Origin of the sequence: Halomonas sp. MMSF_3323 (genome assembly GCF_030733595.1) — a bacterium.
Lineage (GTDB): Bacteria > Pseudomonadota > Gammaproteobacteria > Pseudomonadales > Halomonadaceae > Halomonas > Halomonas litopenaei.
Window position 1 is genome coordinate 1 of record NZ_JASHIT010000039.1, and the last position, 52,516, is coordinate 52,516.

The 52,516-nt window shown below is 65.0% G+C and carries 44 protein-coding genes; 26 read left to right on the forward strand and 18 right to left on the reverse strand.

From position 1 onward, the window contains the following. Positions 1-69: 69 nt before the first annotated feature. Positions 70-1,377, reverse strand: coding sequence for a nitrate/nitrite transporter (locus RBB39_RS17835; protein WP_045991263.1), 1,308 nt, complete (start codon positions 1,375-1,377; stop codon positions 70-72). A gap of 761 nt (positions 1,378-2,138) precedes the next feature. Between RBB39_RS17835 and RBB39_RS17840 the strand changes: the two genes are divergently transcribed. From RBB39_RS17840 to RBB39_RS17885, 10 genes are all read left to right on the forward strand, one after another. Continuing rightward, positions 2,139-3,488: a sugar ABC transporter substrate-binding protein gene (locus RBB39_RS17840; protein WP_124803574.1), complete on the forward strand. Its 1,350-nt coding sequence runs from the start codon at positions 2,139-2,141 to the stop codon at positions 3,486-3,488. A gap of 89 nt (positions 3,489-3,577) precedes the next feature. Continuing rightward, positions 3,578-4,468 (forward strand): carbohydrate ABC transporter permease, encoded by an 891-nt coding sequence (locus RBB39_RS17845; protein WP_045991261.1) that lies wholly within the window; start codon positions 3,578-3,580, stop codon positions 4,466-4,468. Between the two features lie 56 nt (positions 4,469-4,524). Continuing rightward, positions 4,525-5,415 (forward strand): carbohydrate ABC transporter permease, encoded by an 891-nt coding sequence (locus tag RBB39_RS17850; RefSeq protein WP_045991260.1) that lies wholly within the window; start codon positions 4,525-4,527, stop codon positions 5,413-5,415. A gap of 113 nt (positions 5,416-5,528) precedes the next feature. Then, complete coding sequence (locus RBB39_RS17855) at positions 5,529-6,671, forward strand: ABC transporter ATP-binding protein (RefSeq protein WP_045991259.1); 1,143 nt, start codon at positions 5,529-5,531, stop codon at positions 6,669-6,671. Between the two features lie 9 nt (positions 6,672-6,680). Continuing rightward, the gene (locus tag RBB39_RS17860) at positions 6,681-7,361 is read left to right on the forward strand and encodes an HAD family phosphatase (RefSeq protein ID WP_213231605.1); all 681 of its coding nucleotides are present in this window, start codon (positions 6,681-6,683) and stop codon (positions 7,359-7,361) included. Further along, complete coding sequence (locus RBB39_RS17865) at positions 7,358-8,161, forward strand: L-iditol 2-dehydrogenase (RefSeq protein WP_253029212.1); 804 nt, start codon at positions 7,358-7,360, stop codon at positions 8,159-8,161. Before RBB39_RS17860 ends, RBB39_RS17865 begins: the two co-directional genes overlap by 4 nt. 25 nt (positions 8,162-8,186) lie before the next feature. Beyond that, positions 8,187-8,810, forward strand: coding sequence for a nucleoside triphosphate hydrolase (locus RBB39_RS17870; protein ID WP_108132238.1), 624 nt, complete (start codon positions 8,187-8,189; stop codon positions 8,808-8,810). A gap of 60 nt (positions 8,811-8,870) precedes the next feature. Further along, positions 8,871-10,343 (forward strand): mannitol dehydrogenase family protein, encoded by a 1,473-nt coding sequence (locus RBB39_RS17875; RefSeq protein ID WP_045991255.1) that lies wholly within the window; start codon positions 8,871-8,873, stop codon positions 10,341-10,343. A gap of 61 nt (positions 10,344-10,404) precedes the next feature. After that, positions 10,405-11,877: a xylulokinase gene (gene xylB / locus RBB39_RS17880; RefSeq protein WP_045991254.1), complete on the forward strand. Its 1,473-nt coding sequence runs from the start codon at positions 10,405-10,407 to the stop codon at positions 11,875-11,877. 101 nt (positions 11,878-11,978) lie between these two features. After that, positions 11,979-13,532 carry an amidase gene (locus RBB39_RS17885; protein WP_083970191.1) on the forward strand — a complete coding sequence of 518 codons (1,554 nt, stop codon included), beginning with the start codon at positions 11,979-11,981 and terminating at the stop codon, positions 13,530-13,532. A gap of 31 nt (positions 13,533-13,563) precedes the next feature. On the opposite strand, the gene RBB39_RS17890 is transcribed toward RBB39_RS17885, so the two are convergent. After that, on the reverse strand, positions 13,564-14,559 hold the full coding sequence (locus RBB39_RS17890) for an LLM class flavin-dependent oxidoreductase (protein ID WP_045991252.1): 996 nt from the start codon (positions 14,557-14,559) through the stop codon (positions 13,564-13,566). Positions 14,560-14,943: 384 nt separating this feature from the next. Between RBB39_RS17890 and RBB39_RS17895 the strand changes: the two genes are divergently transcribed. The 4 genes from RBB39_RS17895 (at position 14,944) to RBB39_RS17910 (ending at position 19,683) form a co-directional block, all read left to right on the forward strand. Further along, complete coding sequence (locus RBB39_RS17895) at positions 14,944-16,611, forward strand: BCCT family transporter (RefSeq protein WP_083970190.1); 1,668 nt, start codon at positions 14,944-14,946, stop codon at positions 16,609-16,611. 321 nt (positions 16,612-16,932) lie between these two features. Next, positions 16,933-18,582: a BCCT family transporter gene (locus tag RBB39_RS17900; protein WP_045991251.1), complete on the forward strand. Its 1,650-nt coding sequence runs from the start codon at positions 16,933-16,935 to the stop codon at positions 18,580-18,582. Positions 18,583-18,729: 147 nt separating this feature from the next. Next, entirely contained in the window at positions 18,730-18,909 is a 180-nt protein-coding gene (locus RBB39_RS17905) for a hypothetical protein (protein ID WP_306169240.1), read from the forward strand. Between the two features lie 96 nt (positions 18,910-19,005). Continuing rightward, on the forward strand, positions 19,006-19,683 hold the full coding sequence (locus RBB39_RS17910; RefSeq protein ID WP_045991249.1) for an extensin family protein: 678 nt from the start codon (positions 19,006-19,008) through the stop codon (positions 19,681-19,683). Between the two features lie 64 nt (positions 19,684-19,747). Here the strand turns inward: RBB39_RS17910 and RBB39_RS17915 are convergent, their stop codons facing one another. From RBB39_RS17915 to RBB39_RS17935, 5 genes are all read right to left on the reverse strand, one after another. Next, positions 19,748-19,990, reverse strand: coding sequence for a hypothetical protein (locus RBB39_RS17915; RefSeq protein ID WP_045991248.1), 243 nt, complete (start codon positions 19,988-19,990; stop codon positions 19,748-19,750). Between the two features lie 367 nt (positions 19,991-20,357). Next, positions 20,358-20,606 (reverse strand): hypothetical protein, encoded by a 249-nt coding sequence (locus RBB39_RS17920; RefSeq protein WP_045991247.1) that lies wholly within the window; start codon positions 20,604-20,606, stop codon positions 20,358-20,360. Between the two features lie 142 nt (positions 20,607-20,748). Further along, complete coding sequence (gene aguA / locus RBB39_RS17925) at positions 20,749-21,909, reverse strand: agmatine deiminase (RefSeq protein ID WP_306169241.1); 1,161 nt, start codon at positions 21,907-21,909, stop codon at positions 20,749-20,751. Between the two features lie 8 nt (positions 21,910-21,917). Continuing rightward, positions 21,918-23,267 (reverse strand): Na+/H+ antiporter NhaC family protein, encoded by a 1,350-nt coding sequence (locus tag RBB39_RS17930; protein ID WP_306169242.1) that lies wholly within the window; start codon positions 23,265-23,267, stop codon positions 21,918-21,920. Positions 23,268-23,391: 124 nt separating this feature from the next. Beyond that, complete coding sequence (locus RBB39_RS17935) at positions 23,392-24,855, reverse strand: aminotransferase (RefSeq protein ID WP_222569973.1); 1,464 nt, start codon at positions 24,853-24,855, stop codon at positions 23,392-23,394. 274 nt (positions 24,856-25,129) lie between these two features. On the opposite strand from RBB39_RS17935, the gene RBB39_RS17940 reads away from it, so the two are divergent. Continuing rightward, entirely contained in the window at positions 25,130-27,535 is a 2,406-nt protein-coding gene (locus RBB39_RS17940) for an autotransporter outer membrane beta-barrel domain-containing protein (protein ID WP_306169243.1), read from the forward strand. 9 nt (positions 27,536-27,544) lie between these two features. Here RBB39_RS17940 and RBB39_RS17945 read toward each other — a convergent pair whose 3' ends face one another. Then, positions 27,545-28,369 carry a helix-turn-helix transcriptional regulator gene (locus tag RBB39_RS17945; protein ID WP_306169244.1) on the reverse strand — a complete coding sequence of 275 codons (825 nt, stop codon included), beginning with the start codon at positions 28,367-28,369 and terminating at the stop codon, positions 27,545-27,547. A 164-nt stretch (positions 28,370-28,533) separates the two neighbouring features. Here RBB39_RS17945 and RBB39_RS17950 point away from each other — a divergent pair, with 164 nt between their 5' ends. Next, the gene (locus RBB39_RS17950) at positions 28,534-29,883 is read left to right on the forward strand and encodes an MFS transporter (RefSeq protein ID WP_231498595.1); all 1,350 of its coding nucleotides are present in this window, start codon (positions 28,534-28,536) and stop codon (positions 29,881-29,883) included. Positions 29,884-29,948: 65 nt separating this feature from the next. Further along, positions 29,949-30,707 carry a sulfite exporter TauE/SafE family protein gene (locus RBB39_RS17955; RefSeq protein WP_045991241.1) on the forward strand — a complete coding sequence of 253 codons (759 nt, stop codon included), beginning with the start codon at positions 29,949-29,951 and terminating at the stop codon, positions 30,705-30,707. An 89-nt stretch (positions 30,708-30,796) separates the two neighbouring features. On the opposite strand, the gene RBB39_RS17960 is transcribed toward RBB39_RS17955, so the two are convergent. Further along, complete coding sequence (locus tag RBB39_RS17960; RefSeq protein WP_231498596.1) at positions 30,797-31,414, reverse strand: flavin reductase family protein; 618 nt, start codon at positions 31,412-31,414, stop codon at positions 30,797-30,799. Positions 31,415-31,622: 208 nt separating this feature from the next. Further along, complete coding sequence (locus RBB39_RS17965) at positions 31,623-32,888, reverse strand: homoserine O-acetyltransferase (RefSeq protein ID WP_306169245.1); 1,266 nt, start codon at positions 32,886-32,888, stop codon at positions 31,623-31,625. 134 nt (positions 32,889-33,022) lie between these two features. Between RBB39_RS17965 and RBB39_RS17970 the strand changes: the two genes are divergently transcribed. Both RBB39_RS17970 and RBB39_RS17975 read left to right on the forward strand, forming a co-directional pair. Next, entirely contained in the window at positions 33,023-33,583 is a 561-nt protein-coding gene (locus tag RBB39_RS17970; protein WP_108132253.1) for a TIGR02281 family clan AA aspartic protease, read from the forward strand. Beyond that, positions 33,580-34,617 (forward strand): nitronate monooxygenase family protein, encoded by a 1,038-nt coding sequence (locus tag RBB39_RS17975; protein WP_306169246.1) that lies wholly within the window; start codon positions 33,580-33,582, stop codon positions 34,615-34,617. Before RBB39_RS17970 ends, RBB39_RS17975 begins: the two co-directional genes overlap by 4 nt. 277 nt (positions 34,618-34,894) lie before the next feature. Here the strand turns inward: RBB39_RS17975 and RBB39_RS17980 are convergent, their stop codons facing one another. The 4 genes from RBB39_RS17980 to RBB39_RS17995 all read right to left on the reverse strand — a co-directional run bounded on the left by RBB39_RS17980 (position 34,895) and on the right by RBB39_RS17995 (position 37,913). Next, a complete protein-coding gene (locus RBB39_RS17980) occupies positions 34,895-35,284 on the reverse strand; it encodes a cupin domain-containing protein (RefSeq protein ID WP_052704216.1) in 390 nt (129 codons plus the stop codon). Positions 35,285-35,344: 60 nt separating this feature from the next. Then, positions 35,345-35,725 carry a carboxymuconolactone decarboxylase family protein gene (locus RBB39_RS17985; protein ID WP_052704215.1) on the reverse strand — a complete coding sequence of 127 codons (381 nt, stop codon included), beginning with the start codon at positions 35,723-35,725 and terminating at the stop codon, positions 35,345-35,347. A 258-nt stretch (positions 35,726-35,983) separates the two neighbouring features. Next, on the reverse strand, positions 35,984-37,012 hold the full coding sequence (locus RBB39_RS17990; protein ID WP_045991237.1) for a patatin-like phospholipase family protein: 1,029 nt from the start codon (positions 37,010-37,012) through the stop codon (positions 35,984-35,986). 121 nt (positions 37,013-37,133) lie between these two features. Beyond that, entirely contained in the window at positions 37,134-37,913 is a 780-nt protein-coding gene (locus tag RBB39_RS17995; protein WP_045991236.1) for a 3-hydroxybutyrate dehydrogenase, read from the reverse strand. A 403-nt stretch (positions 37,914-38,316) separates the two neighbouring features. Between RBB39_RS17995 and RBB39_RS18000 the strand changes: the two genes are divergently transcribed. Together RBB39_RS18000 and RBB39_RS18005 are read left to right on the forward strand one after the other, a co-directional pair. Further along, positions 38,317-40,011 (forward strand): VRR-NUC domain-containing protein, encoded by a 1,695-nt coding sequence (locus RBB39_RS18000; protein ID WP_222516094.1) that lies wholly within the window; start codon positions 38,317-38,319, stop codon positions 40,009-40,011. Next, positions 40,004-42,340 carry an ATP-dependent DNA helicase gene (locus tag RBB39_RS18005; RefSeq protein ID WP_306169247.1) on the forward strand — a complete coding sequence of 779 codons (2,337 nt, stop codon included), beginning with the start codon at positions 40,004-40,006 and terminating at the stop codon, positions 42,338-42,340. The genes RBB39_RS18000 and RBB39_RS18005 overlap by 8 nt, the downstream gene beginning before the upstream one ends. Positions 42,341-42,483: 143 nt before the next feature. Here the strand turns inward: RBB39_RS18005 and RBB39_RS18010 are convergent, their stop codons facing one another. Next, a complete protein-coding gene (locus RBB39_RS18010; protein WP_253029365.1) occupies positions 42,484-44,340 on the reverse strand; it encodes a monovalent cation:proton antiporter-2 (CPA2) family protein in 1,857 nt (618 codons plus the stop codon). A gap of 280 nt (positions 44,341-44,620) precedes the next feature. Beyond that, positions 44,621-45,238: a glutathione S-transferase family protein gene (locus tag RBB39_RS18015; RefSeq protein WP_045991233.1), complete on the reverse strand. Its 618-nt coding sequence runs from the start codon at positions 45,236-45,238 to the stop codon at positions 44,621-44,623. A 291-nt stretch (positions 45,239-45,529) separates the two neighbouring features. Here RBB39_RS18015 and RBB39_RS18020 point away from each other — a divergent pair, with 291 nt between their 5' ends. The 5 genes from RBB39_RS18020 to RBB39_RS18040 all read left to right on the forward strand — a co-directional run bounded on the left by RBB39_RS18020 (position 45,530) and on the right by RBB39_RS18040 (position 50,657). Continuing rightward, positions 45,530-47,884, forward strand: a complete 2,355-nt coding sequence (locus RBB39_RS18020) for a PQQ-binding-like beta-propeller repeat protein (protein ID WP_162197820.1) — start codon at positions 45,530-45,532, stop codon at positions 47,882-47,884. Between the two features lie 80 nt (positions 47,885-47,964). Continuing rightward, on the forward strand, positions 47,965-48,219 hold the full coding sequence (locus RBB39_RS18025; protein WP_045991231.1) for a hypothetical protein: 255 nt from the start codon (positions 47,965-47,967) through the stop codon (positions 48,217-48,219). 313 nt (positions 48,220-48,532) lie between these two features. Continuing rightward, positions 48,533-49,318, forward strand: coding sequence for an AraC family transcriptional regulator (locus tag RBB39_RS18030; RefSeq protein ID WP_306169248.1), 786 nt, complete (start codon positions 48,533-48,535; stop codon positions 49,316-49,318). 48 nt (positions 49,319-49,366) lie between these two features. Further along, positions 49,367-50,311: a DMT family transporter gene (locus RBB39_RS18035; RefSeq protein ID WP_253029474.1), complete on the forward strand. Its 945-nt coding sequence runs from the start codon at positions 49,367-49,369 to the stop codon at positions 50,309-50,311. A gap of 109 nt (positions 50,312-50,420) precedes the next feature. Next, complete coding sequence (locus RBB39_RS18040) at positions 50,421-50,657, forward strand: hypothetical protein (protein ID WP_045991287.1); 237 nt, start codon at positions 50,421-50,423, stop codon at positions 50,655-50,657. Positions 50,658-50,753: 96 nt separating this feature from the next. On the opposite strand, the gene RBB39_RS18045 is transcribed toward RBB39_RS18040, so the two are convergent. Beyond that, positions 50,754-51,062 (reverse strand): hypothetical protein, encoded by a 309-nt coding sequence (locus tag RBB39_RS18045; RefSeq protein WP_045991229.1) that lies wholly within the window; start codon positions 51,060-51,062, stop codon positions 50,754-50,756. A 115-nt stretch (positions 51,063-51,177) separates the two neighbouring features. Beyond that, positions 51,178-52,422: a ribonucleotide-diphosphate reductase subunit beta gene (locus RBB39_RS18050; protein ID WP_124803534.1), complete on the reverse strand. Its 1,245-nt coding sequence runs from the start codon at positions 52,420-52,422 to the stop codon at positions 51,178-51,180. Positions 52,423-52,516 lie beyond the last annotated feature (94 nt).

The window sequence follows — 52,516 nt, forward strand, 5'->3', positions numbered from 1 at the left end:
TCGCCGGGGCGCGAGGGTGTTGTCTGATGCGCTTCTTCGTCACTTCGTGTGGATCTGGCCTTCATGCCTTCATGCCTGCTGGTGCTGCAACTGCTGCTCCTTGCGCGCGGTGATCGCCTTGAGCTTGAGCGATGCCAGCATCCCGACGATGCCCATGCAGGCGATGTAGCCGAAGTACAGCTGGTAGGCGGTGACCGCCTCGAAGCGTGCCGACAGGAAGCCGTAGATCTGCGGCAGGAAGATGTCCGGGGTGTAGGCGAGCAGCGAGATTACGCCGATGGCCAGTCCCGCCACCTCCATGGAAATATCGCAGTCGTCGAGTATCGCCCAGTACAGTCCGCGCAACGCATAGGTGAGCACACCGATCATCAGCACCACCGCCAGCAAGGCCACCGTGCCCACCGAGGTCGGCATCAGGATCAAGGTGGCCAGAAAGGCGGTGGCGCCTAAAAACAGCAGTGCCAGCACATTGGTCTTGCCGAAGCGGTCACCGAGAAATCCGGCGGTGATGCCGCCGATAGGGCGCATCCACAGCTTGGCCACGGTGATGGCGCCGGCGGCGACGGCGGTGACGCCATATCCCTCCTGGACATAGGCCGAGAAGGAATAGGTCGCCCAGAACAGCTGGTAGCCGCACAGGATGATAAGCGCAACCAACCACAGCGCCGGAATCGACGCCAGATGCTTGAGGTCGGCGAGTACATTGCCGCTGGTCTTGATCTTCTTGGCGCGTATCTCTGAGCCGTCATGGCGAGTGAAGAAGATGAAGGTCAAGGCGGCGATCACCAGACAGGTGAACGAATACATGTAGACCACCACCTTGAGCGCCTCGGTGGTGTTGTCTTGCTGGTCGTTGAGGTAGTACGCGAACAGGCTGATCGCAATGGTCGCCAGGATCGCCTCGATCAGTCCGCGCCCGCCATCGAGGATACCGAAGAAGCGACCCTGCTCGTCTTTCTTGGCCAGCATCTTCACCCCCTTCAGCATCGCCGACCAGAAGGTCAGCCCCGAGGTCAGTCCCCAGCCGAGAAAGACCATCGTCAGCATGACGCCGGAAGGGATGGTCGCGAACAGTAATCCGAGCAGCCCGGTGCCGGCCATGGAGACCGTCACCAGCAGGCGGGGCGAGAACTTGTCGGCGAGCCAGCCGCTGGGCAGGTAGCACAGGAAGAACACGACACCCAGCATGGAATAGAAGTTACCGAGTTCACTCGAAGTGATGTTGAAGACCTCGAGGATCGGTGTTTCGAAATTCTGGCGCAGGTAGAGCAGGGGGTAGATGGACCCGGCCGCCAGCAGCATCAGACTGAACTGGAAGTAGCGCTTGCGATTGGACTTGTTGGCGATGGCCGGAGGCAGAGCAGCGTGGTCTGTCATTGTTGTGGCTCCCTCGATCCAGGATCGATTGGCGTGGCATGCGTGGCATGCGTGGTGGCGCGGGGCCTGCAGGCATGCTCGGCGAGGCCCTGGCCGGCGCTTCACGCAAGGGCCCCGGGGCACCGGACGAGAAGGCAGGGAAATAAATGACAGGTCGCGCGGTGGATCTGCAGAAGTGCCGCAAAGGACGCATCGAACTGCCGGATCAGCGATCGATCGAAGCCTAGGAGGCGGGTCTGAGAGCGTCAATTTTATTCCATATAGGGAATAAGATTTCTATATATGGAAAATAAGGAGAGGATTGGGTTAGTCGATTGATTTTTAAGAAAGTACTGACTGTTACAACGGCTTTTCGAGGTAAGGGGCCAGGCTGAAGCCAGGGGCGGGAAACTACCATGGGAGGATGAAAATCCTTTAAACAACAAGGTAATGAAGAGGCTGAATATCTAATATTTGCTGTTTTGTGCGAGCTCGGTGAAGGCCAGACGTTTGGCTGATTTACGTCGATGAGTGGTTGCCGGGGCAGGGGCTGAAAGGCGTCCGTGTACCGCTAAAGTCTAAAGCTATCGGCTTTGCGTTTTGTGTGGCTGTGTCCGATCATTTGATCATCAAGTGATTTGATTGATCATTTTCTGGGAGAGGTATCCGCAGCGTTGGCTTGCTCGGATGCACGCAAGGCCCGACCACCACGACGAGTCCGAGGATTCGCGTCGGCGGTACAACAATATCCCCGCCAAGCGGGTAACGATCAGGAGTGCGCCATGAAGCCGTCTTACACCCTCCGTCCTCTTTGCGCGGCGCTGTCCAGGCCGCTGGTGCCGGCAAGCGCGCTGGTGCTGTCGCTGGGCGCGTCAGCCGCCCAGGCCGAGACCATCACCGTCGCCACCGTCAACAACAACGACATGGTGATCATGCAGAGCCTGACCGAAGCGTTCGAGAAGGCGCATCCGGACATCACCCTCGACTGGGTGGTACTGGAAGAGAACGTGCTGCGTCAGCGCATGACCACGGATATCGCCACCCAGGGTGGCCAGTTCGACGTCATGACCATCGGCAGTTACGAGGCTCCGATCTGGGCCGAGCGGGGCTGGCTCGAGCCGCTGGATGATCTGCCCGAGAGCTATCAGGTCGATGACCTGCTGGGACCCGTGCGCGATGGCCTGAGCCACGAAGGCAGCCTCTACGCGCTGCCGTTCTACGCCGAAAGCTCGATGCTCTACTACCGCAAGGATCTGTTCGCCGAGGCCGGTATCGAGATGCCCGAGCAGCCCTCCTGGAGTCAGGTGCGCGACTGGGCAGAAGCCCTGCATGACGACGACGGCGAAGTGGCCGGCATCTGTCTGCGTGGCAAGCCGGGCTGGGGCGAGAACATGGCCTTCGTCTCGACCTTGACCAACACCTTCGGTGGCCGCTGGTTCGACATGGACTGGAACGCCCAGATCGACAGCCCGGCCTGGCAGGAGGCGGTCGCCTTCTACGTCGACCTGCTCGATAACTACGGTCCGGCCGGTGCCAGCTCCAACGGCTTCAACGAAAACCTGGCGCTGTTCTCGCGCGGCAACTGTGCCATGTGGGTGGACGCCACCTCGGCGGCGGGCAAGCTGTTCGATGCCGATGAGTCCCAGGTCGCTGACCAACTGGGCTTCGCCCCGGCGCCGGTGGCCGAGACCCCCAAGGGCTCTCACTGGCTGTGGGCCTGGGCGCTGGCCATTCCCGCTTCTTCGGATGCCAAGGATGCGGCTCGTCAGTTCGTGACCTGGGCCACCTCGCCGGAGTACGTGGCCCTGGTCGGCGAGCGTGAAGGCTGGACCAGCGTGCCCCCCGGCACCCGCCAGTCCACCTACGACAACGCCGAGTACATCGAGGCCGCGCCCTTCGCCAGCTTCGTGGTCGACGCCATCAGCAAGGCCGACCCGCTCGACTCGAGCCTCGAGCCGAACCCCTACGTGGGCGTCCAGTTCGTCGGCATCCCCGAGTTCCAGGCCATCGGCACCCAGGTCGGCCAGATGGTGGCCTCGGCCCTGACCGGCGAGACCAGCGTCGAGCAGGCGTTGTCCGCCGCCCAGCGGGCTACCGAGCGCACCATGAAGCGCGCCGGCTACACCGACTGAAGCTCGTTCGCGGGCCGGCCTCCACGGTCGGCCCCTGGCTCCGATCGCCTGCGGACTTACCCCGCAGGCCTGACCAAGCGTGATCCCCCATGAACAAGAACCGTACTTCCGGGCGCACCGTCGGAGGGCTTCGCACCCTCTCGCTGCAGGCGCCGGCCGTTACTCTGCTGCTGCTGTGGATGATCGTGCCGCTGGCGATGACCGTCTGGTTCTCGTTTCAGCGCTACAACCTGTTGATGCCGAGCATGACCGGCTTTGCCGGTTTCGAGAACTACGAATACCTGCTGACCGACCCGGCGCTGTGGTCGGCGATGGGCACCACCCTGCTGCTGGTGGGCTGGGTACTGGCCATCACCGTGGTCGGTGGCACCCTGCTGGCGGTGCTGTTCCAGCAGGACTTCATGGGGCGCGGCGTCGCCCGAGTGCTGGCGATCTCGCCGTTCTTCGTGATGCCCACGGTCAGCGCCCTGGTGTGGAAGAACATGATGATGCACCCGGCCAACGGCGTATTCGCCTGGCTCGCCGAGAGCCTGGGGCTGCCGGCGGTGGACTGGTTCTCGAGCCTGCCGCTGACCTCGATCATCATCATCGTGTCCTGGCAGTGGCTGCCCTTTGCGCTGCTGATCCTGCTGACCGCGATGCAGTCGCTGGACGACGACCAGGTCGAGGCTGCGCGCATGGATGGTGCGGGCCCGGTGGCGATCTTCTTCTACATCACCCTGCCGCACCTGAAGCGTGCCATCAGCGTGGTGGTGATGATCGAGATGATCTTCCTGCTGACAATCTTCGCCGAAATCTTCGTCACCACCTCGGGCGGACCGGGGCTGGCCACCACCAACCTGGCCTACCTGATCTACATCCGCGCGCTGCTCGACTTCGACGTGGGCACCGCCTCCGCCGGCGGCGTCATCGCCATCATCCTGGCCAACATCGTCGCCATCTTCCTGGTGCGCATGGTGGCCAAGAACCTCGAGCAGTAGCGCCTTGCGGCCGCTGACGACCCATCGACCAACAACAAGCTGACGAGGTGCACCACATGACCACCACCACTACCACCGGCGACAGCGTCAAGGCGCCGGTCGCCGACGCCGGGCGAGGTGCCTCGGCCCTGCGGGCCCAGCGCAGGCGCAAGTTCGGCATCACCCTGCTGGGCTGGGGCGTGGCCCTGATCATCTTCTTTCCGATCTTCTGGATGATCGTCACCGGCTTCAAGACCGAAGCCGAGGCCATCGCCGATCCCAGCCTGATCTTCACCCCGACGCTGGAAAGCTATGTCGAGGTACAGGAGCGGGCCGACTATCTCAAGTTCGCCTGGAACAGTGTTGTCGTTTCCTTTGGTTCGACCCTGCTGGCGCTGTTGATCGCGGTGCCCTCGGCCTATGCCATGGCCTTTTTGCCGACCAAGCGCACCAAGGGCACCCTGCTGTGGATGCTGTCCACCAAGATGCTGCCCTCGGTGGGCGTGCTGGTACCGATCTATCTGTTGTTTCGCGACTTCGGCCTGCTCGATACCCGCATCGGCCTGACCATCGTCTACACCTTGATGAACCTGCCGATCGTGGTGTGGATGCTTTACACCTTCTTCAAGGACCTGCCCAGGGAGATTCTGGAAGCGGGCCGCATGGACGGTGCCAGCACCTTCCAGGAGGTGTGGTACCTGCTGCTGCCGCTGACCCTGCCGGGGATCGCTTCCACCGGATTGCTGTCGGTGATCCTGAGCTGGAACGAGGCCTTCTGGAGCCTGAACCTGACCACCTCTCAGGCGGCGCCGTTGACCGCTTACATCGCTTCCTTCTCCAGCCCCGAGGGACTGTTCTGGGCCAAGCTGTCGGCGGCCTCGACCATGGCCATCGCGCCGATCCTGATTTTTGGGTGGTTGACTCAAAAGCAAATGGTCCGTGGCCTGACCTTTGGCGCGGTGAAGTGACCGAGCTTCGGCGCGATGAAAAAACCGATCTTCGGCGCGGTGAACGACGCACCGGCAGACAGATATTCCAGGCGGCGCCGAGGCGCCCCTGACAGAACTTCGAGGACAACAAGATGGCAACACTGACACTCAACCAGGTGGTCAAGAGCTTCGGCGACACCCACGTCATCAAGGGCGTCGATCTGGAGGTCAAGGACCAGGAATTCGTGGTCTTCGTCGGCCCGTCCGGCTGCGGCAAGTCGACCCTTTTGCGGATGATCGCGGGACTCGAAAGCACCAGTGACGGCGATATCGTCATCGACGGCCAGCGGGTCAATGACCTGGGGCCGGCGGAGCGGGGGCTGGCCATGGTGTTCCAGAGCTATGCGCTGTACCCCCACATGACGGTGGAGGACAACATGGGCTTCAGCCTCAAGCTGGCGGGGGTGTCCCAGCAGGAACGCCGCCAGAAAGTGCTGGACGCGGCGAAGATCCTGCAGCTGGAGCCCCTGCTCGAGCGCAAGCCCAAGGCGCTTTCCGGCGGTCAGCGCCAGCGCGTGGCGATCGGCCGCGCCATCGTGCGCAACCCCAGCATCTTCCTGTTCGACGAGCCATTGTCCAACCTGGATGCGGCGCTTCGGGTACAGATGCGCATCGAACTGGCGCGTCTGCACGAAGAGCTCAAGGCGACCATGATCTATGTGACCCACGACCAGATCGAGGCCATGACCATGGCCGACAAGATCGTGGTGCTCCAGGGCGGCGTGGTGGAACAGGTCGGCTCGCCGATGGAGCTGTATCACCATCCGCGCAATCGTTTCGTGGCGGGGTTCATCGGCTCGCCCAAGATGAACTTCCTGAAGGTCGAGGCCGTTGCCGGCGACGCCCAGGGGGTCGAGGTGCGTGTGCCGGGCGGCGATACCGTCAAGGTGCCGGTGGAAGGCGACGAGGTGGCCCAGGGCCAGGCGCTGGAGCTCGGCATCCGTCCCGAGCATCTGATGCTCGACGACCAGGGACCGCTGAAGGCCAGCGTCAGCGTGATCGAGCGGCTGGGCGGACAGACCTCGCTGTACGTGGAGATGGACGGCGACTTGCTGACGCTGATGGTGGATGGCGACGTGACCCACCGGGTGGGAGACGAGATCCGCTTCGGCTTCGAGCCGGGCCGGGCACATCTGTTCGGTGAGCAGGGTCTGGCGCTGGCAAGCCTGGAGCGTCACCCGCTGGCATCGCTGACCCGCCAGGACAATCGTGCCGCCAGTACCGCGGAAGCCTGAGGAGCGACCATGACGACCCTGATCTTCGACTGCGATGGCGTGCTGGTGGACAGTGAGGTGATCGCCGAGGCGACCCTGGCCGAGCGGCTGGCCGAGTGGCTACCCGACCTCGACGTCGAGGCGGCCCTGAATGAAGCCCTGGGCCGCACCACCGCGGCGATTCTCGAGCTTCTCGACGGCCAGAGCGCCCACGCGCTGCCCAAGGACGCGCTGGCCCTGCTCGACGACGAGATCGAAGCCCGCCTCGCTCGCGAACTCACCGCCATCGATGGCGTGGCGCAGGCGCTGTCGGCGATTCCCGGTGCCAAGGCGGTGGTCTCCAACAGTCGTCGTCAGCGGGTCGTCGCCTCGTTGTCGCGCACTGGTCTGGATCAGGTGCTGGGCACGGCGCCGATCTTCTGTGCCGAGCAGGTCGACAAGCCCAAGCCCGATCCCGGCGTCTACCTGCTGGCCGCCGAGACCCTGGGGGTCAGCCCTGGTGCCTGCCTGGTGGTCGAGGACTCCATCGCCGGTGCCAGCGCCGCCCTGGCCGCCGGCATGACGGTCATCGGCTTCGTCGGGGCAAGCCATCTGCCCGCCGATCACGCCGAACGGCTCAGCCAACTCGGTGTGTGGCAGGTGATGACCCATATGGCGCAATTGCCCGCCCTGGTGTCCAACTGGCAGCAGCGTCAGCAGGCCAGCGTATGAAAGACGGCTCTGTTGGCCCGGTGGCGGGCAAGCTCCAGGACCAGACCGCCGTGATCACCGGTGGTGCACGCGGGATCGGGCTCGCCATCGCCCGGCGTTACGCCGAGGAGGGCGCGCGCGTGGTGATCGCCGATCTCGACAGCGAGGCCATCGACGAGGCGCTGGAAGGCTTCGACCGCGAGCGCGCGATGGGTACTGCGCTGGATGTCCGCGACAACGCCGCCATCACTGCTATGGTTCGAAAGGTAGAGAAACGTTTTGGCGCTATCGACGTGCTGGTCAACAATGCGGCGGTATTTGGCATGGCGCCGGTGCTCGAGGTGGATGAGGCCGACTTCGAGCGCCAGTTCGCGGTCAACGTCAAGGGGCTGTTCTTCACCCTGCAGGCGGTGGCCAGGGCCATGGTCGAGGCGAAACGTGGCGGTGTCGTCATCAATATGACCTCCCAGGCCGGGCGGCGTGGCGAGCCTCTGGTCAGCACCTACTGCGCCACCAAGGCAGCGGTGATCAGTCTGACCCAGTCCTGCGCGCTGGACCTGATTCGCCACGGTATCCGTGTCAACGCTATCGCCCCGGGGGTGGTCGATACCCCCATGTGGGACGAGGTCGACGCCCTGTTCGCCCGCTACGAGGGACGCCCCCTCGGCGAGAAGAAGCGACTGGTCGGCGAGGCGGTGCCCTTTGGCCGCATGGGGCGACCGGACGATTACGCCGGCGCTGCGGTGTTTCTGGCCAGCGCCGACAGCGACTATGTCATCGCCCAGACCCTGAACGTCGATGGCGGCAATTGGATGAGTTGAGCCACGGGCACGAGCGAGGTGACAGATGACCCCCACCATGGAAGCGATCGCTGACGAACTGCTGACGCGCAGCGAGGGCAGGGCGCGCTATATCGTTGCTCTGGCCGGCCCACCGGGGGCCGGCAAGTCCTTTCGCTCCGCCTGGCTGGCGCGTCAGCTCAACGAGCGGCAACCCGGCGTCGCCGAGGTGGTGCCCATGGATGGCTATCACTTCGACAACGGCGTGCTCGAATCGCAGGGACTGCTGCCCATCAAGGGCGCGCCGGAAACCTTCGATGTGGATGGCCTGCGCCATGACCTGGCGCGGCTGAAGCGAGCCGACCGGGACGTGGCCGTACCGGTATTCGACCGACCGCTGGACCTGGCGCGTGCGGGCGCCCGGGTGATCACGCCCGGTCATCGGGTGCTGATCGTCGAGGGCAACTACCTGCTGCTGGATCACGGGCCCTGGCCGGCGCTGGCGGACTACTTCGACTTCAGCCTGTTTCTCGAGGTCGCCGATACGGTGCTCGAGCAGCGATTGATCGAGCGCTGGCTCGGCATGGGCCAGGACCAGGCCGGGGCCATCGCCAAGACCCGGGACAAGGACATGCTCAACGCGCGCCTGATCAAGACCCGCTCGATCACCGCCGATCTCCACTGGCACTAGCCAATCCCATTTTTGGAAAGCGGCTCTGCTTTCTCATTGTTCATCTGGCGGAGAGCCTTCATGACACGACTTTGCAACGCGGAACTGGCTGGCCTCGCTCCGCATCTCTCGGTGCCCAGCTACGATCGTCGGGCGCTGACACCGGGCATCGCCCATTTCGGCGTCGGCGGTTTTCATCGGGCCCATCAGGCCATGTACCTGGATCGTCTGATGGAAGCCGGGCAGGCCCATGACTGGGGTATCGTCGGCATCGGCGTGATGCCAGGCGACAAGCGCATGCAGGAGGCGCTGGCCAGCCAGGACCACCTCTATACCCTGGTGGTCAAGCATCCCGATGGCGCGCTGGAACCCCGCGTCATCGGTTCGATCATCGATTACCGCTTCGCGCCGGACGACCCCGAGGCGGTGATAGAGACCCTGTCGGACCCGACCATCCGGATCGTCTCGTTGACGGTGACCGAGGGCGGCTACAACGTCCACCCGGTCACCGGCGAGTTCGATCTCGATGCCGCCGAGGTGGTGTATGACCTGTGCAACCCCGAGCGTCCGCGTACCAGTTTTGGCCTGATCGTGGCGGCGATCGAGCGCCGGCGCGAGCGCGGCATCCCGCCCTTCACGGTGATGTCCTGCGACAACATCCCGGGCAACGGCGAGGTGGCGAGGCGCATGTTCACGGCCTTTGCCTACGCTCGTGATCGCGCGCTCGGGCAGTACGTCGAGGCGGAAGTGCCTTTCCCCAGTTCAATGGTCGATCGCATCACGCCGATGACCACGCCGGGCGACATCGAGGAGCTTTCCGAGCGCTTCGGACTGGAAGACGCCTGGCCGGTGATCTGCGAACCCTTCACCCAATGGGTGCTGGAGGATCATTTTGCCAGTGACCGACCGGCGTTTGATGAGGTCGGCGTGCAGCTGGTCGAGGACGTCGAGCCCTACGAGCTGATGAAGCTCAGGTTGCTCAACGCAGGCCACCAGGCGCTTTGCTATGTCGGCTATCTGGCCGGCTATCGTTACGCCCATGAGGTCTGTCAGGATCCGCTGTTCATCGATTTCCTGCTTGGCTACATGGCCGAGGAGGGCAGCCCGACACTGCCTCCGGTCCCTGGCGTCGATCTCGATCAGTACCGGCACACCCTGATCGAGCGCTTCGCCAATCCCGAGGTGAGAGACACGCTATCGCGGCTTTGTGCTGAAAGCTCGGACCGAATCCCGAAGTGGCTGTTGCCGGTCATTCGTCACCAGCTCGAACACGGCGGCGAACTCAAGCGTTCTGCCGCGGTGGTGGCAAGCTGGGCGCGCTACGCCGAAGGCGTGGACGAGCAGGGCCAGCCCATCGCGATCGTCGATCGCTGGAAGGATCGGCTGACCGAGCTCGCCGGGACCCAGCGTGAGCACCCCACCGCCTTTATCGAGAACCGTGAGCTGTTCGGAGATCTCGCCGACTCGCCGCGCTTCGTGGTGGCCTACGTCGAGGCGTTGAAGCTGTTGCAGGACAAGGGCGCCAGGGCGACCCTGGAGGCGCTGGCGTCCTGACCCACCGCTGAGCGCGTCGGCTTCGACGCACCGTGTCGATGCGCCAACGAGGAATCTTTTCATGTATCTCGGTGTGGATTGTGGCACCCAGAGCACCAAGGTGGTGGTGGTGGATCTGGCGCGTGGCGCCACCATCGGCGAGGCCAGTCGACCCCACCGCATGATCGAGGGCGCCAGGGGGCGGCGCGAGCAGGACCCGGCACAGTGGATCGAGGCCTTTATCGGCGCCTTCCACGCGGCGATCGCGTCGGCCGGTGTCAGCGCCGGTGATATCCGCGGCATCGGTGTCTCCGGCCAGCAGCATGGCATGGTGGCGCTGGATGCCAGGGATCAGGTGCTGTACCCGGCCAAGCTGTGGTGCGATACCGAGACCCATGCCCACAACCAGGCCCTGATCGGCGCTCTGGGCGGGGAAGAGGGCTGCCTGGCGCGGCTCGGCCTGGTGCCTCAGACCGGCTACACCGCCTCCAAGGTGGCCTGGCTGCGCGAGCATCATCGCGACATCTATGATCGCGTGGATGGCGTGCTGTTACCCCACGACTACCTCAATCTGTGGTTGACCGGCGAGCGTGTCAGCGAGGCGGGAGACGCCTCGGGTACCGGTTATTTCGATAGTCGCTCACGGCGCTGGAGTCCTGAGGTGTGGCAGTTGATCGCCCCTGAGCTGGACCCGGCCCGGGTGCTGCCAAGACTGATCGAGTCCCGCGACACGGCAGGGCAGGTCCGGCCGGTGCTGGCCCGGGAGCTGGGGCTTTCCCCGGGCGTCGCGGTCGCCAGCGGCGGCGGAGACAATATGCTCGGCGCCATCGGCACCGGCAACATCGTGCCGGGCAAGGTAACCATGAGCCTTGGCACCTCGGGCACCGTCTGCGCCCACTCCGATCACCCGGTGCTGGCCGATTCCGCCATGGTCGCCAACTTCTGCGCCAGCCACGCGGGCTGGCTGCCGCTGGTCTGCACCATGAACACCACCTCGGCCACCAATCGCGTGCGTGAGCTGTTCGGTCTCGACCTGGCGGGGTTCAACCAGGCCCTGGCCCAGGCGCCTGTCGGCGCCGATGGCGTGACGGTCTTGCCGTTCTTCAACGGCGAACGGGTACCGAGCCTGCCCGAGGCCAGCGCCTCCTTTCTCGGCCTGACCAGCCGCAACACCAGCCCCGCCCATCTGTGTCGCGCGGTGGTGGAGGGCGCCACCTTCTGTCTGCGCTACGGCCTTGACCTGATGGGGCCGCTGGCCGACCAGGCACGCCAGATTCGGCTGATCGGCGGCGGCGCCCACAGCGCCGCCTGGCGCCAGATGGTGGCGGACATCACCGCCACCGAGGTGGTGTGCCCCCGGGTGACCGACGCCGCCGCGCTTGGCGGCGCCATCCAGGCGGCCTGGTGTGCCAGGGAGGGCGACCTGGACGAGCTGTGCCAGGCGCTGGTGCAGCTGGATGAAGGCTCCCGGGCCGAGCCCGACGCAGGCCGAGTCAAGCGCTATGGTGAGGTCTACCTGGGCTGGCTGGTCGCCCTCGATCGTCTGCATGGATGACAGCGGAGGCTCTTGCATAAGTGACAGCTGAGGCTCCGCCCGCTAGCGTTGGAACATGTCGGGCCAGCCCGCTCGTCTCAATGCCGTGCAGCGAGGACGCCATGCCCACTCCATTTCCACCTTCACCGTCTCATCCGCCCAGCTCTCAGTCTGGCTCTCCGTCCGTGGGCGAGGGCGCCACCAGCCCTGCCCAGCGCGAGATCCTGGCCCTGGGGGCGCTCGCCTTGTCTCGGGCGATCCATGCACGGGAGCTTAGTTGCCGCGAGGTGATGGACGCCTACCTGGCACAGATCGACGCGGCCAACCCGGTGGTCAACGCCATCGTCTCTCGCCGAGACCACGAGGTGCTGATGGACGAGGCCGGGGAGTGCGACCGCGAACTGGCGGCGGGGCGCTCTCGCGGCTGGCTCCACGGCATTCCCCAGGCGATCAAGGACCTTTCGGCCACGCGTGACCTGCCGACCTCGATGGGCTCGCCCTTGTTCAAGGGTCAGGTGCCACAGCAGGACGGCATCATGGTCAGGCGGATGCGCGAGGCCGGCGCCATCTTTGTCGGCAAGACCAACACGCCGGAGTTTGGCCTCGGTTCCCAGACCTACAACCGCGTCTTCGGCGCGACCCGCAACGCCTTCGATCCCGCCCTGTGCGCCGGTGGCTCCAGCGGCGGGGCCGCTGCCGCCCTGGCCATGCGCATGCTGCCGGTGGCCGATGGCAGCGACATGATGGGGTCTTTGCGAAACCCCGCCGCCTACCACAACCTGTTCGGGATGAGGCCTTCCTTCGGTCGCGTTCCCCATGGTCCTGGCCCTGATATCTTCGGCCACCAGTTGGCCACCGAAGGGCCCATGGCGCGCAGCGTCGGCGACCTTGCCAGGCTGCTGGCGACCCAGGCCGGGGCCCACCCCCGCGCTCCCCTGTCACTCGCCGATGATCCCGAGCGTCTTGCCGATCCGTTCGATGACCTTGACGCGGCGTCGGGCCTGCGTATCGGCTGGCTCGGCGATTGGCAGGGTTACCTGGCGATGGAAGAGGGCGTGCTGGACGTCTGCCAGGGGGCGCTGTCGGTGTTCGAGCGCCTCGGTGCCCGGGTCGAGCCGGTGGTGCCGGAGATGTCACCCGAACGGCTGTGGCAAAGCTGGCTGGTGCTGCGCCAGTGGGCGGTGGCGGGCAGTCTGTCAGAGGTCTGGGCCGACGATAGCCGTCGTTGCCAGCTCAAGCCCGAGGCCTGCTGGGAGGTCGAGCAGGGCATGGGCCGAACGGCGCTGGATGTGCACCGTGCCAACGTCGAGCGCAGTGCCTGGTACGCCTGCCTGCTCGGACTGTTCGAGCGCTTCGATGCGCTGGCCCTGCCCAGCGCCCAGGTATTTGCCTTCGACGTCGACACACCCTGGCCCGGGCAGATCGCCGGGCGAACGATGGACAGCTACCATCGCTGGATGGAGGTGGTGATCGCCGGCTCCCTGTCGGGGTGCCCGGTGATCAATCTGCCCGCAGGCTTCAACCCGCGCGGCCAGGCCATGGGCGTCCAGCTCATCGCTCCCCATCGTCGTGATCGCGACCTGCTGCGCTGGGCTCATGCCTTCGAGCAGGCCGCTCCCGACTGGCTCGCGCGCGAGCCCGAATGGCGTACGCCCGGGGCTCACCCGCCGCGTTGAGGCCCCGTCGCGCCACGTTGCCGGGCGGGGCTCAGCCCTGCCATACCTCAGCGACCAGGCGGTAGCTCTCGAGGCGATCCTCCAGGGCATAGGTGTCGGTGTTGATCATCAGCTCATCGGCCTGGGTGCGTTCGAGCAGGCGCTCCAGACCGTCGCGCACCGTCGCCGGGCTGCCGATCACCGCGGCGCCAAGAAACCCTTCCACCTGGGCGCGCTCCATGGAACTCCAGTCCAGCGTCGCCACCGGTGGCCGGGCGCGTCCGCGCTGGCCGCGAATCAGGCCCAGAAACTTCTGCCTTGCGGTGCTGGCGAGGTAGTCGGCGCGCTCGTCCGTAGCGGCGGCCAGCACCGGCAGACCGACCATGGCGTAGGGCGCCGCGAGCACCTCGGAGGGGCGGAAGTCGCGGCGATAGATGGCCAGCGCTTCGTCGAGCTGGGCCGGGGCGAACTGGGCGGCGAAGGCAAAGGGCAGCCCCTTGTGGGCGGCCAGCTGGGCGCTGTACAGGCTCGAGCCCAACAGCCAGATCGGTACTCGGGTGCCCTGGCCGGGCACCGCCCGGACCCGCTGCTCCGGTCGGGCCTCGCCAAGAAAGCCTTCCAGTTCGGCCAGACGCTGGGGGAAGTCCTCGACGCCAGCGTGTGGATCGCGGCGCATCGCCGCCATGGTGGCCGCGTCCGAGCCCGGAGCCCGGCCCAGCCCCAGATCGATGCGGCCCGGATAGAGCGTCTCCAGGGTGCCGAACTGTTCGGCGATCACCAGCGGTGGATGGTTCGGCAGCATGATGCCGCCGCTGCCCACGCGGATGCGTGAGGTCTTCTCCGCCAGGTGTCCGATCAGTACCGAGGTCGCCGCGCTGGCGATCCCCTCCAGCCCATGATGTTCGGCCAGCCAGTAGCGGGTGAAGCCAAGCGATTCGCTCAGGCGGGCGAGGGCAACGCTGTCGTGGAAGCTGTCGGCGACGGTGCCTCCATCCCGGATCGGCGCCAGGTCCAGGACCGAAAGGGGCGTAGTGTCGAGACGGGCCATGGGGCTCTCCTTCTTTTGGGCCGGGCTTTTGGCCGGGAAAATTCGTACCTGAGGCGACGAATTTGGCGGATGTTTTGCTGCGCCGACTGGCGGGTGGTGGATTCCGCTGTCTTGGTGGCGAACTTCACTATGATGTCACCGAGGTGCCTCATCGGTGCTTCGACTCTCCAGTGGCAGTCCAGTGTCAGCTTAGTGCCAAGCCGGATCGGTGGGCTGCCCGGGGATGATAGATAACAACCTAACGGTTATCAAAGTACGGGTCTGCAAAGGCTGCTCGGCGAATGCCCGGGCAGAAGCGTTCGATAAGGAGCGTCCGAGCGTGGTCTTCGCCGGAGCGGCGCTGCACAGGCCTTCCAACAAGCAGTCGAACAAAAGGAAGGCGATATGCAACGCAATGAAGGACAGCGGGTCTTTTACGTCTCCGCGATCATCATCCTGATCCTGGTGGCCCTGGGGGCCATGTTCCCTGAAGGTTTCGGCGAAGTCGCCAGTCGCGCCCTGGGAGGCGTATCCCACTATTTTGGCTGGTTCTATCTGCTGTCGGTCACCGGCATCGTGGTATTTCTGCTCGGCCTTGCCGTGAGCAAGTACGGCAAGGTGCGCCTGGGGCCGCAGGACGGCAAGCCAGAATACGGCTTCTTTTCCTGGGTCAGCATGCTGCTTGCTGCCGGCTTCGGGGTTGGCCTGGTGTTCTACGGCATGGCCGAGCCCATGACCCACTATATTGCACCACCCTACGCCGACATGACGCCGGAAAGCGCGGAGTCGGCCCGCTACGCGATTCAGTACAGCTTCTTCAACTGGGGGATTCATCAGTGGGCGGCCTTCGCCCTGGTGGGCTTGATCATCGCCTACTACCAGTTTCGCAAGGAGCAGGCGGGCCTGGTGTCGGTGGTGCTGCGTCCGCTGACCGCCAAGCGACCGGGGCTGCGCAAGTTCAACGGCGCCCTGGACGTCTTTGCCGTGGTGGCCACGGTGATGGGGGTAGCGACCTCGCTGGGGCTGGGCGTGCTGCAGACCAACGGCGGTCTGCACGCGGTGTTCGGCATTCCGGAGAACGGCCTGTGGCAGTTCATCATCCTGTTCTGCATGTTCCTGGCCTACATGGCATCCACCTGGTCGGGCCTGGACAAGGGGATCAAGCGACTGTCCAACCTCAACATGATCATGTGTATCGCCATGATGGTCTACGTGCTGGCCACCGGCCCCACCATCAAGCTGCTGGAGACCATCACCCTGGGACTGGGCGACTACCTGCAGAACTTCTTCGTGATGAGCCTGCGCATGTCGCCCTACAACGATAATCCCTGGGCCCAGAACTGGACCATCTTCTACTGGGCCTGGGTCATCGCCTGGTCGCCCTTTGTCGGCACCTTCGTGGCGCGCATCTCCAAGGGGCGCACCATCAAGGAGTACGTGTTCGGCGTGCTGTTCGTGCCGCCACTGCTGGCCTGCCTGTGGCTGGGCGTGTTCGGTGGCACCGCCATCCATATGGAACTGGCCAACGAGGGCCTCGGCCTGGCCCAGGCGACCCAGGACAACATCACCGTGGCGCTGTTCGAGATGTTCGATCTGATGCCCTTCTCGGGACTCTTGTCGGTGATGGCGATGATGCTGATCTTCATCTTCCTGGTGACCTCGGCAGACTCGGCGTCCTATATCGTTGCCCAGATGACCGACAACGGCTCGATCAATCCTCCCCTCTACAAGCGGGTGCTGTGGGGTGTGCTGATCGCCGCCATCTGCCTGACGCTGATCGCCGCTGGCGGCCTCAAGGGACTGCAGTCGGCATCGGTACTGTCGGCGCTGCCGTTCACCTTCATCCTCTACATGATGGTGATCGTACTGGTGAGAGAGCTGCGCAAGGATCGCAAGCTGATGCTCGACGGTCTCTATCAGCACTACCGCGAGATGCCGGTCGGTGCAGACGCCTTCGAGGCGCGTGACCAGGCCAAGACCGAAGGCATGGAGCCCCCCGAGGAAGCGCTGAAAATGGATGACAGTGAGGAGGGTGGCTCCAGCGAGGCGATGGCCACACCGAAACCGCAGTAACCACGTGGCGGCGGCCGGGCCTCGATCACCCGTCTGTGATAGCCCCGGCTGGTAAGGGACAGGCGGAGCCAGACCTGACCGCAGGAAACCAGAAGGCCCGCCCCATGGCGGGCCTTCTGCTATGTCGTCAACTGACGGCGCTATTGGAGGCGCTATTGGAGGCACTATTTCCGACACTATTGCCGGCACTATTTCCGGTACCCCAGGGTGCCGGTAATTTTTTGTGCCGAATCGAATATTCGCCTACCGTGATGGAGAGTCCGACTTTTGTTAGGGTGCTACGCCCCTCACATCATGACCGCCGTCTGGCAAGGAGTGTCCATGAACGGTCGAGCGCTGCAGGAGCGCCTGCCGCTGTCTGGCAAGGATCGCGTCTTTCGTCTATCTGCCCTTATCATCATCGCCCTGGTCGCCGTGGGCGCCAGTTTCCCCGACGCCTTCGGTGACGCCGCCAACACCGCGCTTAGCCAGGTGACCCACTACTTTGGCTGGTTCTACCTGATGGCGGTGTTCGCCTTCGTCATCTTTCTGGTAGCGCTGGCGATGAGCAAGTACGGCAAGGTGCGCCTGGGGCCCCAGGATAGCACCCCCACCTACGGCACCTTTTCCTGGATCAGCATGTTGCTGGCGGCCGGCTTCGGCGTCGGTCTGGTGTTCTACGGTATGGCCGAGCCCATGACCCACTTCGCCGAGCCTCCCTATGGCGCGGTCCCCGCCGAAAGCGTGGAAGCGGCGCGCTACGCCATCCAGATGAGCTACTTCAACTGGGGGGTGCACCAGTGGGCGGCATTCTCGCTGGTCGGGCTGATCATCGCCTACTTCCAGTTTCGCAAGGACCAGGCCGGGCTGGTCTCCTCGGTGCTGTCGTCGATGACCGCCAAGCGCCCGGCGCTGCGCCCCTACACCGACTGGCTCGACATCTTCGCCGTGGTCGCCACGGTGATGGGGGTGGCGACCTCGCTGGGGCTCGGGGTACTGCAGGTCAATGGTGGCCTCAATGCGGTCTTCGGACTGCCGGAAAGCGGCCTTTGGCAGGCGGGCATCCTCGGGGTGATGTTCGTGGCGTACATGGCCTCGACCTGGTCGGGGCTCGACAAGGGCATCAAGCGATTGTCCAACCTCAATATGGCGCTGTGCATCGCGATGATGCTGTACGTGCTGTTCACCGGCCCCACGGTCAAGATCCTCGAGACCATCACCCTGGGCATCGGCGACTACCTGCAGAACTTCATTGGCATGAGCCTCAAGATGTCGCCCTACAACGATGACCCCTGGGCTTCCAGCTGGACCATCTTCTACTGGGCGTGGGTGATCGCCTGGTCGCCCTTTGTCGGCACCTTCGTGGCTCGGGTCTCGCGGGGACGGACCATTCGCGAGTACGTACTCGGTGTGCTGGTGGTGCCGCCGCTGCTGGCGTGTCTGTGGATCGGGGTGTTCGGCGGGGCGGCCCTGCATATGGAGCTGGGCGGTGATGCCGGCCTGGCCGCCGCCACCCAGGACAATATCACCGTGGCACTGTTCGAGATGTTCGACCTGATGCCGTTTTCCACGGTGCTGTCGGTGCTCGCCATGATCCTGATCTTCATCTTTCTGGTCACCTCGGCAGACTCCGCCTCCTTTATCGTCGCCCAGATGACCGACCATGGCTCCATCGCTCCGCCGCTGTACAAGCGGATCTGCTGGGGGCTGTTGATTGCCGCCATCTGTCTGACGCTGATCGTTGCAGGTGGGCTCAAGGGACTGCAGTCCGCCGCCGTGCTGGCGGCCCTGCCGTTCTCGTTCATCCTGTTCGGGATGATGTTCGTGCTGGTCAAGGAGCTGCAGGCGGATCGCCGCAACATGCTGTCACAGCTGTACCGTCAGCATGGCGAGACCCCGGTGGGCGCGGATCCGTTCGAGGCCGGCAACCTGGCCGAGGAGGAGCGTCTGCGGCGGGCCCCCAACGTGGTCAACCGGCGCATCAACCACTGAGGTGACGTCGACCGGCACCGGCGATCTGTGACCCCGGGCGAGCACCCTCAAACGAAACTTGGCGCAAAATGCAGTATCTACGATGCATTGGTAGTCAGGAAGAGTGCCAGGACGTAAGCTCAGGGTATCGTCGGAAGGATCTCGGCCATGTCTTCACCCCCTGCCCCCGGCGCGACCCGCCGCGGGCCTCCGTCTCGTCGCAGGCGGCTGACATTCAACTGGGTCACCTTCGATCGCTGGCTGGACCGTATCGTCATCCTGGCGGTGGTAACCGCCGTGACGGTCGGTATCGTCGCTCTGGCGCTATCCATGTTGGTGGACCCCTGATCGTACTCGACGCCTCGGTCGTGGGATGAACCGTGGCCAAGGATCGGGCGCAGGAAGGGTCGGGCACAGAAAGGGTCGGGCACAGGAAGGAACTATATGGGGCAGTGGCTGTTGATCATGCTGCTGGTGTTGGGCGTTGCCCTGGACAAGGGGATGATCGCAATACCGGATCGCTGGTTGCCCTGGACACCGATATCGATCGAGACGCCGCCTGGTCCTTTCCTCGGCTGGAAGCTGGCGCGGCTGGCGGATGACCCCGAGGCCTGCCGTGCGGTGCTGGCGGCGGACCCGCCCCAGCGATATACCCCACTGGATGACGTCACCCGGGGCCAGTGTGAGCTTTCCAATCTGGTGCGCTACGCCGGTGGCCAGTCGCGCATGCAGCCGAGCGTGATGACACGCTGCCCGCTGGCGGTGGCCTGGGCGGTGTTCGAGCGTCACGAGCTCAACGCCGCTGCGCGCGCCCACCTTGGCGTGGACGTGGCCCAGATCGAACACTTCGGCAGCTTCGCCTGCCGCAATATCTATGGTCGGGCCGAGGGACGTCGCAGCCAGCATGCCAGTGCCGAGGCCCTGGATGTGGCCGCCTTCGAACTCGAGGACGGTCGTCGCGTCAGCTTGTCGGGCCACTGGGGCAAGGGAGCCGAAGGACGTTTCCTGAAGGAAGTGGGGCAGCGCGCCTGCAAGGTCTTCGGCACCGTGCTGGGGCCTGACTACAATGCCGCCCACGCCGATCACTTTCATCTCGGCGTGGGCGGTCGGGTCTGCCGCTGAGGGCGGCATCTTGGCTCGGATCGGGGCGGGGTCGAAAGCTGCCTGGGACTCTTCGGGCCTGGCCCTAGCGACTGAGGTCGATGTCCCGGGAATCGGTGGCAGCACCGGTCGCCGCACCCACGCCGCCGCCGATGACCGCGCCCTTGCCCACGTCGCCGCCGGTGATGGCCGCCGCGCCGGCACCTACCGCTGCACCGACCCCCGCGCCACTCAGCGCCCGTTCTCCGGTACCGGTACCGCAGGCCGACAGTGCCAGGGCCATGGTCAGGGCAGTAGCGCTCAGCCCGGTCATCTTCAGAAGTTTCATGTTGTCGTCCTCATGCTGGGGGATGACCCTAACAGTAACAACGGCACAGAAAGGAGCAAGTGAAGCAAATATGCAGCAATTGTCGCCAATTGGCGCCAATTGTGGGAGCCGTGCTCGCTTGGCCGAACCAGGTCAGACACACGACAGGTCAGATACCCGGCCGGACAGGCCCGGGCGAGATACACGACCGGACAGACCCAGGCGAGATACTCGACCGGCCAGACCCAGGCGAGATACCCGGCCGGCCAGGCCCGGGCGAGATACACGACCGGCCAGATACAAGAACACCGCCGGCAAGCCGGCGGTGTTCTTGTGCGTCGAGCAGGTCTGGAACGAGGCGCCCTCGCCTCGCCCCAGGCCCAGGACCTTAGTTGTCCAGGTCGACGTCGTCCTCATCGGTGGCGGCGCCGGTGGCCGCGCCTACGCCACCGCCGATCACGGCGCCTTCGGCGACGTCACCACCGGTGGCGGCGGCGGCGCCGGCACCTACGGCGGCACCCACGCCAGCGCCACTGGCGGCGCGTTCACCGGTGCCGGTGCCGCAGGCGGCGAGGCCCAAGGTCATGAAAGTGGCCAGCAGCAGGCTGGAGAGTGTCTTGATGGAACCCTTCCTCATGATGTTTCTCCTATGCTGTTATGTGCCATATCGAGCCTATTGGCCAAGAGAGCCGAGCACAACCCCTTGATTCCCCGATGCGGTGTCGCTTCCAGCAGACATTTTCTGGTGCCGTGTCGTCACCGGCGACGACTCCCGCCTGTCAGGTACGTCTTGGATCCCTCGGCTGTTGTTGGGTAATGCAGTGGACGTTGCCGCCGCCGAGCAGGATCTCTCGGGCGGGCACGCCGATCACCCGACGCTCGGGAAAAAGCCTCGCCAGAATGTCGCGAGCCTCGTTGTCGCGGCGTTCATCCAGCAGGGGCATGACCACCACTCGATTGCCGATGTAGAAGTTGACGTAGGAGGCCGCCATGCGGTCCCCGGGCTGGCGTGGGTGCGAGCTCGAGAGCCGGTCGATGCCGCTGGCCTCGTCTTCGCCGATAAACAGCGGGCCGGGCTGGGGCAGGCGGTGCACGGTGAACGGTCGACCGCTGGCATCGGTACTGGCTTCCAGCACCGCCAGGGCGTCGCGGCAGATCTGGTACTCCGGGTCTGCAGCGTCGTCGCACCAGGTCAAGGCAACTTCGGCGGGGCCCACAAAGCAGCAGAGATTGTCGACGTGGCCGTCGGTTTCATCGAGGTAGCAGCCCCGGGGAAGCCAGATGACCTTGCTGATGCCCAGCTGCTCACTCAGGCGCGCCTCCATGGCGGCACGATCCAGACCCGGGTTGCGGTTGGGGTTGAGCAGGCACTCCTCGGTGGTGATCAGGGTGCCCTCGCCGTCGACGTGAATGGCGCCGCCTTCCAGCACGATACCGGCATCGAAGCGGGGGATGCCCAGCATTTCGGCGATCTTGGGGCGAATCCGGCGGTCCTTGTCCCAGGGAAAGTAAAGCCCGCCCTTGAGTCCGCCCCAGGCGTTGAATTCCCAGTCCACCACCGCCAGGCCATGTTCGGGGTGGGTCAGAAAGGTCGGGCCCACGTCCCGCATCCAGGCGTCGTTGCTGGATAGTTCGACCACGCGAATCGATTCCGGAAGCTGATAACGGGCGTTTTCGTACTGATCGTCGTTGACGCCCACGTAGACGGTCTCGCTCTCGGCGATGGCGCTGGCCACCGCGACGAAGGCCTGTTGGGCGGGCTTGGCTCCCAGGCGCCAGGTATCCGGGCGCTGGGGCCACAGCATCCAGCAGGCGTCGTGAGGGGCGAATTCCGCCGGCATGGACCAGCCAAGTCGGGCGGGACTGTGCGCGTCGCTGCCGGCGGAACGCGACGCGGCAGGGGCCGGGGTCGGTGAAGACGAATGGTGTGTCTGGTTCATGGAGGCTCTCACAAGAATCCGATCAGCAGGAACACGCCGGTGGCCAGGGCCGCGGCGATCAACACGTAGGGGATCTGGGTCAGGGCGTGGGCCATGGGGCTGCAACCGCTACCCTGGGCCGACAGCACCGTGGAGTCCCCGTAGAAGCAGGCGTGGCTACCGAAGGCGCTGGCCGAGATCAGGGCGCCGACCACCAGCGGCATATTGGCGTCCATGCTGATCGCCAACGGCAGCACGATCGGCATGGCCACCGCGAACAGCCCCCAGAAGGAGCCGGTGGCAAAGGCCAGGAAGGCCATGGTGACGAATACCACGGCGGGCAGCAGGCCGGCGGTCATCAGCGGCTGTACCGCCTGAATCACCACCTCGGTGAGGCCCAGGACGTCGTTGACCTCCTTGAGCGAGAAGCCGGCGACCAGGGTGCCCAGCGGCATGATCATCGCCTTGAAGCCTTCCAGGGCGGTATCGAAGGTGTCATTGAAGCTCAGCAGACGCTGGACGGCGATCAGCACCAGGGTGACGGCCAGGGCAACGATGACCCCGCGCAGGATGTCGATATCGAAGTACCAGGTGGCGACGATCAGGCTGGCGATGGGCAGCAGGAAGTTGAGCAGATGCGGGCTCTGGCCATCGTAGTTGGTGTCGATCTGCAGCGCGTGCTCCTCGCCGCCATCGGGCACCGGCTGGCCGGCCTTGGCACGGGCCTCGGCGGTCTTCATCGGGCCGATGTCAGGCAGCCAGCCCAGCGCGACCAGGGGCACCAGGGCCGCCGCCACCCAGGCGTAGGCCATGTACGGGATCGCCGAGATGTACAGCGACATGCCGTTGTCGGCGACGTTGTTGTCCTCGAGCAGGCCGGCGAAGAACACCGCCCAGGTCGAGAAGGGCACCAGGATACACACCGGGGCGGCGGTGGAATCCACCAGATAGGCCAGCTTTTCGCGGGAGACGCCGAAGCGATCGGTGATCTTCTTCATCGAGGCGCTGATGGTCAGGGCGTTGAGGTAGTCGTCGACGAAGATCACCAGCCCCAGCACCCAGGTGGTCAGCAGGCTCTGGCGACGACTGTGCAGTCGTTGGGTCATGGCGTCACCGAAGCTCAGCACGCCGCCGGTCTTGACCAGCAGGGCGATCAAGCTGCCGAACAGGCCGCAGACCAGAATGATCCAGGTGACGGTGTCATTACCGAGGACCGTGAGCAGGATGTCCGACCCGCGGGTGACGACCTCGCTGGGGGCGATCATCAAGAGCCCGACCAGGCAGCCGGCAAGCAGTGATTCGATGGTGCGACGAGTGATGATGGCGGTGACCAGCACCACCAGGGTGGGAACCAGGCTCCAGACGCCGTAGGTTTCCATGCAAGCTCCTTGTATCGCCTGTGGCGACGGTTGTTATTGGACGGAAGCTATCGCGCAGGGGCGAGCCCTGCGCTGGCCGCGCGGCAAAAAAGCGTGCGGACTCGTGTTGCAGGAGGGTTCGTGGCTAGAGATAGCCGTCGCGACGCAGGGACTCGGCGGTGGCGGCAAGCGCCTCGTCGAGGATGGCGACGGCCTCGTCGACGGTGTCGCGGGTCCAGATCAGGGGCGGCGAGATCACGTTGAGATGCCCCACCGGACGAATGATCAGTCCGCGCTGCTGGGCCTCGAAGGCCACCCGATCGCCGACACGCGCGTCCACCGGAAACAGCGCCTTGGTGTCCTTGTCTGCCACGTTCTCGATGCACATCATGAAGTGGCTGCCGCGCACGTCGCCGACGGTGGGATGTCGTGACAGCGTCGCCAGTGCCTGCTCCAGATAGGGGCCGACCTCGCGGACGTTGGCGCAAAGCTCTTCTCGCTCGAGGATCTCGATATTCTTGAGCGCCGCGGCGCAACTGACCGGATGTCCGGAGTAGGTGAAGCCGGTGCTGAGTACTCCGCCCTTGCCCTGGGGCGTGCCCAGCACCTCGTAGAGGCGGTCGGAGATCAGGGTCGCGCCGAGCGGGGCATAGCCCGAGGACAGGCCCTTGGCCAGGTTGATGACGTCGGGCTGGGTGTCGAATACCGCTTCCGAGGCGAAGATGTGGCCGAGGCGACCGAAGCCGGTGACCACCTCGTCGGCGATATACAGGATGTCGTGGGCGCGCAGCACCTCCTGCATGCGGGCGTGATAGCCCCGGGGGGCCACCAGTACGCCGCCGGCTCCCATGATCGGCTCGGCGATGAAGGCGGCGATATTGTCGGCGCCGATCTCGGCGATGGTGGCCTCGAGTTCCGCGACCAGATGATCACAGTACTGTGCTTCATCCATGCCTTCGGGGCGACGATAGAGGTTGGCCTCGCTTAGATGGGTGACCAGACCATCGAGGGTGTCGAATTCCCAGTTGTTGCTCTCGATGCCGGTCAGGCTCGCGGCCAGGTAGGTGGTGCCGTGGTAGGCGTTGCGGCGCGACAGGATACGCTTCTTGTTCGGCTTGCCCAGGCGGTTGAAGTAGTAGTGCACCAGGCGGATGGTTGCGTCGTTGGCGGTGGAGCCTCCGCAGCTGTAGAAGACATGGTTGAGGTGGGCCGGGGCCAGTTCGGCGAGCTTGGCGGCCAGCCGCGTAGCCGGTGCGTTGGACAGATTGTTGAAGGTCGAGAAGTAGGCCATGCGGGTGGCCTGTTCGGCCATGGCCTGGCCGATCTCGGCACGACCGTGGCCAACGTTGACGCACCACAGCCCGGCGATGCCGTCGATAAAGCGGTTGCCGTGAATGTCCTGAACGTGGATGCCCTCGGCATCGGTGATCAGCTCGCAGCCCTTGTCGTGGAAGACGCTGAAGTCGGTGAAGGGATGGACGAAGTGGTCCCGATCCTGGCGCCACAGGGTCTCGGCATCCACTGTTGTTGGGACTGGGGCCGGAACCGGAGCCGTGTCGGCGACGGGAGTCGAGGGGCGGGACGAGAGGCGAGTGTCGGGTGTTGTCATTGGAAACCTCCTTGGGAAGGTCTCCAGTCTCGCCAGACTGCCCCTGTCGATGACATATCCTTATGAGGGTAGGTCTCCTCGGGCCGCCAGGCGGCGGCAGTGCCGGTATCACCGATGGGGTAGCCTATGATCGACTCAGGTTGCCATGACCTTGATCTACCTCATGATTGAGAGAGGGGTGCGCGAAACGGCACTACCGAGACTTGAGGCAGACGTAGCGATCCTCCGACGTTGGTGTAGGCTGTGCCGTAATGATCCGCAGGTGCCGGAAGAGGTGGCCCAGATTCTGGCGCGGCGGATGCTGAATGGTCAGTCCGGATACTTTGCCATGTTGCCAGCACCACCCTTTACTCGTCGTGCCCTGGGCACCCTTGTCGCCTTTCTGATGTCGGCCCCGTTACCCGCTATCGCCGCCAACTGTGGTGCCTCGGGAGGGCTGGCTTTTGTCGGTGTCACCAACGATGGTTCGCGCTCGGTGTGGTTGTCGGGGACCTCGCCGGGTGACTTCGGGTTGGAGGCGGCGCAGGGAAAGCAGAGCGTCGATGAGTGGACGCGCAATGCCGGAGGCCTGCACCTGACCCTGTCGCCAGTGGTATCCAACGGCAACGGTGGTGTGCACAAGCTTCTGGATCTGGGGGGCAACAAGGATTGTCTGCTGGATACCCAGAACCAGAAGGGTGGCTTCACATTGCCGCCGGCCGGGCAGATCCCGATGCCGGAGCGTCCGGGCATTACCCCTCCCATCGGCAAGATCTTTCCTGATTTTTCCCGCCCTGGCGGGGTGACGCCGCCGATAGCTACGGTGCCTCCAGGCTTCCGACCCCCGACCGGTGTGACGCCACCGATAGGGACGGTGCCGCCAGGCTTCCGACCGCCGACCGGGGTGACGCCGCCGATAGGCACGGTGCCTCCGGGCTTCAGACCGCCGACCGGGGTGACGCCGCCGGTAGGCACGGTGCCACCCGCTTTCCCACCAATCGAGCGACCGCCGACCGGGGTGACGCCGCCGATAGGTACGGTGCCACCCGCTTTCCCACCAATCGTCCGACCACCCACCGGGGTGACGCCGCCGGTGGGCACGGTGCCACCGGACTTCAGACCGCCGACCGGGGTAACGCCGCCGGTAGGCACGGTGCCACCGGACTTCCGACCACCCACCGGGGTGACGCCGCCGGTAGGTACGGTGCCACCGGACTTCAGACCGCCGACCGGGGTAACGCCGCCGATAGGTACGGTGCCTCCGGCTTTCCCACCAATCGAGCGACCGCCGACCGGGGTAACGCCGCCGATAGGTACGGTGCCTCCGGGCTTCCGGCCGCCGACCGGGGTAACGCCGCCGGTAGGTACGGTGCCACCGGACTTCAGACCGCCGACCGGCGTAACGCCGCCGATAGGTACGGTGCCCGCCCCCGAGCGTCCGCCGGTGGGGGTGACGCCGGGGCGGCCCACCCTGGGGCAATGGAGCCTTCCTCCGAACGTTGCGCGGCCGGGCGAGGTAGCGCCCCCCATCGGTGTCGTGCCTCCGGATGTCAGGCCACCTTCCGGGGTGACACCTCCCATCGGCGTCGTACCGCCTGAACAGCGTCCGCCGTCGGGTCTGACACCTTCTGTGCCATCGATGCCCCAGGGCCAGATCGTTGGCCGTGTCGACGCGGCCGAGTGGTATGCCGGGCGGGTGCCGCTGCCGGCTAACCTCTGCATCGACCCTCGTCACGACCCCAGGCTCGGGGGCGCACCGCTGGCCGACGGTACCCTGCCGGTGGTGACCTGCCCCGAGAACCTGCTGCGCCAGCACGCCCAGGCAAGAACCCGGAACGCGCTGGAGGCCACCGTGATGGAACAGGTGCCGATCACCGCAGGGCGTCAGGGAGAGCCGGTCTCTCCCTGGAACACCTGGGTGGATGCTCGTTATACCGATATCTCCGATGACCGTGATGGCCAGGATCTGGATGGCGAGGCCCAGGTAGTGGCGGTGGGTGTCGACCGCTGGGTGTCGGAGCAGACGGTGGCGGGGGTCAGTTTCAGCGTCGACTCGAGCCGCTCTGACAACTTTGGCGGCGCCTGGGACAGCGACAGCGATGGCTTCAGCATCTCGCCCTATGTCGCCTATCGACTGTCCGAGCGCTGGGCGTTGGACGCATCACTGATCTGGCGCTGGGGTGACAATGACACCGAACTGGCGACCCTGGAAGGCAGCTTCGACACCCGTAGCTTCGGCGGCGCGCTCAATGCCCACGGTCAGTACCGCTGGGGGGAGGCCCTGTTGCGTCCCACCGTCTCGCTGTTCTACTCCCGTGAGCGCAGCGACGACTATGACCTGGACGGCAAGATCCTGGGGATACCGGTGGAGGTGGAAGTGCCCGGCGACTCCTACAGCACTGGCGTCGCGTCGGTCAGTGGTGAGCTTAGCCGTATCTACCACACTGACCACGCGGGTCTGATCATGCCCTACGCCGAACTGGGGGTGGACTGGGCCTTCGAGCAGCCCAACGACGGGCGCTACCTCAACGAGGATCTGGAGTGGGAGGACCCTTCTGACCTGACGGGTACCCTGCGCACTGGCGCCCGCTGGTTTGTCGGCGAGGCCACCCTGCTCGAGGCCAGCGCCGGCTATCTCAGCATCGGCCATGATGACCTGGATATCTGGGAGGGGCGGTTGTATCTCTCCTACCGCTTCTGAGCGGGTGCGTCAGTCACGCTGCTGGCGGGAGATCAGCGCTACGTGATCGAGAAAGGCGCGAAACAGCTCGGCCTGACTCGTGACCTGCAGGCGCTGATAGACGTGCTTGCGGTGGACCTTGACGGTGCCGTCGCTGATGCCGAGCTCTCGCGCCGCCGACTTGGCCGAGTGGCCCGCGAGCAGCAGGCGCACGATATCCTGCTCGCGGCGGGTGAGCACACCCTGGCCAAAACTCGAGAAGGCGGCGTCGACGGGCTCGACCTCCTGGTGTTGCGGTTCGAAGGCACTGCGTTGCCAGCTCCAGAACCGCTGAAGCAGGGCTTCGACGATGGGCGTCAGGTGGCGTAGCGCCTGTACGGTGCGCCGAGTCAGCGGTGGCGACTGGGTACGGAAGCCGAGAGACAGCACCATCACGGTGTCGTCGCTGACCCGTGCGAAGAGTCCGATCTCATCCTTGAGTCCTAGGCCGCGATAGTAGTGGTGGTAGTACTCGCTGCTCTCGAAACGGTCCGGCGCCAGATCGCGCAGTCGATGGGTTCCGCTATCCTGACCAGACTCGATGGCCTGGAACATCGGGTCGAGCAGGTAGACGCGACTCAGATAAGGGTCGATGTCGCGCTGGCGGCGTTCGGGGGGATAGTTGTCATGGACCACTCGCGGACGGCCTCGGCCCTGGTAGGCATGCAGGATCAGGGTGTCCATGGGCACCAGCTCGGCGAGTGCCTGCTCCAGCTGTCGCGGAAGGTCGCTGCGATCGGCACCCTGAATCAGGCCAGCCAGTCGTTGGTGCCAGGCCTGGGCCGCGCTGGATGCCAGGTAGTCGATGGGAGTCATGAGGCTCGCTGGGTCGAAAGTCTGAAGCCCACACTGTATCACTTCGTTATTGGTGTCAGTGGTCGTCCCAAGGGTCTGCCGGGCTCGGCGTGACGTGGCGCTGGGGCGAGTCGGGCTGCTATCTTGGACTCCTTTGCCAACGGGACGGCAGCATGAGCGTGAGCATGACGACTCCAAGGGGCGGCGACAGGGCGAGCCGGCGCGAGATTTTCGGCTGGGCGATGTTCGACTTCGCCAATCAGGCCTACACCCTGCTGATCATCACCGTGGTGTTCGGTGAACTCTTCACCACGGTGATCGTCGGCGACCGAGGCGACGACTTTCGCCTGGCCAACCTGCTGTGGAGCCTGGCGCTGGCGCTGAGCTTTCTGCTGGTGGTGGTGACCGGTCCGCTGTGCGGTGCGGTGATGGACTACCGCGCCGAAAAGAAGCGCTTCCTGTTTGCCAGCTATCTGGCCACCATCGCCACCACCGCCATGCTTTACTTCGTCGAGCCGGGCTACGTGGCGCTGGGCTTCGTGTTGATCATCCTGTCCAACTACGCCTACTCCATGGGCGAGTCCTTTATCGCGGCCTTTCTTCCGGGGCTTGGGCCGCCAGAGAAGCTCGGCGCCATCTCCGGCTTCGGCTGGGCGCTGGGCTACGTCGGCGGACTGGTGGCGGCGGGCTTCACCCTGGCCATACTGGGCGAGGCCACCGCGGATAACTTCGAGCGGATCCGTTGGGTCGGGCCCTTCGCCGCGGGATTCTTCCTGTTGGCGGCGATACCAACCTTCGTCTGGCTCAAGGAGCGCGCCGAACCACAGCCCCATCGCCAGCCCTTCGCCCGCATCGCCTGGCAGCGGGTATCGACCACCTTGCACGAGCTGCGTCGGTTCCGTGACCTGGGTCTGTTTCTGACCTCGGTGCTGTTCTCCATGGCTGGCGTCTACATCATCATCGCCTTCGCCTTCATCTATGGCGCCCAGGTCATCGGCTGGCAGGAAAGCACCCGCAACCTGATGTTCATCATCGTCCAGATCACCGCCGCGGCAGGGGCACTCGGATTTGGCTTTATCCAGGACCGCATCGGTACCCTGGTGACCTATCTGATGACTCTGGTGCTGTGGGTGCTGGCGATCCTGGCCATCTGGGCCACCCCCGAGGTCACCGCCTGGCTAAACGCTACCTGGGGACTCGACTGGCAGGCCGAGCAACTGTTTCTGGTGGTCGGCTGCCTGGCGGGCCTCAGCCTCGGCTCCAGCCAGTCGGCCAGCCGGGTCCTGGTAGGCCTGTTCTCGCCCCGCCAGAAGGCGGCCGAGTTCTTCGGGTTCTGGGGGTTGGCCAACAAGCTGGCGGGGGTCATCGGTATCGTCGGCCTGGGACTGCTGCAGGCGGCGGTGGGGCTCAAGGCTTCGATCCTGTTGTGCGCTGCCTTCTTCATCATCGCCATCGTGATCTGCGCTGGCGTCAATCAGCGCCGCGGCCAGCGGGTGGCAGGGGAGTGGGAAGCCAGGCTGGACGATACGCACTGAACCACCTGGGCCGAGGGAACGCTATCGAGGACCTTGGCCGAGAGACCCGCTCCGAGGACGTTTGAATGCTGCCGGACGCGCTGTTCGCACCCGATACCCTGATCCTGCTGTCGGCCATCTTCGTCCTGGCAGGACTGGTCAAGGGAGTGCTCGGCATGGGCATGCCCACGGTACTGCTGGCGCTGTTGACCGCGACCCTGGGGCTGCCTCTGGCCATGGCGCTGATGCTGGTGCCCACGGTGGTCACCAACGTCTGGCAGGCCCTGGTGGGAGGGCATCTGCTGGCGCTATGCCGTCGGCTCTGGTTGTTTCTGTTGGCGGCGGTGCTGGCGGTCTGGCCGGGGGTATGGGTGCTGGCCAGCGTCGAGGCTCACTGGCTGTCGTTGCTGCTGGGGCTGTTGCTGATGCTCTACGCACTGATGAATCTGAGCGGGCGACGGCTGCGCTTCTCGGGAAGCCCGGTCCAGGCCGGCGCCGTCGGCGCGATGAATGGCGTCCTGACCGGGCTGACAGGCTCCAGCGTCTTCCCCGGGGTGCCCTTTCTGCAGGCCATCGGTCTGTCACGGGACGCCCTGGTTCAGGCCATGGGGCTGTTGTTCAGCCTGTCGACCCTGAGCCTGGCGCTGGCACTCGGCGAGAGGGACTTGCTCTCCACCGACCTGCTGCTGGCGTCGAGCCTGGCGCTGCTGCCGGCGAGTCTTGGCATGTGGTGGGGCGCCTGGCTCAGACGCCGGCTATCCGAGGCGCGCTTTCGCCAGGTGTTTCTGCTTGGCCTGCTGGCCATGGGCGGCTACCTGGTGACGCGTTCGCTGCTTGCGGCTTGAGCAACGACCCGGGCGACCCGAGCTTCATCGAGAGCTGCATTGGGCCGTTGCAGGCGCCGTCAGGGGTTGCCGGGGCGCCCCAGGGTTCGTTACTTCGGACGTTCCAGTGAGAACAGGTCGGTGCAGCGTGCGTAGTCGCTGCCGGCCATGCGCCCGATCGGGGCCAGGGCGTCGCAGCTGACGTGTCGACCGTTCCACACCCGGGGATCGGCGTGGATGACGGTCACCTCGGCCAGTACCAGGTTGCCTGACAGCGGACGGTCGCCGAAGTGCAGGATATCGTGAAGGCGACAGCCGAAGGCAACCGGTGCCTCCTGAATACGCGGTACCCGCAGGTCTCCCAGGCTGGCCTTGGTCAACCCGGCATGGTCGAACTCGTCTCCCTCGGGCGGCAGGCTTGCGCTGGTGGCGTTGAGCGCCTCGGCCAGCGCCTCACCACCGATATGCACGATGCACTCGCCGACCTGCTTGAGGTTGGCGATGGTGTCCTTGGTGGCGCCTTCGCCGTTGAGCAATGGAGAAAACGCCAGCACGGGGGGATCGACGCTGGCCACATTGAAAAACGAGAAGGGCGCCAGATTGGCGTGACCGCTCTCGCTCAGGGTCGACACCCAGGCGATGGGACGCGGAGCGATGGCTCCGGAGAACAGTCGATAGATCAGGCCGGCGTCCAGCTCGCTGACCTTGAGGGTGGCGTCGTCGCTCACTGTCGAACTCCTTGTGTTCATTGTCGTTGCAACAGCACCCGTTGTGATGGTGCCAGTTGGCGTGGGGCGGTCTAGGCGTTATCCCAGCACGCCGAGCCCGACAGGTCCAGCCTTGGCGGAGATGCGTGATCGAGGCCATCGCGCCGGTGCTGGAAAGGCGCCAGGGCCGCCAATCAGGCCCCGGTGCCTGGTCGGCGACGGCGAGCGTTCAGGGAATCGGTGCCTCGAGGAAGTCACGCAACTGTTTTTCGGCCTGCTGGATGTTCACCACACCGTCGATGTGGCCGCGGTCACCCTCCAGGGCCTCGAGGGTCACCGGAGTGCCGTCGGCCTCGATCAGTGCGGCGGTCTCGCGAACCTTCTGGGGCGAGAACACCAGGTCGTCTTCGCTGTAGAGCATCAGGGTCGGGGCCTCGATGGCGGCCAGACCCGCCTCCAGGCTGTCGCCATGGCCGGTCATGAAGGCCTGGTTGGCCTTGACCAGGTACAGCAGGTGATTGGCGTCGGCGGTGGCAGCCCGCTGTTCGGCGACGCTGTCCAGGGTCGCCTCGACCTCGTACTGGGCTTCCAGTGAGCTCATCGGTGAGGTGTCGGCGTCGGCCCAGTCGCGGTCGAAGGTGGCGTCCGCCCAGCGCCAGTGGTTGGCCTGCAGGGTGATCAGCTTCAATGACTCGCGCAGACCGTCGAGCGGCGGCGTCTGTGCGTAGTAGTCACCGCCGCGCCAGTTGGGGTCCAGCGTGATGGGGGCGGCCCAGGCGTCCAGGCTGGCGATCAGCCAGGGATCGGCCACGCCCGCACCGATCACCGGAATCAGGCGTTCGACCCGCTCGGGATAGGCGCTGGCCCACTCGTAAGCCTGCAGCGCCCCCATGGAGGCACCCATCACCGCGTGCAAGCGCTGGATACCGAGATCATCCAGCAAGGCCTTCTGCACATTGACGAAGTCGCGAATGGCCACCAACGGGAAGTCTGTGCCCCAGGGCTCGCCGGTGTCGGGGTTGTGACTGGCAGGGCCGGTGGTGGTGACTCTGGGGTCGCCGGCGTTGAGGTTGACCAGGGTGTCCGACGACACGACGTAATAGCGGTCGGTGTCGAGCGGCTTGCCGGGGCCGATGATGGCATCCCAGTAGCCCGGGGTCTCTTCACCGTCATAGCGGCCGGCGGCGTGACTGGTGCCGGAGAAGAAGTGGGTGATCAGGATGGCGTTATCGCCTGCCTCGTTAAGCTCGCCATAGGCCTCCCAGCCGACTCTGACCGGGGCGATGGTGTCACCGCCGACGGTGATGTAGCTTGGCATCTCGAAGACCTGTTTGGTGACATTGTCCAGGCCGGTGGAGGCCGCCTCGTCATCGTTGTCGGCGCTGGCCAGTGCCGGCGAGGCGATAAGCCAGATCGAGGCGACGAGGAGGCCAAGGGCGACGGCGGCGCCAGGCTGGCGCCGGTCATGGAGAGCGGACGCATAAACTGTCATCATGAACCTTCCCTGGTGGTGGTCGGCGCGGACGATGCCGCGTACAGACACCAGTACAGCGTTCACCTGGCGCCTTCGCCATGCTGCCTTCGTCGTCCCGGCGCGAGGAGGACGAAACCGCCCGTGAGGAGAAACCGATGACCCAGCGACAGGGGACACGTGGCCCCGGGCTCGCCATGATGCTGTTGTTCTGGGTGCTGTTCATGGGGCTCGGTGGCTGGTGGGCGACGTCCTGGCTGGAGCAGCGCCTGAACCCCAATGCCAACCTGAATCAGGTGGCCGAGGGCGAGCCGTTGAGGCTCAAGCGCGGGCCTGGCGGACACTTCGTTGCGCCCGGCAGTATCAATGGCACGCCGGTGACCTTCCTTGTCGACACCGGCGCTACCCGTGTCGCTCTGCCGGGAGATCTGGCGGCAAGACTGTCGTTGCCGGACCTCGGCAGCGCCTGGTTTCATACCGCCAATGGTCGTGCACAAGGCACCCTGACACGCCTCGACAGCGTTACCCTGGGCGGCCTGTCGGCGACTCGGGTCGATGGCTCCATCAGCCCGGGCATGGAAGGTGAGACGGCGCTGCTGGGCATGAGCTTTCTCGGACGCTTCGACATTGCCATCCGTGGCGATATCCTGGAATTGCAGGCGCGCGGCTCCTCGTCACCGAGAGCCGACGCCGCTCCACACAAGGAGATTCAACCATGACCGCGCTCTCTCGATTGCGGCTGAAGTGGCCCATCCTCCAGGCTCCCATGGCCGGCGCCCAGGACGAGACACTGGCGCTTGCGGTCACCGCAGCCGGAGGCCTGGGAGGCCTGCCTGCCGGCATGCTGGCCCTCGAGGCGCTGGATCAGGCCCTTGCAGCGGTGGAAGGACAAGGCCCGGTCAACGTCAACTTCTTCAGCCATGTGTCGCCCGAGCCTCAACCGAGTCGACTGGAGAAGTGGCGAGCGTTGCTGGCCCCTTACCATGAAGAGTTGGGAATCGCGCCGCCACCTCCAAGTGACACGCCTACCAGACGGCCGTTCGACAGCGATGCCTGTGCCATCGTCGAGCGCCACCGTCCCGCAGTGGTGAGCTTTCATTTCGGTCTACCTGAGGCACAACTGGTCGAGCGGGTGAAGGCCTGCGGAGCGCTGGTGCTGTCTACCGCCACCACGGTGGATGAGGCCCGGTGGCTGGAAGCCCATGGCGCCGACGTGGTGATCGCCCAGGGCCTTGAAGCAGGCGGTCACCGGGGACATTTCTTGAGTAACGACCTGAGTCTTCAGTTGCCGCTGGCGTCATTGCTGCCCCGGGTGGTCGAGGCTATCTCGTTGCCGGTGGTGGCGACCGGAGGGATCGGCGACCCCCAGGGGGTCCGGCAGGCACTGGACCTGGGAGCCCAGGCGGTCCAGATCGGTACCGCACTGCTGTGCTGCCCCGAGGCCTCGGTGAGGGCCGTCCACCGAAGGGCGCTGCTGGATGATGAAGCCTCCACCGACATCACCAATGTCTTCTCCGGTCGGCCCGCCCGCGGGATCGTCAATCGTGCCATGCGCGAGCTGGGGCCGCTGTCGGATGAGGTACCCGACTTTCCGCTGGCTGCCAGCGCCTTGTGCGAGCTGCGCGCGGCCCACGAGTCCCGTTGCAGCGGTGACTTTTCTCCGCTGTGGGCGGGCCAGAATCGGCGCCACTGTCGAGAGGTACCGGTGGCCGAGCAACTCCAGTGGCTGGCAGGAGAACTCGAGGAGCAATGAGGAGCACGTCTTCCTGTGCGCTCGCAACGCCAACCTGGCGACAAGCGTAGATTGCGGTTCCTGCGGGCAGGTCAGGGTCGCGAGGCAGCGCTAACGCTTCGGAAATCACGCGGCGCTTTTGCATAACATGCGGCTTCGCTCTGGCATAAAAAAGCCGCGGCACTCGGCGATGAGTGGCCGCGGCTTCTGCTGATATCGGTTGATTATTGCTTTACCGATGTATTACCGCCTTGTGGCGGGGCGAACGACATCGCCGAGCATGCTTTCGGTCTGTCGATCAGCACTCGCCTTCGGCGCACTTCTCGGTCTCGGCCAGGTCCGCGGCGTAGATGATGACGTCACCGTCTGTCTCATTCTTCCACCAGTGCCAGATCTCGTTGAACTCGGCGATGATCGACGGCGCCTTGTGAACGCGCGGCTGCTCATGCTTGGAGTTGTACTCGACGATCTCGCCCTGGAACACGAACAGGATAGCCGGGCGGTTTTCGTGGGAGTGGTAAGGCACGATGCCACCTGGTGCCACGTCGACGCGGCGGAAGCGCAGGTGACGTTGCTCGAGCGGTGCAGCGCCTGCCGGCAGCTTGACGTCCGCAAGGTCGATGTAGGCCAGTGTGGTATCGACCTCGTCAACGGGTTCCATCGGCGGATTTTTCTGATGTTCAAACATGGCGTAATTCCTTCTTGCGCAGCGTTGGGTTTGGTGGGGCGTGTATCACCGTGGTGATCTTCAGGTATCGGGGTAGATGTCTTTGACGGCCAGCACCGCATTGATGGTGACCGGGAAGCCGGCATAGGGCGCCAGCTGCATGAACAGTTCGACCAGCTCGTCACGGGTGAAGCCCAGTGAGCGTGCGATGCCGATATGGATGCGTAGCTGATTCTCGTGGCCTCCACAGGCCAGTGCCGAGAGCGTGGCGCTCTGGCGCAGCTTGGGGTCCAGGCCATCACGACCGTACATTTCGCCAAAGGGGAATTCGGCGACCAGGCGCATCAGGTCGGGGGCGAAGTCACCGAGCTTTTCCTCCAACGCTTGTGCGGCGGCGGGATTGTGCTTACGGAAGAAGGCGAGTCCCTTCTCCATGTTGGGTGAAACGGCGGTGGAACTCATTTTCCAGCATCCTCATGGCGACGATAGTGGTCGGGGTAATCGCATTCCGTGTCGGCCTTTCCGTAATCGGCGGCAGCAGGAAGACAAGCCATTTTTTTGCCGCTACCAATCTCTATGTCGTTTGAAACATACGACTGTTTTATCTTGCTGAGTCATCATTTCGCGTCGGACTGATCCGTTTGCTCAGCTTGGTCGGTGCCGGGTCTGCAACCTTACCGGCACCGCTATGCCATAACGCCTATCGGGGCCCGTTGCCGATCAGTGGGTGCCCTCGAACATGGCTCTCAGGTCGACGCTGTCCTGCTTGCCGATGTCGTCGTAGTGTTGCTCGATCCAGTCCTGGGCGCGTTTGCGGCCGAGATCTCGCAGATGGCACAGGAAGTCCCACTCGGCGTTGAGCTTCGATGAGGCCCCGAGGGGTTTCAGCAGGTCCTGGCTATCGATGATATGGACCAGCATGTCGCGATAGTTCTTGGGGTCGAGGTGGCCTTCGTGGATCAGTCGCTTGACGAAGGCAAGCGCCCTCAACTCCTTGAGCAGACTGGCGTTGAAGGTGATCTCGTTGGTGCGATTGAGGATCTCCTGGGCGCTGGTCGGCGACCCCTCACGCTCCACCGGATTGACCTGGACGATCAGAATGTCCCGGGACTCGGTGGTGTGATAGAAGGGAAACAGCGGAGGGTTACCGGAATAGCCGCCGTCCCAGTAGGGCACGCCGTCGACTTCGACCGCTTCGAACAGGAAGGGCAGGCAGGCCGACGCCATCACCATGTCGGGGGTGAGTTCGGCGCGATCGAAGATCTTGACGCGCCCGGTCTCGGCGTTGGTCGCGGCCACGAAGACCTTCATCTGGTCGCAGCCACACACATTGTCGAAGTCGACCTGCTCGACGATGATGTCCCGCAGGGGGTTGTACTTCATGGGGTTGAACTGGCTCGGCGAGAAGAATCGCGTCATCAGGTCGAAGTACACGTGGCCCGGCGAGTAGTCGAGGCTCCAGTTTCCGCTAAGACGATCCCAGGGGGTGCGCTGCAGAATGCTGAAGCGCGCCGACTGGGACACGGCACGCCAGAACGTTTCCAGTTTTTCGCGCCCAGCCTCTCGCCCGCCCTGGACCAGACCATCGGCCAGAACGACAGCGTTCATGGCGCCAGCGGAGGTGCCGGAAATGGCCTCGATCTCGATGCATGGGTCGTCGAGCAGGGCGTCGAGGACCCCCCAGGTAAAGGCGCCGTGAGCGCCTCCACCCTGAAGTGCCAGACTTATTTTCTTGGGTGGCTTGGCCATCAAGCTCTCCTGTCATCTTGGTGCGGTCGTCCGTGAGGCCGTCTTTCCTTGCCGGGAAAAGTGCGGCAGCAGCGGCGTCGGCGGCAGGTTCGCCGCATGCTCTACCCTGTCGAACGGTGCTTCAGTGTGCTGTCCAGCCGCCATCGACCGGCAGGGCGATTCCCGTCATGGAGGCGGCGCCGTCCGAACACAGGAACAGCGCCGTGGCCGCCAGTTGTTCGGTGGTGACAAATTGGCGGGTCGGCTGGTTGGCGAGCAAGACGTCGCGAATGACCGAGTCCTCGGAGATACCGCGTGCCTTGGCGGTGTCGGGAATCTGCTTCTCGACCAGAGGCGTCAGCACGTATCCCGGGCAGATGGCATTGACGGTGATGCCGTGTTCGGCGACTTCCAGCGCCACGGTCTTGGTCAGTCCCAGAACGCCGTGCTTTGCGGCCACATAGGCCGACTTGAAAGGCGATGCCACCAGAGCATGGGCGGACGCGATGTTGATCACTCGCCCCCAGCCACGTGCCTTCATGCCAGGCAAGGCGGCCTTGGTCAGGTGAAAAGCGGAATTCATGTTGATGGCGATGATCGCGTTCCACTTGTCCTCGGGGAACTCGTCCACCGGTGCCACGTGCTGAATACCGGCGTTGTTGACGATGATGTCCACGCTGCCGAATTCTGCCTCGGCCCGCTTGTGCATGGCGCTGATCTCGCCGGGGTCCATCATGTTGGCGTTGTCATAGACGACCTTGACGCCGTGCTTTTCGAGACTGGCGCGAGTGGCCTCCACGTCCGCGGCGGCCTCGATACCGTTGATGACCAGGTTGATGCCCGCCTTGGCGAAGCCTTCGGCGATACCGAGACCGATACCGCTGGTGGAGCCGGTGATGATGGCGGTCTTCTGCTGGGGCATGGATCACTTCCTCTAGAGACGAGATCGCCGGCGCTGGCCGGCAGGAACTTGCAGCGTGTTCATGGCTTGACCGATAGGTCGCTTCACTGGCCTCGCTTCATCGTCGGGCTGTATCGGCGAGCTTTGTCGATGCCGTCATCGACATCGACCAGCTCCACAGAGCTCGACGTGTTTCACCGAGTCCGATCAGGCGGCAGGCCGGCAGCAGGCTCGTTGGTCATGGCCTTGTTCGACAGTGTCACCAGCATAGACTGGCATGCAAGATTCGGCTTTTGCTGAAATGGCTTTATCCACATAATGCTCATCAATGCTTAGCAGCAAAGCCGTTTGCCGCCTGACGAATACCCGGGCGCGCGTCGGTAACTTCCTTGGGAGCGCAGCGAACCACTGGTAAAATGCCTGCATGAATCCCAAGTCGCCCACGCTACCCGCCGACCTGCGCGACGATCCTCTCTACTATCTGCGTCACTTTCAGTTTGTGCTCGACTGGGTGATGGCACGCCACGCCGACCTGCTGGCAGAGCCAGAACAGCGCTTTATCATGGCCTTCGGCGAGCTGCCGGAGGCAGCCCAGGCGTTGCTGGTCCGCATGGTCTCGCGCAAGGGTGAGCTGTTTCGCACAAGTCGCCTGGTCTACACCGAGGTCGATGATCTCGAGCAGGCGCTGAGCCGACTGGCGGCGGCGCAGCTGGTGGAGCTTGATCCCGTGCTGAGTCTCGATGACCTGCTTGCACAGTTGCGCCTGCCCGAGGCTCGACGGGTCTTCGCCGAAACTGTGTCCGCTTGCGGTCTGCCCACCTCGGTCTCCAAGTCACGTCTGTGCGAGGCGCTGGACGGCCAGTTCACGCCGCGGCGCTGGAGCGCCTGGTGGCCTGAGTCCGACGAGACCCTGGTGCGGGTCTCGGTAATGTCGGTGTGTGATCGACTGCGCCTGATGTTCTTCGGCAATCTGCGCCAGAGCTGGTCCGATTTCGTGATGGCCGAGCTTGGCCATATGCGCTATGAACGGGTGAGTTTCGATCCCGCGTCGCGGGGGTTTCAGCAGCGTCAGGAGGTGGATGCCTATCTCTGCCTGCATCGGCTGCGAGAGCGATTCGACGACGGCGAAGCCGTGGCTGATATCTGGTCGGCAGTACCAAGGCTGCCCGACGACAACCCCTGGCTCGCGGCACGGCGGTCTCGCCTGCTGCTGCGTCTGGGCCAGCAGGCCCAGCGAGAGGGGCAGGTGGCGCTGGCGCTGGAGATCTTCTCCTTTGCTGGCCCGGGCGAAGCGCGGGTGCGTCGACTGCGCCTGCTGGAGCGAGAGGGAGAGCATCACCAGGCGTTGACGCTGGCGACCCAGGCGCTCGAGGCACCGCTGGACGACGCCGAGCGCCAGGCGCTTGCCCGGCTGGTGCCGCGATTGCAGCGCCGCCTGGGTCTGCCGGTGCTCAAGCCGGCAGCACAGGCGCCGCCGCAGAGCTGGAGCCTGAGCTTGCCGCCACTATCGCTGGCGGCCAGTGGCTCGGTGGAGCTGGCGCTGCGTGATCACCTGGCCCGGGATGAGGCCCCAGCCTTCTACGTCGAGAATCACCTCTTCGCCGGGCTCTTCGGGCTGCTCTGCTGGGACGTCATCTTCGCCCCCTTGCCGGGAGCCTTCTTTCATCCCTTCCATCGCGGGCCGGCGGATCTGTATCGGCCAGACTTCGTATCGCGGCGGCGTGATCGCTTCGATGCCTGCCTGGAGGCGCTGGCGAGCGGCGACTACCGCGAGCGTATCAGGGCCCGCTGGCGCGACAAGCAGGGGCTGGCCAACCCCTTCGTCTACTGGGAAGTGCTCGACGAAGCCTTGCTGGAACTGGCGCTTCACTGTATTGCGCCTGAACACCTGGCGGTGCTGTTCGAGCGCCTTCTCGAGGATCTCAAGGCCAACCGATCGGGCTGGCCGGACCTGATCCAGTTCTTTCCCGATGCTGGCAAGGGCCAGCCCCGCTATCGTCTGATCGAGGTCAAGGCGCCAGGAGACCGGCTGCAGGACAACCAGCGACGTTGGCTTGAGCACTTCCAGTGCCACGGCATTCCGGTGTCGGTGTGCCACGTGAGGTGGTCCGATGGCTGAGGGATCTTCATCGTCTGACGATGCCGAGACAGCCACCTCGGACACGGCCGAGTCGGTCTCTCTCAGCGTCGGCGTGCGGGAACTGTGCGAGTTCACCGGTAGACGCGGTGATCTGGATCACCGCTTCACCCCGGCCCCCAGCTCTCGGGAAGGGATAGAGGGGCATGCCCGCGTCGTGGCCCGACGTGGCGAAGGCTACCGCAGTGAGGTGATGGTGGTCGCCACCCTCGAGGGTCTCAAGGTCCAGGGGCGCATCGACGGTGTGGCCGAGAACGGTGGGCGACTCGAAGAGATCAAGACCCACCGGGGACGCCTGGAGCGCATGGCCGACAATCAGCGCGCGTTGCACTGGGCCCAGGTGCGGGCCTACGGCGCACTTTGGTGCCGCCAGCAGGGGCGCGAGCGGATTACCCTGGCGCTGGTCTATCTGGATCTGGTCAGCGGTCGCGAGACTTGCCTGAGCGTCGAGGCCGAGGCCGCCACGCTGTGGCAGGAGCTTGAGTCGGCCTGTCGCGCCTATCGAGCCTGGGCGCTGGCCGAAGCCTCACATCGCCGGCGGAGAGATGAAGCGCTGGACCGTCTGACGTTTCCCTACCCTGCGTTCAGGCCTGGGCAGCGCGAGATGGCCGAGACCACCTACAAGGCCGTCGCCACTGGCCGGGATCTGCTGATAGAGGCGCCGACTGGCATCGGCAAGACGCTGGGGAGCCTGTTCCCGCTGCTCAAGGCGATGCCCCGCCAGGCGCTGGACCGCACCGCCTTTCTGACCATGAAGACCACCGGCCGACAGCTGGCGCTGGCGGCACTGGCGCAGCTCGACCCTGGCCCACAGCGCAAGCTGCGCACGCTGGAGCTGATCGCTCGGGACAAGGCCTGCGAGCATCCCCAACTGGCCTGCCACGGAGATAGCTGTCCTCTGGCTGAGGGCTTCTACGACCGACTGCCCGAGGCGAGGCAGGCGGCAGTGGAGCAGGGCTGGCTAGATCGTGACGGACTCAGGCAGGTGGCGCTTGAGCATCGCGTCTGCCCCTACTACCTGGGCCAGGAGATGGCTCGCTGGTGCGATCTGGTGGTCGGCGACGTCAATCACTATTTCGACTCGAGCGCGCTGTTGCACGGCTTGGCCCAGGCGCGACAGTGGCGCCTGGGTGTGCTGGTGGACGAAGCCCACAACCTGATCGAGCGTGCCCGTGGCATGTACTCGGCGAGCCTCGACCAGCGCCGTCTTGCTCGTTTGCAAAAGGAGGCGCCGGGGGCGCTGCGCCAGCCTCTGGCCAGGGTGATCAAGCAGTGGCAGGCACTGGTGCGTCAGCACGGCGGAGAGGACCCGGGCAGTCGCGAAGCGCCACGCTGGTTTGCCCTCGACGCCTTGCCGGCGGAGTTGATCGGCTCCCTTCAGGGATTCTGTGGTGCCATCGGCGATCACCTGGGCGAGCATCCGGAGGACACCCAGCCGGCGCTGACCGACTGCCTGTTCGAGGCGTTGGCCTTCGTTCGGCTGGCGGAGCGTTTCGGTGATCATTCGCTGTGCGAGCTCACCCGTCACGGGCGCGGGCGGGCACGACTGGCCATCGTCAACCAGGTGCCCGCCGACTTCCTGCGGCCCCGTTTCGCCGCGGCTCACGCAAGCGTGCTGTTTTCCGCGACCCTGGCGCCACCACGCTATCAGATCGACCTGCTGGGGCTAGCCGAGGACACGGTATGGTCCGAGGTCGCGTCGCCTTTTGTCGCCGAGCAGCTCGAGGTGCGGGTGTGCGCGCAGCTGTCTACCCGCTACCGCGATCGGAAGCGATCCCTGCCGGGAATACTCGACGTCATGAGCGAGCAGTACCGTCGACGTCCCGGCCACTATCTGGCGTTCTTCTCGAGCTTCGCCTACCTGGAGCAGGTGCGAGAAGCCCTGGCCGAGGCCCATCCCGACATTCCTCAGCGCGCCCAGCGACGCGCCATGAGCGAGGCGGAGCGGGAGGCCTTTCTGGAGGATTTTGTGCCAGGGGGTGAGGGAATCGCCTTCGCGGTACTCGGAGGCGCCTTCGCCGAAGGCGTCGACCTGCCGGGCGAGCGTTTGATCGGCGCCTTTGTCGCCACCCTGGGGCTACCCCCCAGCGATGCCCGCCAGGAGGCGCTGAAGACACGCCTCGAGCAACGCTTCGGTCGCGGTGACGACTACGCCTATCGTATCCCCGGGCTGATCAAGGTGGTCCAGGCGGCCGGGCGGGTCATTCGCGGGCCCCAGGATACCGGCACCCTGGTATTGCTGGACGATCGCTTCGCCAGACCTGAGGTGCAGGCGAGGCTGCCCCGTTGGTGGGAAACGGCCCGGCGCTGACGTCGTCCCTGTGTCTGACCTGTCGCTGCCCTTGTCCGTTCTCTGCCCTTGCCTGGGCAGACTGGCCGTCGACGTGGCCGGTGAATGGCAGTGCAAGCGGCTTCTGGCACAAGGGCTGGAGGTTCTGGCACAAGGGCCGGAGGTCAGGACTCGTTGGCCGAGCGCTTGGTGTCGTCGCCATCCGAGGCTTGGCGCCGGGGGATTTCCTCGACCCGGGTCAGGATGTCCTCGTCGGCCTCGAACAGGGTCTCGAGCTCCTTGGCCGCCTGCCGCACGGTCTGCATCTGCTTCTTCTCGTTGCCGAAGACCTCGAGCTGACGCCGCAGGGTCTCCTCGTCGTGGGGGCGGAAGGTGTCGATGGTGTGCTGGGCCTGGTCGCGGGGCACACCGAGTCCGATCAGCACCTCACGGGTCATTTCCAGGCTCGCCGGCAGCAGCTCACGAAGGATAAAGCCGACCTTGGCACGCATCAGCAACTGGGCATGGTGACGATCTCGGGCACGTGCATAGATCTTGAGGTGGGGGAAGCGCTTGCTGGCGCGATGGATGATGCGCATCGAGATATCCGGATCGCCGACCGCGACCACCAGCACCTGGGCATGACGCGCGCCGGCGGCATCCAGCAGGTCCAGTCGGGTAGCGTCGCCGTAGTACACCTTGTTGCCGTAGCGACGCACGAAGTCGACGTGGTCGGCATTGATGTCGAGGACGGTGTAGGGGATCTCGAGCCCTTGAAGCGCACGCCCCATGATCTGACCGAAGCGACCGAAGCCGACCAGAATGATGCGTGGCGAATCATCGTCCATGGCATCGAAGTCACGCTTGGGCCGAGGCTTCTTGAACAATGGCCGCACCAGCCGTTCGTGGCCCAGAAACAGGATCGGGGTGGCGGCCATGGACAGCGACACTACCAGCACCAGAACGTGCACGAGGTCCTGCGCCAGCAAGGCGGCTGAACCCGCGGCGGTCAACAGCACGAAGGCGAATTCTCCGCCCTGTGACAACAGCACGCCGAGGGTGGTGGTCTCGCGCCAGCCGCAGCGGTAGACCCGAGCGGCGATCATCAGGCTGGCGCCCTTGGCCAGCAGCAGCAGTGCGGTCAGCCCCAGCACCAGCCCAGGGGACTGTGCCAGCAGGCCGACCTTGGCGGTCATGCCCACCGCCATGAAGAATAGCCCCAGCAGCAGACCGCGAAACGGTTCGATGTCGGCCTCGATGCTGTGGCGATACTCGGAATCGGCCAGCAGGATACCGGCGATAAAGGCGCCAAGTGCCATGGACAGTCCGGCAAGCTCCATCAGCAGGGCGGCACCGATCAGTACCAGCAACGACATGCCGGCGAACACTTCGCGGCTGTCGGTGGCTGCGGCCAGGCGGAACAGCGGCGGCAGCAGCTTGCGCCCGCCAAAGATCAGACCGGTGAAGGCGGCGACGGCGATGGCGACTTCTTTGAGCACCGCAGTCATGCCGCCGCTGACCAGCGAGTCGGCGGCCAGGATCGGAATCACCGCCAGTACCGGAATGGCCGCCATGTCCTGGAACAGCAGCAGCGCAAAGGCATGGCGTCCGTGGCGGCTGTTGAGTTCCTGGCGCTCGCCCAGCAGGTGCAGTACCAGTGGCGTAGAGCACAGCCCCAGACTGAAGCCCACCACCGCCGCCGCCACCGGCGGAAGGCCCAGTGCCAGGGCGGTCAGGCCCAGCACCAGGGTAGTGATGGCCACCTGCAGGCTGCCAAAGCCGAACACCGCCTTGCGCATCAGCTTGAGCCGCGCCGGTTTCAGCTCCAGGCCGATGACGAACAGCAGAAAGACGATACCGACCTGCGAAAACTGCAGTACCCCTTCGGCGTCCGGTACCAGGCCGAGGGCCGAGGGACCGATCAGCACGCCGGCGATCAGGTAGCCGAGCACTTCCCCCAGGCCAAGGCGTTTGATGATCGGGACCACCAGCACCGCCGCAGTGAGAAAGATCAAGACGTTGAGAAGCAGCGCGGTGGCCAAGGTCGGGTCTCCAGGGCGGCTCGTGGGTGGGCCCCATAGCATACCTGATGTCACCGGCATGCATGTTATGCCGATAGCAGCGTGGGCGCTGGGGCGGGGCTCTGTTGCAGGAGGGCTCTGTTACAGGGCGTTGATGCAGGGTTCTGGTGCAGGGCTCTGATGCAGGGCTCTGAGGCGGAGCTTTGCTGCGGTGTGCTGGTGCCGCGGCTGGTTCGCGGTGCTGGACAGCCCCCGGCGTCACGGCACCTTTAGCGCCGTGGGCCGCAGCGGGGGCTTCTGCTCATTCGGACGAGAGGCTGTCCTCACCGAGGGCGACATAGCCTGGCAGTGCCTGGATACGTTGGATCCAGGCACGAATGCCGGGAAAGGCGCCGAGATCGAAGCCGCCTTCGTGGGCCACATGGGTGTAGGCGTAGAGCGAGATGTCGGCGATGGTGGGGTGCTCGCCCACCAGAAAGGGCGTAGCCTCCAGCTGACGCTCCATGACGCCGAGCGCCTTGTAGCCGCCTTGCTGCTTGGCGTCGAATTCGGCCCGCCGGTCCTCCGGCATTCCCAGGTAGAGCGAGATGAAGCGCGCCACGGCGATGTAGGGCTCATGACTGTACTGTTCGAAGTATTGCCACTGCAGCACCTTGGCATGGCGGTAACGATCCTCGGGCAGCCACTCACTGCCGCTGGCCAGGTAGTGGAGGATAGCGTTGGATTCCGCCAGAAAGCGTCCATCATCCAGCTCGAGCAGGGGGATCTTGCCGTTGGGGTTGCGGCCCAGGAAGTCTTCTTCGCGGGTGTCCCCGGCCAGGATGTCGATGCCTATCCACACCATGCGAATGTCCAGCAGCGATGCCAGCAGCTTGATCTTGTAGCAGTTTCCCGAGCGTGTATCGCCGTAGAGATTCATGGAGGTGTCCCCTGGTGCATGGATGATGAGTCTATGGTGTCACTATTGCGGGAGGCGGGAAGGTCGACAGCGCGATTCGGCACTGAGCGACGCTGCGGGAGTCGCAGTGGCATCTGGCAGCTTCTATCCTGTTCCAGGCGGTCAGGGCCGCCCCGTACCGAAGGGTAGTCTACCCCTTGTAGCATGGAGCTGCGCCCCAGTAGCAAGAGCGGCGAGAGTGGCAAGCGCGGCAGGATGGGCAAGAGCGTCGAGCTGGCCCGACTCGAAGTCAAGGATGCCGGAGGTAAGGCGATGGATGACAGGCGTGCCGCAAGGTGGCCAGCACGACTGCTTGGCCTGTTGGTGCTGGCGATAGCGTTGGTTGCACTGGCCGCCGGGGGCTACCTGCTGGCGCTGGGGGGCTCGGCGTACTACGTGCTGGCGGCGGGGGGGCTGGCGCTGACCGGATGCGGCCTGATGGCACGATGGCGCCTCGCCCCGGGGCTTTACGCTTTACTGCTTGGAGCAACCCTTGGCTGGGCACTGTGGGAAGTGGGGCTGGACGCCTGGCGCCTGCTGCCGCGTCTGGGCCTGCCGGCATTGCTGGGGCTGGTGCTGCTGTTGCCCTGGTTCTCCCGCGGTGCCTACGCCTGCTGCAGGCAGGCGCTGGGATTGATGACGCTCTCTTGCTTGTCCTTGCTGCTGTTGCTGGCCTTTCTCCCTGCTGTCGAACCGTCCTTGTCTTCGCGTCCTGAGAGTCATGGCTCCTCGGTGCCCAAGGCCCCGGCAAACCCCCAGGGTGAGTCCGCCACTGGCCTTGATGCGCTATGGCGTCTCGAGCTGGAGCAGGAGAGGGCGGAGGCAGAGACAGAGAACCACTTGGCCACCGCCTTCCCTCTGGTCATCATCGACGACCGACTGATTGTCTGTACCTCGAGCGGCATCGAAGCTCGCATGGTCGCTACCGGCGAGCGTCTTTGGTCACACCCGAACAGCGACGGAAAGGGCAACGAGGACAATATCGAGCCGCTGGGGCCCTGTCGCACGCTTGCCTATCACGATGCCGCTGAGCGAACGCAGGATATGGTCGAGGGCGTCTTTGTGCCGACCCCCGGGGAGGGCGAGCCGGATCCGCTGGAAATGTCGACGACCCATGAAGGTGCCGGGGAAGAGGGGGTCGCGGAAAGCGATCTGGTCTGTCCGCAGCGGCTGTTCGTTGTCACCCGAGATCGGCGCTTGCTGGCGCTGGATGCCGACACCGGCAGACACTGCGAGAGTTTCGGCACCGACGGCCAGGTCGACCTGGCCGAAGTGGCTGACGTGGCCGAAGTGGCCGAAGTGGCTGACATGAGTGCCGACACATCCGCCGAGATGCTGAAGGGAGCCGCCGGCATCCAGGTCACCTCGCGACTGGTACTGCTTACGGGGTTCAGCCACGAGGTGGTGGCGCTGGACATCGCCACCGGCGATCGCATCTGGCGCTGGCGGCCCGAGACGCCAGGCGCCGACAACCTTCGCATCGTCGCCGTCGATGAGACCCAGGGCTTGCTGATGGTGGCTGACCCTGCTGCCTCTGGGGCCGAGCGCCGCGACAACACCCGAGATGAGAGTGAGCAGGGCCCGGGAGGCCGGGTGACGGCGCTGGAAGTGACCACCGGCGAACCGCTATGGACGCGAGCGCTGGATCTTGCCCCCATGCCTGGCGAAGGGGCGATGCCTGTCGATGCGGCGATCACGGCGTCGACGGCAGCAAAGGACGTTGTCATGGTCAGCCTGGACGATCGACCCCAGGCCGCGGTGGTGGCGACGAGCGAGGGCCGACTGTTGATGCTGGACATGCCAAGCGGGGAGACCCTGGCGTCGCTCGACCTGAGGCCACCACCGCCGCTGTCGGCTGAGACCTGGCGAACCCCGCCCTCTGACCCGAAGGCACTGCGCGAACGTGACATGTGGGGACTTTCGCCGGTGGATCAACTGCTTTGCCGTATTCGCCTGCGGGCCAGGGACAGCGCTGGGCCAGTCACCTTGCCGGCGTCGCTGGAGCGGCTGATCAGACCGACGGTACCCTTGGCGTCGCGCCGTATGGCGCTGAGGCTCGGCCCGGATGGGCAAGCGCTCTACGCCAGCGTCGGCTCCCGTGGTGCCGACCCTCGTCATCCCTGGCTATCCTGTCGTACGCCTCCCTGGGGGGAGCTGGTCAAGGTCGAGCTGTCCGCGCTTTACGCTCTGCGCGGCAGTGATGGTAGTGATGATAGTGATGGTAGCGATAGCTCGGCGATCGTCTGGCGTCGCACCGTCGGTGACCTCGACGTCGAACTGCCTCAGGAGTTGCGCTTGCCGTTCGAGCTTTCGCTGCCTGTCGGAACGGCGAATCTGTCGGCACCGATGATGCTCTCGGGTAGTTCCGGCGATGCAGCGGTGGTCGTCGCGGACCAGACAAGGTCAGTCGCGCTCTACGCCTTCGCTCTGGATGATGGTCGGGCATTGTGGCACCAGCGAATGGTCGAGGGGGCGCGGGGTGCAAGCCAACTCACTCACCAGGGCAGGAGCGAGGCGAACGTGGTGGCGCTTGTCCTGCCGCAAGGTGCAGCGTCTCCAGACCATGCCGCCGAACTGGTGGTGTACGCAGCGCCCGAGGCTTTGCCCCAAGGGGGTGGCGCGAAGTGAGCGAGTGCGGGCGTCGGTCCCGCGGCGCCCGACCATGGCTATGCTGAAAAACAACATTGCAGGTTACGCAGGGGGCACCCATGAGAACCATGTTGATTGTCGTCGTCGGGGTGGTCGTGGTCCTGGTGTTGCTGTGGCGCTGTCCCAAGCCGCGACAGCACACCGCCATGTGGATATTCAGCCTCGCCTGGCTGGCGATATGCGCCTGGAACCTGAGCGTCGGGCTGTCGCACGGCTACGCCCTGGGCGAAGAGTTGCTGGTCCATGCGCTGCTTTACGGGGTACCCGTGGGGCTTGGCTGGTGGCGGGTGTGCAGGGAGCCGTCCTCGATCTGACTAGTGCAACAGAGGCTGGCGCTCTGTTCAGTCGCCGGGCGCCTTTTGTTTATAGTGGCCGGGGATCTTGACGCGCTCGCCATTGGGCAGCGTCTTTACGTGGGTGGGAACGTAGACTCGCTTGATGACACTCTTGGATGTCGCCATGACGGACCTCCTGCATGTTCCATGGAGAGGACCTCCGATAGTCCTCATCACTACCAGAGCCTGATGAGGTTGTAAATGAGAGCATATATCTTTTGTCATCAAATCACATTTGACCTGCATCAAGGGAAGCGACCATTGCCTGCGCAGCGAGTGCGGGGCTAGACCGATGAGCACCCACGCCCCCCTGATCGAACATCGACACTATCCAGACCGAGTGTTGAGTGACCGCCACGACTTTCAGCAGCTGTTGCTGGGCCGCGGCGGCATGGTGGAACTGGACGTTGGCGGACGTGGTCTGCGCGTAGGGCCGGGCGTACTGGCCCCGGTCCCCAGCGGCGAGACCCACCACTATCTCGCGCCGGGGGCCAACGACATTCTGGTGCTCGACCTGCCGGTGGCCTGGTGCCAGGCCCTGGGGGTGGAGGGGATCTTCGAAAACGAGCGAGCGAGGGGCTATCGCGCGCCGGCGAGCCTGGTCGAGGCGGCGCCCGCCCCGGGCGCCGGCGTCGAGGCGCTGGCCCGGTGGCTTTCCCGCCTGCAGCACGCGCTGGATGAAGGGCGCGGCAGGCCGCTCCCTGCGCCGCGTCTGCGTCTGCTCCAGCTGCTGCCAAGGCTACGCGGCGAGCTGGCCCACCCCTGGCGCGTCAAGGAGATGGCGGCGCTGTGCCACCTGTCCGAGGCGGTCTTCGCCCGTCAGTTTCGTGAGCTGCTCGGAGTGCCGCCGGCGGTCTGGCTGCGTCGTGAGCGGCTGGCCCTGGCGCGACAATTGCTGGTCACCCGGACTCGTTCCGGCTCGGCCATGGCCCTCAGCGAGGTCGCGCTGGTCTGCGGGTTCCACGACGCCGCCCACTTTTCCCGCGTCTTCCGCGAGGCCCATGACGTTTCTCCCGGCGCCTGGCGGCGTCAAGCCGCAACCGCCACGCACAACAGGTCAGAATCGTACAAGACCTAGTGTGGGCGGCTGGCCCACACTCGAGACCTCGGTGCTCTGGAGGTCTTTATGCGCTCTTCCTCTTCTTCATCTTCTTCCTCTGCCCAGGCGGGGGCATCCTCCGACGCGGTCGACATCTCGCGTAGGCGCGCCACCTGGATCGGTGCCACCACGGTGCTCAATTGGGCCATGCTGGCCCTCTTTACCCAGTTGTCGGGGCCCGTGCCACCGTTTCTGCTCACCGCCCTGGCGTTCGGCGTGGCCTTTGTGTGCTTTGTGGTCTATCAGTGCCTGCGCGGCGAGGCGGTGCTGGCGCCGATGCGCCAGCCACCGCTGGTCTGGGCGCTGGGCGTCGGCGGGCTGTTCGGCTACCACGCCCTCTATTTTATCGCCCAGCAGAACGCGCCGCCGGCCAACGCCGGCCTGATCAGCTATCTCTGGCCGCTGTTGATCGTGCTGTTTGTCGCTCTGCTACCCGGCGAGCGCCTGCGCGGGTTTCACGTGGTCGGTAGCCTGCTCGGTTTCGGCGGGGCGGTGCTGTTGATCGGCGGAGACGTCGACGCCGGCGGTAGCCTCCTGGGCTACGCCGCCGCCTTCGCCTGTGCCTTCGTCTGGAGCGGCTATTCGGTGCTGTCCCGGGCCACCCGCACGGTACCCACCGCCGCGGTGGGGGGCTTCTGTCTGGTCACCGCGATACTGGCGGCAGCGTGTCATCTGGCCTTCGAACCCGGCCGCTGGCCCCAGGGCAGCGACTGGTTCGGTATCATCGCTCTTGGCCTGGGCCCGGTGGGCAGCGCCTTCTTTACCTGGGATATCGGGGTCAAGCAGGGGGACCTGCGGCTGCTGGGTCTGCTGGCCTACTTCACGCCGCTGCTGTCGACCCTGGTGCTGGTGGTGACCGGCTTCGCCGCGCCTACCCTGTGGCTTGCCGGGGCGGCGGTGCTGATCACCCTTGGGATGCTGATCGGCAGCGGCTGGATTGGGCGTAGAAGGTCGTCCCGGGCGTCGGACTGATACCCAGCCGGGCGACTGTATCCTTGGGACAATAGGGAGCCTCAGGCGCGTCTTTCAAACTGGCCTCGGCGTTCGACAATAACGTCGGTCTTCAAGGAGGACGCCAGTCATGAAAGAACACGATTTCGAACTACGTTTTCGACTGCCCCGAGGGGTGAACCCCGAGGATCTCGCCGAGCGGCTGTGTGACGACGGCTGCCGCGACGCCCTGGTCGGCAGGGCCCACGATGATGAAATCGCGCTGCAGTTCTGCCGCGCGGCGGCCTGCTCCGGCGAGGCCATGCGCAGTGCGCTGCAGGATGTGATCAGGGTGGAGCCCAAAGCGAGGTTGCTGGTCAGCCGCTAGGGCTTGCCTGAAGACGCCGATGACGCCGGCAGAGCGCTCGATACACGCAAGACCCGGTGACGGGCCTTGCGCATTTTTATGCCAGTGAGGCTGTCGTCAATGACTCCTGACGCGATGGCGCGACAAGCGGGTAAAGCAGATCGGTGGGGTACTGGCCGTGCTCATGCGGTCGGTATCGGGCTGCGCCCGCCAGCCGCGATAGAGCGCCCAGCGCTTCAAAGCGTCCAGGTTGAGGTGCGGGTGGTGCTCGTCGCGGGGATCGTACTCGGGGGAAGGAAAGGCGTGGGCCAGGTGGTCGTAGCGGGCCAGGGCGCGTTCGCCGCCGTGGGCGGCCAGAGCCCGGTCCAGGGCGGACTGCCAGGCGCGGGTGTCATGCTGCTGGGGTCTTCCATTGGAAACAGCCATGCTGTTGCCCTCCTGAAATCACGTCAGAACATTGGTGGTGTCGCCATTCCCTGGTGGGGTTGTCGGTGGAGTGAAGGAAAGACGCCCGAGCCGTCAGGCCCGGGCGTCGTCTCGATCAATCCCAGCTCAGCGCGCCGCCGACCTGATACTCGGTGACGCGGGTCTCGAAGAAGTTCTTCTCCTTGCGCAGATCGATGATTTCGCTCATCCACGGGAAGGGGTTCTGGGCACCCGGGAACTGCTCCTTCAGGCCGATCTGGGCCAGGCGACGGTTGCAGATGAAGTGCAGGTACTCCTCCATGATCGCCGCGTTCATGCCCAGCACGCCGCGGGGCATGGTGTCGCGGGCGTAGCTGATCTCGAGCTCGGTACCCTCGAGGATCATCTGGGTGACCTCGTCCTGGAACTCCGGGGTCCACAGGTTCGGGTTCTCGATCTTGATCTGGTTGATCATGTCGACACCGAAGTTCAGGTGCATCGACTCGTCGCGCAGGATGTACTGGAACTGCTCGGCCACGCCGGTCATCTTGTTGCGCCGGCCCATGGACAGGATCTGGCTGAAACCGCAGTAGAAGAAGATGCCTTCGGTGACACAGTAGAAGGCGATCAGGTTACGCAGCAGCTCCTGGTCGGTCTCGACGGTGCCGGTCTGGAAGTCCGGGCGCGCCAGCGACTGGGTGTGCTTGAGGCTCCAGGCGGACTTGGCGGCCACCGACGGGACCTCGCGGTACATGTTGAAGACTTCGCCCTCATCCATGCCCAGCGACTCCACGCAGTACTGGTAGGCGTGGGTGTGGATCGCTTCCTCGAAGGCCTGGCGCAGCAGGTACTGGCGGCACTCCGGGTTGGTGATCAGGCGATACAGCGCCAGCACCAGGTTGTTGGCGACCAGCGAGTCGGCGGTGGAGAAGTAGCCCAGTGAACGTTCGACGATGCGGCGCTCGTCGGCGGTCAGGCCGTCGTTGCTCTTCCACAGCGCGATGTCCGCGTTCATGTTCACTTCCTGGGGCATCCAGTGGTTGGCACTGCCGTCCAGGTACTTCTGCCAGGCCCACTCGTACTTGAACGGCACCAGCTGGTTCAGGTCCGCACGGGCGTTGATCATCTTCTTGTCGTCGACCTCGATCCGGGCGGCGCCCATCTCGAGTTCCTCGAGGCCGGCGGCCACGTCGAGTTCTTCCAGCGACTTGCGTGCCCGGGCCATGCGGTCCTGGTCGGCAGCCTGGTAGTTGCCGGCGCTTTCGCGCACCTCATCCGTTGCCTCGGCAGCCGGAGCCGGGGTCGGCTCGGGTGCCTTCTTCGGCTCAGGTACTTCTGCGGTGGCGGTGTCGTCCTCGTGGAACTCGTCCCAGTTCAGCATTGTTGCGGTCTCCCGATCATCTGATCGGCCGACGCGCCTGGCGTCGGCGTGGGGTTGTCTGGTGGCCCCGGCGGTGCCGGGGCGAGGTGTGCGG

Excerpts from the sequence above, each read along its gene's own strand:
- RBB39_RS17975 (WP_306169246.1), top strand. The coding sequence starts at position 33,580 with ATGACCGCGCTCTCTCGATTGCGGCTGAAGTGGCCCATCCTCCAGGCT.
- RBB39_RS17990 (WP_045991237.1), bottom strand. The coding sequence starts at position 37,012 with ATGGCCAAGCCACCCAAGAAAATAAGTCTGGCACTTCAGGGTGGAGGC.
- RBB39_RS18025 (WP_045991231.1), top strand. The coding sequence starts at position 47,965 with ATGAGAACCATGTTGATTGTCGTCGTCGGGGTGGTCGTGGTCCTGGTG.
- RBB39_RS17840 (WP_124803574.1), top strand. The coding sequence starts at position 2,139 with ATGAAGCCGTCTTACACCCTCCGTCCTCTTTGCGCGGCGCTGTCCAGG.
- RBB39_RS17955 (WP_045991241.1), top strand. The coding sequence starts at position 29,949 with ATGCTGCCGGACGCGCTGTTCGCACCCGATACCCTGATCCTGCTGTCG.
- RBB39_RS17875 (WP_045991255.1), top strand. The coding sequence starts at position 8,871 with ATGACACGACTTTGCAACGCGGAACTGGCTGGCCTCGCTCCGCATCTC.
- xylB (WP_045991254.1), top strand. The coding sequence starts at position 10,405 with ATGTATCTCGGTGTGGATTGTGGCACCCAGAGCACCAAGGTGGTGGTG.
- RBB39_RS17870 (WP_108132238.1), top strand. The coding sequence starts at position 8,187 with ATGACCCCCACCATGGAAGCGATCGCTGACGAACTGCTGACGCGCAGC.
- RBB39_RS17855 (WP_045991259.1), top strand. The coding sequence starts at position 5,529 with ATGGCAACACTGACACTCAACCAGGTGGTCAAGAGCTTCGGCGACACC.
- RBB39_RS17865 (WP_253029212.1), top strand. The coding sequence starts at position 7,358 with ATGAAAGACGGCTCTGTTGGCCCGGTGGCGGGCAAGCTCCAGGACCAG.
- RBB39_RS17890 (WP_045991252.1), bottom strand. The coding sequence starts at position 14,559 with ATGGCCCGTCTCGACACTACGCCCCTTTCGGTCCTGGACCTGGCGCCG.
- RBB39_RS17920 (WP_045991247.1), bottom strand. The coding sequence starts at position 20,606 with ATGAGGAAGGGTTCCATCAAGACACTCTCCAGCCTGCTGCTGGCCACT.
- RBB39_RS17915 (WP_045991248.1), bottom strand. The coding sequence starts at position 19,990 with ATGAAACTTCTGAAGATGACCGGGCTGAGCGCTACTGCCCTGACCATG.
- RBB39_RS17930 (WP_306169242.1), bottom strand. The coding sequence starts at position 23,267 with ATGGAAACCTACGGCGTCTGGAGCCTGGTTCCCACCCTGGTGGTGCTG.
- RBB39_RS17905 (WP_306169240.1), top strand. The coding sequence starts at position 18,730 with ATGTCTTCACCCCCTGCCCCCGGCGCGACCCGCCGCGGGCCTCCGTCT.
- RBB39_RS17965 (WP_306169245.1), bottom strand. The coding sequence starts at position 32,888 with ATGATGACAGTTTATGCGTCCGCTCTCCATGACCGGCGCCAGCCTGGC.
- RBB39_RS18040 (WP_045991287.1), top strand. The coding sequence starts at position 50,421 with ATGAAAGAACACGATTTCGAACTACGTTTTCGACTGCCCCGAGGGGTG.
- RBB39_RS18030 (WP_306169248.1), top strand. The coding sequence starts at position 48,533 with ATGAGCACCCACGCCCCCCTGATCGAACATCGACACTATCCAGACCGA.
- RBB39_RS18000 (WP_222516094.1), top strand. The coding sequence starts at position 38,317 with ATGAATCCCAAGTCGCCCACGCTACCCGCCGACCTGCGCGACGATCCT.
- RBB39_RS17850 (WP_045991260.1), top strand. The coding sequence starts at position 4,525 with ATGACCACCACCACTACCACCGGCGACAGCGTCAAGGCGCCGGTCGCC.
- RBB39_RS17945 (WP_306169244.1), bottom strand. The coding sequence starts at position 28,369 with ATGACTCCCATCGACTACCTGGCATCCAGCGCGGCCCAGGCCTGGCAC.
- RBB39_RS18050 (WP_124803534.1), bottom strand. The coding sequence starts at position 52,422 with ATGCTGAACTGGGACGAGTTCCACGAGGACGACACCGCCACCGCAGAA.
- RBB39_RS17885 (WP_083970191.1), top strand. The coding sequence starts at position 11,979 with ATGCCCACTCCATTTCCACCTTCACCGTCTCATCCGCCCAGCTCTCAG.
- RBB39_RS17860 (WP_213231605.1), top strand. The coding sequence starts at position 6,681 with ATGACGACCCTGATCTTCGACTGCGATGGCGTGCTGGTGGACAGTGAG.
- RBB39_RS17980 (WP_052704216.1), bottom strand. The coding sequence starts at position 35,284 with ATGTTTGAACATCAGAAAAATCCGCCGATGGAACCCGTTGACGAGGTC.
- RBB39_RS17950 (WP_231498595.1), top strand. The coding sequence starts at position 28,534 with ATGACGACTCCAAGGGGCGGCGACAGGGCGAGCCGGCGCGAGATTTTC.
- aguA (WP_306169241.1), bottom strand. The coding sequence starts at position 21,909 with ATGAACCAGACACACCATTCGTCTTCACCGACCCCGGCCCCTGCCGCG.
- RBB39_RS18035 (WP_253029474.1), top strand. The coding sequence starts at position 49,367 with ATGCGCTCTTCCTCTTCTTCATCTTCTTCCTCTGCCCAGGCGGGGGCA.
- RBB39_RS18005 (WP_306169247.1), top strand. The coding sequence starts at position 40,004 with ATGGCTGAGGGATCTTCATCGTCTGACGATGCCGAGACAGCCACCTCG.
- RBB39_RS17995 (WP_045991236.1), bottom strand. The coding sequence starts at position 37,913 with ATGCCCCAGCAGAAGACCGCCATCATCACCGGCTCCACCAGCGGTATC.
- RBB39_RS17910 (WP_045991249.1), top strand. The coding sequence starts at position 19,006 with ATGGGGCAGTGGCTGTTGATCATGCTGCTGGTGTTGGGCGTTGCCCTG.
- RBB39_RS17970 (WP_108132253.1), top strand. The coding sequence starts at position 33,023 with ATGACCCAGCGACAGGGGACACGTGGCCCCGGGCTCGCCATGATGCTG.
- RBB39_RS17900 (WP_045991251.1), top strand. The coding sequence starts at position 16,933 with ATGAACGGTCGAGCGCTGCAGGAGCGCCTGCCGCTGTCTGGCAAGGAT.
- RBB39_RS18020 (WP_162197820.1), top strand. The coding sequence starts at position 45,530 with ATGGATGACAGGCGTGCCGCAAGGTGGCCAGCACGACTGCTTGGCCTG.
- RBB39_RS17845 (WP_045991261.1), top strand. The coding sequence starts at position 3,578 with ATGAACAAGAACCGTACTTCCGGGCGCACCGTCGGAGGGCTTCGCACC.
- RBB39_RS17985 (WP_052704215.1), bottom strand. The coding sequence starts at position 35,725 with ATGAGTTCCACCGCCGTTTCACCCAACATGGAGAAGGGACTCGCCTTC.
- RBB39_RS17835 (WP_045991263.1), bottom strand. The coding sequence starts at position 1,377 with ATGACAGACCACGCTGCTCTGCCTCCGGCCATCGCCAACAAGTCCAAT.
- RBB39_RS17895 (WP_083970190.1), top strand. The coding sequence starts at position 14,944 with ATGCAACGCAATGAAGGACAGCGGGTCTTTTACGTCTCCGCGATCATC.
- RBB39_RS18015 (WP_045991233.1), bottom strand. The coding sequence starts at position 45,238 with ATGAATCTCTACGGCGATACACGCTCGGGAAACTGCTACAAGATCAAG.
- RBB39_RS17935 (WP_222569973.1), bottom strand. The coding sequence starts at position 24,855 with ATGACAACACCCGACACTCGCCTCTCGTCCCGCCCCTCGACTCCCGTC.
- RBB39_RS18045 (WP_045991229.1), bottom strand. The coding sequence starts at position 51,062 with ATGGCTGTTTCCAATGGAAGACCCCAGCAGCATGACACCCGCGCCTGG.